The organism is Stieleria sedimenti, assembly GCF_025060895.1.
GTDB lineage: Bacteria > Planctomycetota > Planctomycetia > Pirellulales > Pirellulaceae > Stieleria > Stieleria sedimenti.
The window spans coordinates 2,913-54,793 of the sequence record NZ_JANZKV010000047.1 but is presented as its reverse complement, the minus strand read 5'-3'; the positions used below and the strand labels follow the sequence as shown (position 1 = coordinate 54,793).

At 59.2% G+C, this 51,881-nt stretch carries 32 protein-coding genes; 17 read left to right on the top strand and 15 right to left on the bottom strand.

Annotated elements, in window-relative coordinates:
* Nucleotides 1-242 precede the first annotated feature (242 nt).
* The 11 genes from NZK35_RS07770 (at nucleotide 243) to NZK35_RS07720 (ending at nucleotide 15,961) form a co-directional block, all read left to right on the top strand.
* A complete protein-coding gene (locus NZK35_RS07770) occupies nucleotides 243-1,676 on the top strand; it encodes a phytoene desaturase family protein (RefSeq protein WP_259631965.1) in 1,434 nt (477 codons plus the stop codon).
* 790 nt (nucleotides 1,677-2,466) lie between these two features.
* Entirely contained in the window at nucleotides 2,467-4,488 is a 2,022-nt protein-coding gene (locus NZK35_RS07765) for a hypothetical protein (RefSeq protein WP_259631964.1), read from the top strand.
* A gap of 482 nt (nucleotides 4,489-4,970) precedes the next feature.
* Nucleotides 4,971-6,920: a propionyl-CoA synthetase gene (locus tag NZK35_RS07760; RefSeq protein ID WP_259631963.1), complete on the top strand. Its 1,950-nt coding sequence runs from the start codon at nucleotides 4,971-4,973 to the stop codon at nucleotides 6,918-6,920.
* A gap of 107 nt (nucleotides 6,921-7,027) precedes the next feature.
* Nucleotides 7,028-8,347 (top strand): V-type ATP synthase subunit B, encoded by a 1,320-nt coding sequence (locus NZK35_RS07755; RefSeq protein WP_259631962.1) that lies wholly within the window; start codon nucleotides 7,028-7,030, stop codon nucleotides 8,345-8,347.
* Complete coding sequence (locus NZK35_RS07750; RefSeq protein WP_259631961.1) at nucleotides 8,344-8,934, top strand: V-type ATP synthase subunit D; 591 nt, start codon at nucleotides 8,344-8,346, stop codon at nucleotides 8,932-8,934. The genes NZK35_RS07755 and NZK35_RS07750 overlap by 4 nt, the downstream gene beginning before the upstream one ends.
* Before the next feature lie 15 nt (nucleotides 8,935-8,949).
* Nucleotides 8,950-10,851: a V-type ATP synthase subunit I gene (locus NZK35_RS07745; protein ID WP_259631960.1), complete on the top strand. Its 1,902-nt coding sequence runs from the start codon at nucleotides 8,950-8,952 to the stop codon at nucleotides 10,849-10,851.
* A complete protein-coding gene (locus NZK35_RS07740) occupies nucleotides 10,851-11,315 on the top strand; it encodes an ATP synthase subunit C (RefSeq protein ID WP_259631959.1) in 465 nt (154 codons plus the stop codon). The genes NZK35_RS07745 and NZK35_RS07740 overlap by 1 nt, the downstream gene beginning before the upstream one ends.
* 4 nt (nucleotides 11,316-11,319) lie before the next feature.
* Entirely contained in the window at nucleotides 11,320-12,030 is a 711-nt protein-coding gene (locus NZK35_RS07735; protein ID WP_259631958.1) for a hypothetical protein, read from the top strand.
* A 6-nt stretch (nucleotides 12,031-12,036) separates the two neighbouring features.
* Nucleotides 12,037-12,696: a DUF2764 domain-containing protein gene (locus NZK35_RS07730; RefSeq protein ID WP_259631957.1), complete on the top strand. Its 660-nt coding sequence runs from the start codon at nucleotides 12,037-12,039 to the stop codon at nucleotides 12,694-12,696.
* Nucleotides 12,697-12,826: 130 nt separating this feature from the next.
* Nucleotides 12,827-14,638: a V-type ATP synthase subunit A gene (locus tag NZK35_RS07725; RefSeq protein WP_259631956.1), complete on the top strand. Its 1,812-nt coding sequence runs from the start codon at nucleotides 12,827-12,829 to the stop codon at nucleotides 14,636-14,638.
* Nucleotides 14,639-15,154: 516 nt separating this feature from the next.
* The gene (locus NZK35_RS07720; protein ID WP_259631955.1) at nucleotides 15,155-15,961 is read left to right on the top strand and encodes an HAD family hydrolase; all 807 of its coding nucleotides are present in this window, start codon (nucleotides 15,155-15,157) and stop codon (nucleotides 15,959-15,961) included.
* A 354-nt stretch (nucleotides 15,962-16,315) separates the two neighbouring features.
* On the opposite strand, the gene NZK35_RS07715 is transcribed toward NZK35_RS07720, so the two are convergent.
* From NZK35_RS07715 to NZK35_RS07705, 3 genes are all read right to left on the bottom strand, one after another.
* The gene (locus NZK35_RS07715; RefSeq protein WP_259631954.1) at nucleotides 16,316-17,026 is read right to left on the bottom strand and encodes an MBL fold metallo-hydrolase; all 711 of its coding nucleotides are present in this window, start codon (nucleotides 17,024-17,026) and stop codon (nucleotides 16,316-16,318) included.
* Between the two features lie 71 nt (nucleotides 17,027-17,097).
* Nucleotides 17,098-17,490 (bottom strand): globin domain-containing protein, encoded by a 393-nt coding sequence (locus tag NZK35_RS07710; protein WP_259631953.1) that lies wholly within the window; start codon nucleotides 17,488-17,490, stop codon nucleotides 17,098-17,100.
* A gap of 129 nt (nucleotides 17,491-17,619) precedes the next feature.
* Complete coding sequence (locus NZK35_RS07705; protein WP_259631952.1) at nucleotides 17,620-19,011, bottom strand: hypothetical protein; 1,392 nt, start codon at nucleotides 19,009-19,011, stop codon at nucleotides 17,620-17,622.
* A 292-nt stretch (nucleotides 19,012-19,303) separates the two neighbouring features.
* Between NZK35_RS07705 and NZK35_RS07700 the strand changes: the two genes are divergently transcribed.
* Nucleotides 19,304-19,816: a CAP domain-containing protein gene (locus tag NZK35_RS07700; protein WP_259631951.1), complete on the top strand. Its 513-nt coding sequence runs from the start codon at nucleotides 19,304-19,306 to the stop codon at nucleotides 19,814-19,816.
* 47 nt (nucleotides 19,817-19,863) lie between these two features.
* Here NZK35_RS07700 and NZK35_RS07695 read toward each other — a convergent pair whose 3' ends face one another.
* From NZK35_RS07695 to NZK35_RS07685, 3 genes are all read right to left on the bottom strand, one after another.
* The gene (locus NZK35_RS07695; protein ID WP_259631950.1) at nucleotides 19,864-21,165 is read right to left on the bottom strand and encodes a DUF11 domain-containing protein; all 1,302 of its coding nucleotides are present in this window, start codon (nucleotides 21,163-21,165) and stop codon (nucleotides 19,864-19,866) included.
* Nucleotides 21,166-21,252: 87 nt separating this feature from the next.
* Complete coding sequence (locus NZK35_RS07690; protein WP_259631949.1) at nucleotides 21,253-22,038, bottom strand: hypothetical protein; 786 nt, start codon at nucleotides 22,036-22,038, stop codon at nucleotides 21,253-21,255.
* Between the two features lie 127 nt (nucleotides 22,039-22,165).
* Nucleotides 22,166-23,485, bottom strand: coding sequence for a hypothetical protein (locus NZK35_RS07685; protein WP_259631948.1), 1,320 nt, complete (start codon nucleotides 23,483-23,485; stop codon nucleotides 22,166-22,168).
* Between the two features lie 223 nt (nucleotides 23,486-23,708).
* Here NZK35_RS07685 and NZK35_RS07680 point away from each other — a divergent pair, with 223 nt between their 5' ends.
* Nucleotides 23,709-24,815 carry a hypothetical protein gene (locus tag NZK35_RS07680; protein ID WP_259631947.1) on the top strand — a complete coding sequence of 369 codons (1,107 nt, stop codon included), beginning with the start codon at nucleotides 23,709-23,711 and terminating at the stop codon, nucleotides 24,813-24,815.
* Nucleotides 24,816-24,842: 27 nt separating this feature from the next.
* Here NZK35_RS07680 and NZK35_RS07675 read toward each other — a convergent pair whose 3' ends face one another.
* From NZK35_RS07675 to NZK35_RS07665, 3 genes are all read right to left on the bottom strand, one after another.
* Nucleotides 24,843-30,218, bottom strand: coding sequence for a tetratricopeptide repeat protein (locus NZK35_RS07675; protein ID WP_259631946.1), 5,376 nt, complete (start codon nucleotides 30,216-30,218; stop codon nucleotides 24,843-24,845).
* A 227-nt stretch (nucleotides 30,219-30,445) separates the two neighbouring features.
* Nucleotides 30,446-37,180, bottom strand: a complete 6,735-nt coding sequence (locus NZK35_RS07670; protein ID WP_259631945.1) for a tetratricopeptide repeat protein — start codon at nucleotides 37,178-37,180, stop codon at nucleotides 30,446-30,448.
* 288 nt (nucleotides 37,181-37,468) lie between these two features.
* Nucleotides 37,469-38,569: a cis-3-hydroxy-L-proline dehydratase gene (locus tag NZK35_RS07665; protein WP_259631944.1), complete on the bottom strand. Its 1,101-nt coding sequence runs from the start codon at nucleotides 38,567-38,569 to the stop codon at nucleotides 37,469-37,471.
* Nucleotides 38,570-38,852: 283 nt separating this feature from the next.
* Here NZK35_RS07665 and NZK35_RS07660 point away from each other — a divergent pair, with 283 nt between their 5' ends.
* Complete coding sequence (locus NZK35_RS07660) at nucleotides 38,853-40,199, top strand: sulfatase (protein ID WP_259631943.1); 1,347 nt, start codon at nucleotides 38,853-38,855, stop codon at nucleotides 40,197-40,199.
* A 200-nt stretch (nucleotides 40,200-40,399) separates the two neighbouring features.
* Here NZK35_RS07660 and NZK35_RS07655 read toward each other — a convergent pair whose 3' ends face one another.
* From NZK35_RS07655 to NZK35_RS07630, 6 genes are all read right to left on the bottom strand, one after another.
* Nucleotides 40,400-40,846 carry a GNAT family N-acetyltransferase gene (locus NZK35_RS07655; protein ID WP_259631942.1) on the bottom strand — a complete coding sequence of 149 codons (447 nt, stop codon included), beginning with the start codon at nucleotides 40,844-40,846 and terminating at the stop codon, nucleotides 40,400-40,402.
* A 20-nt stretch (nucleotides 40,847-40,866) separates the two neighbouring features.
* Nucleotides 40,867-41,142: a hypothetical protein gene (locus NZK35_RS07650; RefSeq protein ID WP_259631941.1), complete on the bottom strand. Its 276-nt coding sequence runs from the start codon at nucleotides 41,140-41,142 to the stop codon at nucleotides 40,867-40,869.
* A gap of 196 nt (nucleotides 41,143-41,338) precedes the next feature.
* The gene (locus tag NZK35_RS07645) at nucleotides 41,339-42,760 is read right to left on the bottom strand and encodes a DUF4832 domain-containing protein (protein WP_259631940.1); all 1,422 of its coding nucleotides are present in this window, start codon (nucleotides 42,758-42,760) and stop codon (nucleotides 41,339-41,341) included.
* Nucleotides 42,761-43,049: 289 nt separating this feature from the next.
* Complete coding sequence (locus tag NZK35_RS07640; RefSeq protein ID WP_259631939.1) at nucleotides 43,050-44,594, bottom strand: arylsulfatase B; 1,545 nt, start codon at nucleotides 44,592-44,594, stop codon at nucleotides 43,050-43,052.
* Nucleotides 44,595-45,260: 666 nt separating this feature from the next.
* Nucleotides 45,261-45,623, bottom strand: a complete 363-nt coding sequence (locus NZK35_RS07635) for a clan AA aspartic protease (protein ID WP_259631938.1) — start codon at nucleotides 45,621-45,623, stop codon at nucleotides 45,261-45,263.
* A complete protein-coding gene (locus NZK35_RS07630) occupies nucleotides 45,620-45,853 on the bottom strand; it encodes a hypothetical protein (protein WP_259631937.1) in 234 nt (77 codons plus the stop codon). Before NZK35_RS07630 ends, NZK35_RS07635 begins: the two co-directional genes overlap by 4 nt.
* A gap of 625 nt (nucleotides 45,854-46,478) precedes the next feature.
* Here NZK35_RS07630 and NZK35_RS07625 point away from each other — a divergent pair.
* The 3 genes from NZK35_RS07625 (at nucleotide 46,479) to NZK35_RS07615 (ending at nucleotide 51,854) form a co-directional block, all read left to right on the top strand.
* Nucleotides 46,479-46,862, top strand: coding sequence for a BlaI/MecI/CopY family transcriptional regulator (locus NZK35_RS07625; protein WP_259631936.1), 384 nt, complete (start codon nucleotides 46,479-46,481; stop codon nucleotides 46,860-46,862).
* Between the two features lie 8 nt (nucleotides 46,863-46,870).
* Complete coding sequence (locus NZK35_RS07620; protein ID WP_259631935.1) at nucleotides 46,871-50,536, top strand: carboxypeptidase regulatory-like domain-containing protein; 3,666 nt, start codon at nucleotides 46,871-46,873, stop codon at nucleotides 50,534-50,536.
* Nucleotides 50,537-50,636: 100 nt separating this feature from the next.
* Entirely contained in the window at nucleotides 50,637-51,854 is a 1,218-nt protein-coding gene (locus NZK35_RS07615; RefSeq protein ID WP_259631934.1) for a carboxypeptidase regulatory-like domain-containing protein, read from the top strand.
* Nucleotides 51,855-51,881 lie beyond the last annotated feature (27 nt).

The following is a 51,881-nucleotide window of genomic DNA, read 5'->3' as shown; positions in this document are numbered from 1 at the left end:
TCTAGTGCTCCAACCACATTTAATGTTGGGGTTGCGTTGGTCGAGCGGAAAAGGGGTCAGGTACCAAAAACCAAATGGCCCGAAGGGTGCTTCGCATTTTTGGTACCTGACCCCTTTTCCGCGGCACCCTAAATCTAAAAGTTGACGGAGCACTAGTGGGATAGGCTTCCCGCCTGTCATCGTTCAAATTATCCCCGCACGACGCTTCCGATTTATCTTTCCCCCATTGCTGCTGCCGTTCCATGCCGCGTGATTTTCTAAAAGGTGCCAAAGACGAGTACGATGTCGTGGTGATCGGCAGCGGGCTGGCCGGGCTGACCAGTGCCAACATTCTCGGTCGCGCCGGCCATCGTGTGCTGTTGTTGGAACAGCACTACAAACTCGGCGGGTTGGCGACCTGGTTTCTGCGGCCCGGAAGCCACACCTTTGACATCTCGTTGCACGGGTTTCCTCACGGAATGATCAAATCCTGTCGCCGTTATTGGAACCGTGACATCTCCGATCGCATCGTCCAGCTCAAAAACATTCGCTTCGACAACCCCCAGTTCTCGCTCACCACAACGTTCGATCGCGAAGATTTTTCGCGGTTGTTGGTGGAGCGGTTTGATCAAGATCCCGAGACGGTCAAGTCATTCTTCGACACCGCGCGGGGCATGAATTTCTATGACGACCAAACCACCACGACCGGAGAATTGTTCGAACGATTCTTTCCCGGACGCAACGACATCGTTCGTCTGTTGATGGAACCGATCACCTACGCCAACGGCTCCACACTGGAAGACCCCGCGATCACGTACGGAATCGTCTTCAGCAACTTCATGAGCAAAGGCGTTTATATCTATGAGGGGGGAACCGACGACCTGATCAAGCGGATGAAAAAGGAGTTGGAATCTAACGGTGTCGACATTCGCATCAATTGTCCGGTCGACCAGATCATCACCAGAGGCGGCCGGGTCAGCGCGGTCCGGGTCGGCGATCGAACCATTCGCTGTCGTGCCGTCGTCAGCAACGCGAACTTACGGACCACGATCCTGAAGATGATCGGCGAAGAAAAACTCGATGCCGACTACGTCCAACGAACCAACGCCGTGCGGCTGAACAACAGCAGCACACAGGTCTACATGGCGCTCAAAGAAGGGGAAACGATCGAGGAGAGCAGCGGTGACCTGTTCTTCACCAGCACGGCGAAGGAATTCAAAACCGAGTCCTTGCTCAGCCGAGACATCACCAGTCGCACGTTCAGCTTTTATTACCCGCGGACGCGACCGTGGAAAACGAAAGAACGCTACGCCGTCGTCAGCAGCACCAACGCCAATTGGTCGGACTGGAATGACCTGAACGAAGAGGATTACGAAGCGAGCAAGAAAGATCTGGTGGAGACGACGATCGAGGCGCTGGAGCGTTACATCCCCGGGGTGCGTGGCAAGATCGAGCATGCCGAAGCCGCCACGCCGCGCACCTTTCAGCACTACACCCTCCACGAACGGGGTGCCAGCTTCGGCACTAAATTCGAAGGGCTAGGGGTCAGCCGAGACCTGCCTAACCAAGTCGGAGGCATGTACCACGCCGGCAGCGTCGGGATCATCATGAGCGGCTGGCTCGGGGCGATCAATTACGGCGTCATCGTCAGCAACGAAGTCGACCAGTTGCTGACCAGCGAATCCTCGCCGGTGTGAAGCTGGGTTCTGCGGCGATCGGTAGATGTTTGATCGGCGTCCGTCGGGAACGGGGGAGCGAAGCATTCAGCGGCTCGTGTGATGCTTCGCTTTGCTCGGGTGAGGGCCCGTAGGCTTGCACTCAATGCCACTTGCTTTGGCGCCAAACGGAGTGATGCTTGTGAGCGGCAGGGCTCTGCGCTTGTCAAAACCTTGTCGATTGAGCGGTATCGGGCGCGCGGCCTGACCCCGACGGGGTCCAAGCGAGTAGCCGGAGGTGAGCGAAGCGACACCTCCGGACATCCGGTCCCCCGTCAGACGCGACCCCGAAGGGTGTCGAAGCAAATGACGTCGGCGCCCTCGGACCCGGCCAGCCCGCACGCTCGAGCTCACCGATCAACTCCTTTACGAACGCAGACTGCCGCACCGCCGGCGGATTGATTCGCTGCGACCCCGTCCGGGGTCGAGGGGATTGTGGGACGTGCTTCCCGGAGGTGGCGCTGCGCTGACCTCCGGCTACTCGCTGCCATCCCTCCGGGATATTGGGCGCCAGCCAGTCCAGAATCGTCGCAATCTCAACAAACTGTCGTCAAATCGATCTGGCGGCGATGCGGCGTGAAGGCTTCGTGCCGGCCGCTGAGAACGTCACTTCGCCGTACCAATCGGGTTCCTGTGGCTGGATAATCGATGGAGCGACTGTATCTCGCTCGAATGTCAACTTCGCGACGTCGAGTGGCGGCGGACGGTACGCGGATTGCACCTGCAAGCGGTGCGAAGACGTTCGACGAATTACTCACGACCAACCCACCCGATGATCCGTTCCCCAAGATCTCTCGTGCTCTCCTGCCTGCACACCGCCGTTGCTGCCCTGCTGGCCGGTCCGCTGCTTGCTCAAACTCCTCCGTTCCAAGCCCAGGAAGTCGGGGAGCCGAGTGCTGGATCGATCAACGCATCTCCCGAAGCATTCAGCCCCGACTTGCAGATCTCCGATCCGGCGCAGGGAGATCCCTTGGTCGATGAACTCGGCGTGGAATACTTGTCACACGGACCGTTGCACGAGTCGTACGCCGAGCCTTACTCGGCCGACCCGAAGCCCGCCCCGGTGGTGCCAAAGGAACCCCCGCCACCGGTCAAGGAATTGCCGCCGACGCTTCGACCGGAAAGCGAAAAGTCGACATGGATCCCAGGTTATTGGGATTGGGATGAAGAGCTGGGTGACTTCCTCTGGATCAGCGGTGTATGGCGAGAGGTGCCACCGCAGCGTCGTTGGGTTCCCGGTTATTGGGAGCCGGCCGAGGACGGGTATCGTCGCGTCGCAGGCTTTTGGGCGAACGAGCAAGCGGCAACCGTCGACTACCTGCCACCACCGCCGGAGTCACTCGAGCAAGGTCCGGCCTCTCCGGCCCCGGGAGACAACTATTTCTATGTGCCTGGGAACTGGAACTATCAAACAAGCCAGTACCAGTGGACGCCGGGATTCTGGGCCAGATCCCAACCCAATTGGGTCTGGATTCCGAACCAATACGTCTGGACCCCGCGGGGTTGCATCTTCCGATCCGGGTACTGGGACTATCGTCTCCAGCGGCGCGGCGTGTTGTTCACACCGGTGTATTATCGGTCGCCGATTTATCTGCGCGCCAACTACTGGTATCGGCCGCGCTATGTCATCGACAGCGGTCTTGGTCTGTTGGCGAATCTGTTCGTCAACCCGCGCTATGGTCGCTATTACTTTGGCGACTACTACGGAGTCGGATACGGCACGAGCTTCCACCCCTGGATCAGCTACTACCAGCGGCCACGGCGGTACGATCCGTTGTACTCGTACTACGGGATCCGGTCGCTGCACGATCGAGAGCCTTCGCTGGATCGCATCGCACGACAACATCAACAGATCCGCGATCATCAAGAACTCAGGCCGCCGCGTACGTATTCGGGGCCGCCGGTTCAGGCGGGACAACGCGGAGCTGGTCCGGCACCGGGCAAGGGCAATCGCGAGCGTGTGGAGATGGCAAACTTGGCGAATCCGCTGGAAGACTATGCCCGGCGAAACTCGGATGACATCCGATTCCGTCGCATCAGCGAGACCCAAGCTTCATCGTTGGGGCGTTTCGCGGAGCAGTCCCAGGAAAAAACACGCCAGGCCCGACGAGACTTTGAAAAGCTGCCGCCAGGAAAGAAGCTCGGGGATCCGTCAGTGGCCGACCGATCCGGCATGCCACGGGGGCCTTCGCGCGGTACCAGCTTTCGTTTGCCGGTCGACGATGTACCGCAGCGCGGCGTGCCATCGTCGATGCGTGGACGAGACGTGTTGAACAACGACGGCAGGTTGAGCCGCGACGGTAGGTTGAACAGCGACGGTAAGTTGAGCAATAGCGGCGGGGGGAACCGCTCGCCAACACCTGAAAAATCATCGCCCCCGGTTCGTCAATTCGGATCACCGCTCGGCAGCGCGTTTGACCCGTCCTCCGGTATCGGCCGGTCGACCCGCCGTGACCAGCCGAGCGTCCGTTCCATCCCCGATCTTCGCTCACCCACACCCGGCCGTTCGATCCCCCAGGGGCGCTCTTTCACGCCGCGGCAAACTTACACGCCGCGACAATCGTCACCGCCGACGATCAACCGCGGCAACTTCGGCAACCGCAGCGACATGGGGGGGCTCAAGGCGTCCAGCAGCCGCGGAGGTGATGGCGGCCTCAAGGCGACCGGCGGCGGTTTCGGCGGATTCAAAGCGTCCGGACGCAACGTTGGTCGGAGTGGCGGCGGTGACCGAGGCAGCCGCGGGAATGCGGGGTCTGGAGGCAGGGGTTCCAAGGGGAAAGGTCGGGGCAAGTAGCCGAAGGGCTGAACGACGTCGTCTGCGAACAAGTGCTCCGTCGGCTCCCGCACTTGCACCTCGTTCCAAGGCTCCGCCTTGGAACGCTTCTGTCGGTGTGGTTCTTGCCACACGCGGTGTGTACTCGGGAGGCGGGAGTCTCCATCGCATTGTGTTCTCAGGCGGAGCCCTACGCCGTGAACGATTTTTTGGCATTGGGCTTGCTTCCAATGTCACGTCCTTTGGCTCGCAAGGTGTTAGCGGAACGGCGCGAGCCGTCCGGTCACGCTTCAAAAACACCGTGAAAGACCGGAGGGCTCGCGCCCTACCGCTAACAAATCGTTCACGGCGTAGGGCGGAGCCCGGGAACAAGTGGGAAGTTTTTCTCTTTGGTTTCATCGTCTGGTCCATGGTTTGCTCTGTAGACGGTGGCTGTGCGTCGGCGTCCCTTGCCGATCACCCACCCCAGTCTCGTGCGCTCGGCATTGAGAAGCCTCGGCAAGATGACCTATCAGCAGCAATACCGTCATAGCATCGAACAGCCCGAAGCGTTCTGGCGCGAGCAGGCGAGTCAGATTGCCTGGTATCGCCGGCCCGACCAGATTCTGTCTCAAGACGAGCAGGGTTTTTTCCGCTGGTTCCCCGACGGGCAACTGAACACCGCCTACCTGGCGTTGGATTGGCAGCTTGAACAGGGACGCGGCGACCAACCGGCGCTGATATACGATTCCCCGGTGACGGGCACGACGCGTACCTTCACGTATCGAGAACTGCTCGATCAAGTGGCCCGATTCGCCGGCGTGTTGCGTCAACTGGGCGTCGGTCACGGCGACGCCGTGATCCTCTACATGCCGATGATTCCACAAACGATTGTGGGCATGCTGGCATGCGCCCGCTTGGGCGCCATCCACTCGGTCGTGTTCGGAGGCTTTGCGCCGCACGAATTGGCCGTCCGAATTGATGATTTGCAACCCAAGGTGATCCTGGCGGCCAGCGCGGGCCAAGAACCCGATCGCGTCATCGACTATGGCAAGATCGTCAACGCCGCGTTGGCCGAATCGGTCCACGCGCCGTCCCACTGTGTGATGTATCAGCGCGACGTTCATCGTGTTGACTTGCAGCCCGGGCGCGATTGGGATTGGGACGAATTGGCCGCAGCCGCCGAACCGGCCGACTGCGTGCCCGTCCTCGCCACCGATCCGCTCTATGTGCTCTACACCTCCGGCACGACCGGACGTCCGAAAGGGATTGTCCGTGACCACGGTGGCCATGCCGTGGCGATGAAGTTCAGCATGCAGAACGTCTACGGTGTTGAACCGGGCGAAGTCTATTGGGCCGCGTCGGATGTCGGTTGGGTGGTGGGGCATTCGTGTATCGTGTACGGGCCCCTGATTCAGGGTTGCACCACGGTGTTGTATGAAGGCAAACCGGTTCGCACTCCCGATGCCGGTGCCTTTTGGCGTGTCGTCGCGGAACACCAGGTGCGGTCCATGTTTGCCGCGCCGACGGCAATCCGCGCGATCAAGCGCGACGATCCGGACGGGCAGCGGGCGCGCGATTATGACACAAGTTGTCTCCGGTATTTGTTCCTTGCCGGTGAGCGGTGTGACATCGCGACACTGCAGTGGGCCGAACGCATGCTTGGCGTCCCGGTGATCGACCACTGGTGGCAAACCGAATCAGGTTGGCCAATGATTGCCAACATGGCGGGCCTGGAACTGTTGCCGTTGCGTCCCGGTTCGGCCACCAAGCCGGTTTGTGGCTATGACATTCGGATCCTGGATCGAGGGGGGCGAGAGTTGCCGCCCCACAAAGAAGGCGCTGTGGTGGCCCGGTTGCCGTTGCCACCCGGTTGTCTGCCGAACTTGTGGCGCAACGCCGAACGATTCAGGAACGCGTACCTGACCGAGCACCCCGGTTATTATTCCTCTGGCGACGCAGGCTATCGCGACGAGGACGGATATTTCTATATCACCGGCCGGATGGATGATGTGATCAACGTGGCCGGCCACCGACTTTCCACCGCAACGATGGAAGAGGTACTGGCGTCGCATCCGGCGGTGGCCGAATGTGCGGTGATCGGCGTGGAAGACCCGCTCAAGGGGCAGGTGCCGGTGGGGTTTGCGGTGCTTAAATCCAATGTCACGCTGGAACCGGAGGTGTTGGAAGCGGAGTTGATCCAGCGGGTGCGCGATCAGGTGGGGCCGGTCGCGGCGATGAAGCACGTGATCCTGGCCGACAGATTACCCAAGACGCGTTCGGGAAAGATTTTGCGGAGGACGATGCGATTGATGTCCGAAGGCAAAACGTGGCAACTGCCCTCCACGATTGAAGATCCCAGCGTGCTCGATGAGCTGTTGACGCTGCTTGACGGCAAGGGGGTGTCTACGACCAACGCAACCTCGTCGATCGCCCGACGTCCTGATGACTTGGCGAGCCGCATCCCAAGTTGACTGTGGTGAAGCGTTTGTCGAAGTGATCCTTTCGAACTGACATTGATTCAAACAGCCATTGACGTGATGATGCTGTGAATTCATACGCCTGTGCGGATAACTCCACTGTGCCTTTTCCTGAACTATTTTCACATACCCGAGTGCTCTCGATCGTCGGAGACATTCTGACGATCCACGCCAGTGGCGTCGCGCTTGGCGAACTCGCGTGGGTCAAAAACAGCGACGGGACGACGTCGTTGGCTCAAGTCACCGAGATTGATCATGAACGTGTTTCGCTGCAGGTGTTCGCCGGCGGCAAAGGACTGCGTTCGGACGCGCGGGTCAGCTTTCTAGGTCACGCCGCCCAAGTGCTCTTCTGCGATGACATTTTGGGTCGCATTTTCAACGGCGTCGGTCAGCCCGTCGATGGCGGTCCGGAACTGCTCGGTCAACGGCGTGTCGACGTCGGCGGGCCTTCGGTCAATCCCGTGATGCGGGTCGTGCCGTCGAAGATGATCGAGACCAAAGTTCCCATGATCGACGTCTTCAACTGTTTGGTTGAAAGTCAAAAGATCCCGATCTTTTCGATCGCCGGCGAACCCTACAACGAATTGCTGGCTCGGATCGCGATCCAAGCCGACGCCGACGTGGTCGTGTTCTGCGGACTGGGGCTGATCTTTGACGAGTTCCACTTCTTTCGTGACACCTTCGAAAACGAAGGCGTGTTCCCCCGCACGGTGATGTTCGCCAATCGGGCGTCGGATCCGATCGTGGAACGGTTGCTGGCTCCCGACTTGGCGTTGAAAGTCGCCGAGCGGTTTGCCGTCGAACAAAACAAACGCGTTCTCGTGCTGATGACCGACATGACGGCATTCGCCGACGCCTTGAAAGAGATCGGCGTGGCGATGGAACGCATCCCGTCCAACCGCGGCTACATGGGCGACTTGTACAGCCAGTTGGCGTTGCGCTACGAGCGGGCGTGTGATTATCGCGGTGCCGGTTCGGTCACGTTGCTGGCTGTGACCACCATGCCCGGCAACGACGTGACCCATCCCGTGCCCGACAACACCGGCTACATCACCGAAGGACAATTCTATTTGCACGATGGAATGATCGACCCCTTCGGTTCGCTCTCGCGGTTGAAACAACAAGTGATCGGCAAAGTCACTCGCGAAGATCATTCCGCGGTGATGAACACCATGATCCGCTTGTATTCGGGAGCCCGTCAAGCCGAACAGAAACAGCAGATGGCGTTCGAACTGTCGGCGATGGACCACAAACTGTTGAAATTCGGCGAGCTGTTCACGCAGCGTTTCATGCGTTTCGACGTCGCCGTGCCGCTGGAAGAAGCGTTGGACCTGGGGTGGCAAACGATGGCGGAATGTTTTGAGCCACAAGAGCTGTTGGTTCGCGAAAAGTTGTTGAACAAGTATTACCCGGCATCATGACACTTGCGCTGAACAAAACGACGCTGAAGCGGCAACGCGATCAAGCCAAACTGTATCGCCGTTTCTTGCCTTCGTTGGAGCTGAAACGTCAGCAGTTGCAAGCCGCGTGGCGACAGTCGAAAACCGAACTGGCGGAGATCGAGGTCGAAGTCCAGCGCGTCGGCGAGGAATTGCAATCCTTGTACCCGCTGATCGGCGGTTCCACGATCGACATCACCGAAATGGCCCATTGGGTGCGAGTCGCCGAGGTTGAAATCAAAACGGAAAACGTCGTCGGCACCGCCATCCCCAAGTTCCTCCACCTGCGTTTGGAAGTCGATCCCTATTCGCGCCTGGCGATTCCGTTCTGGGTCGATTCTCTCGTCGAAGCACTCAAGCAGATGGTGGGATTACGGGTGCGAATGAGGATTGCGGAAAAGCGAACCGACGCATTGGGCGCGGCACTGCGTCGCGTGACCCAACGGGTGAATTTGTTCGACAAGGTGTTGATCCCCCGGGCGGAGGAGAATATTCGCCGAATCGTGATTTTCCTGTCCGACCAGGAACGCGCGGCCGTCGTGCGTTCCAAAATTGCCAAGTCACGTTAGGCGGAGGAGCAAGAGATGGCCATTGTTCCGCTGCAACGAGTGACCTTGATCGGTGAATTGAAAAACCGCGACCGGGTCGTGTTGGAACTGCAACGATTGGGCTGTGTCCATCTGGTTGATCTTGTCAACGATGGCAGTAAGCCGCAGGGGATGGCCATTCGCGCCGAAGACTTGAAAGCGGCGATCGCTTATCTGGAGAGTTGTCCCGAGAAACGTCCCCCGCCATCACGATCCGCGCGGCGCGGTTCGGCAACAACCGTGTCGGATCATGGTGATGTCACGCGAATCGCCGCCGAAGTCTTGCGGATCGAATCCGAATCGCGGGAATTGGTCGACGAACAGGAACAGGTGGCTGAAAAGATCGAACAAACCCGTCCGTGGGGCGACTTCCGTTTGCCGGCGGCCGACGAACTGCGCGGACAACAGTTCTTCTTCTACCGTCTGATGCATCGCGAAGCCCGCCAGGTGCCGGCCTCCGTCAGAGCGGAATGCTGTGTCAGTGTGGTCAAGACCGACTCCGAACATGAATACTGGGTGATCATTGCCGAACACGCGCCCGCCGACATGCCGTGCGATCCGGAAGAGTTGGATCCGCGTCCGTTGTCGCAGCTGCAGTCGCGATTGGCGGAGATCGGCGAACAACGCGAACAGCTGCAAGTGCAGCGGATCGCGCTGACCCGTTGGCTGGATCGTTTGAGACGAGAGCTTGCGGTGACCGAGGATGAAACGGCGCGGATGAATGCGAAGCAACGCTCGTTGGTCGATGGCCCGGTGTTTGCCCTGCAAGGCTGGGCGCCACGCAGCAAACTGGCGGCGCTGGAAACCTTCGCTCGGGAAAACACGTTGGCGCTGCATCAGCGGTCCCCCGACATGGACGAATTGCCACCGACGCTGCTCAGCAATCCACGTCCGATCGCCGGTGCCGAGGGCGCCGTCACGTTCTTCATGACGCCCGGCTATCGCAGCTGGGATCCGACCTGGGTGATGTTTTTTTCGTTCGCCGCGTTCTTTGCCATGATCTTGGCCGACGCCGGTTATGGAGTCGTGCTCGGTTGCCTGGTGGCCCTGTCCGCCCGGCGTCTCGGCCGGACCGCCGCGGGACGTCAGTTCCGACAACTGGCGGTGTTCATGGTCGTCGTCACCATTGTCTATGGTCTGTTGATCGGAAGCTTTTTTGGCGTCGCACCGGCACCGGGAAGTTGGTTGGACCGACTGGTGATCAAGAGCGGTGACCACTCGATCATGCAGGACCGTGAGGCGATGATGTTGATTTCGGCCACGATCGGAGTCTTTCATCTGGTGCTGGCCAATGCGGTGGTCGCCTGGCGCTGGCTGGGCAGCGGACATGCGTTGTCCTCGGTCGGCTGGGTGATCGCGTTGATCGGCGGGTGGTTGTTGACATTGACCATGCTGCCCAAGCCCGATGTGATGGCGCTGTTGGCGGGAAACCTTGGCGGAGACTCTGCCACGTGGTCGGAAACGATCGCCGCCGGTGGTTGGTGGATGTTGGGCGTCGGGTTGCTGCTCGTGTTTTTGTTCTCCAGCACGCGGCCCGTCTTTTCCACCCGTCCACGCGACCTGCTGGCGCGCTGTCTCGACGGCGCCTTGGGACTGACCGGGGTGACCAAGGCGTTTGGGGACGCGCTCAGCTACCTGAGACTGTTCGCGTTGGGGTTGGCCAGTGCTCAATTGGCGCTGTTGTTCAACGAGATGGCGTCCGATGCGGCGCAGGTACCAGGCGTGGGAATCTTGTTAGGGTTGATGGTCTTTCTGTTGGGCCACACACTCAACTTCGTCCTGGCAGTGGTCGGAGGCGTCGTCCACGGGCTACGTTTGACCTGCATTGAATTTTTTAGCTGGTCCCTGACTGACGAGGGGCAACCGTTCCAAGCCTTTGAAATGAGAGCGAACAAGTGATGGACGAACCGATGGTGGAAATGTTGGGCAGGATCGGGATCTATGCCCCGCTGTTCTTGGGGGCGATCGGCAGTATTTTGGGTTGCGCCGCCGGTGGTCAAGCCGCTTGCGGGGCGATGCTGGATGTGGAAGGCGGCTACGGGCGGCTGATCGGTGTGTCCGCGCTGCCGTCCTCGCAAACCATTTATGGGATTGTCGTGATGCTGTCGATGAACGGCAGTTACCAGATCCAAGCGGCCCCGGGGATGTTCGCGATCGGAACGCTGTGCGGACTGGCGTTGTTGTTCAGCGGCTGGTTCCAAGGCAAGTGTTGTGCGTCGGCGATTCACGCGACCAAGAGTAAACCCGAAGTATTCGGGCTCTCGGTGGCACCTGCGGCGATCGTCGAAGGTTTCGCCGTGTTCGCCTTTGTGTTCGCCTTGATCCTGGCGGGCGGATTGCCCTCAGCGGCTGGAGGTTCCTGATTCCATGTCAACTTCATCCCCCGTCGACAAGGCTGCTCAACCCAAGCCAGACGCCAAAGCGGACGCCAATGTGGGCGTTCAAGAACTGATCGACCGGCTCAAATCCGAAGGTGTTCAGGAAGGCCAACAGCAGGCCGAAGCCCTGTTGGCCGAAGCCAAGAAGCAGGCCGCCAAGCTGATCGACGCGGCTCGTGCCGAAGCCGCCACGATCGCAAGTGAAGCCCAGCTGCAAGCCGAGCGGACGCAGACCAACGGCAAGCGGGCGCTCGAGTTGGCCAGCCGCGATGCCAGTTTGCACCTCAAGGAACAACTGCAACACGAATTCCGCGGCTGGGTCGGCGGATTGGTGCGCGAACAATTCGAAGACGCCGAATTTGTCGCCGAGCTGATCCGAGAAATGGCCACCCGAGCGATCGCGACGCTCGGTGCCGGGCCCGCCGGCGCGGAGTCGGGTCAAACGGCCAAGCTAAATCTGCTTGTCTCCCCGGACGGCGCTAAGTCGATCGAGGCGTTTGTCAAAGGACAAGCCGCAGAAATGTTGCGGCAGGGCGTTCATTTGCAGGCCGATCGATCGTTGACGCACGGATTTCGCATCCAGATCGTCGACGAAGACATCGAGATCAACTTCAGCGACGAGGCGGTCACCGCGGCGCTGATGCGTTTCTTGGCACCCAAATTTCGCCAACGGATCAGTTCTCTCGCCAACGAGGCCTGATTTGACATGCAGTCCTACTACACGCTGATCGCATCGCTGCCGCAGTTGCCGCGCGAGTTTGATGACGGGCCGATCCCCATCTCCGCGGCCACGTTGCGGCACAGGGTTTCCATGCTTGACCACCACGACCGGCAAATCGTCCAGCAAGTTTCTGACTTCTTTCGTTGGGACCGTCAGCCACGCGACCGCAGCGACGTCGAAATCCGCGAGACGCACCGCCGCCTGGTCGCCGAGATCCGACACCCGTTGGTCGCCCAGGTGGTTCACCATCGATTTGAGATGCGGATGCTGGTTGCGGCGCTGCGATGCCAACGCGGTGGGTTGCCTCCGCCCGTGTTTCCCGACTTGCCCTTGGCCGTCTGGATCCAACGGCACTGGGATGAACCTTGTTTTCGCCTCAACGAGCGTTTCCATTGGTTGGCACGGTTCTGTCAGGCGATCGAAGATCATCAACCGCGACGCGCCCAGTGGCACCTGTTCACGGAACTTTGGAATCACTGGAGTCGTTTGAACGATCAGTACAATTTTTCGTTCGAGTCGGTCGTGTTGTACCTGGCGCGATGGGAGATCCTGCATCGTTGGGCTAGCCAAAACGAACAACGTGGCAGACAACGATTCAACGACCTGGTCGATGACATCCTGCGAACCGGTGGGGTGAATTGCTGATGGGTTGTGCGAAGTGGAGGGGTGACCCGAATGACGTCGGCTCATGCACTGGCCGATCAATACGAGACCAGACGCAAGCTGGAAGCTTACGCCACGGATTTTTTTCTTTTCGCCGACACGTGGGAATTCAATGAACGCTACCGCCAACGATCAAGACTCTGCCACCGCCAAGGTCTTGGGGGTCAACGGGAACATCGTTCGTATCGAAGTGTCCGGCGGCCGGATCATGAAGAACGAGGTCGCCTACGTGTGCGTGGGTGAGGAACGCTTGAAGGCCGAAGTCCTGCGGGTCAACGGCGACCAAGCCGAATTGCAAGTTTTCGAAGAAACCGACGGCGTGCGTTTCGGTGACAAGGTCGAATTGTCCGGTGAGATGTTGTCGGTGTCGCTCGGCCCGGGGCTGCTGGGGACGATCTATGACGGGTTGCAGAACCCGCTCAGCGAACTGGCCCAGTTGGATGGTTTTTTTCTCAAACGCGGTCGCGACGTCGCCGCGCTCGACCCGGCCAGACGGTGGGACTTCACACCGTTGTGTCAGGTCGGCGATCACGTCGTCGCCGGTCAGGTGCTGGGGACCATTCCTGAGAAGAACATCGTTCACAAGGTGATGGTTCCCTTTGATGCGAGCGGCACGATGACGGTCCAGGCGATCGCCGAGGGCCGCTGGCGGACCGACGCGACGGTGGCCACGTTGACGGATTCCAAAGGCCGCCCGATGCGGATCCCGCTGGTGCAAACGTGGCCCGTTCGTCGACCGATCTCGGCGCTGATGCAACAACAGCGGCTGATCGAACGAGAGTTCCCGTCGCAGCCGCTGATCACCACCACGCGAATCATCGACACGTTCTTCCCGATCGCCCGTGGCGGAACCGCCTGCATCCCCGGGCCGTTCGGGGCGGGCAAAACCGTGATGCAGGGATTGATCGCGCGTTACAGCACCGTCGATGTGGTGATCGTCGTGGCCTGTGGCGAGCGGGCAGGCGAAGTCGTTGAAACGATTCATGACTTTGCCGAAATGCCCGATCCGCGGACCGGCGGAAAGCTGATGGATCGCACGATCATCATCTGCAATACCTCTTCGATGCCGGTCGCCGCCCGGGAGGCGTCCATCTACACCGGCATCACGCTGGGCGAATACTATCGGCAAATGGGGCTGGACGTGTTGTTGCTCGCCGATTCGACATCGCGTTGGGCCCAGGCGATGCGGGAAACCAGTGGACGGCTGGAAGAAATCCCCGGCGAAGAGGCGTTTCCGGCCTATTTGGACAGTGCGATCAAAGAACTGTATGAGCGCGCCGGTGTGTTGCGGATGGCGGACGGCACGACCGGCAGTTTGACCCTGATCGGATCGGTTTCACCCGCCGGCGGCAACTTTGAAGAACCGGTCACCCAGTCGACATTGGGGACGGTCAAGTGCTTTTTAGGACTGTCCTATGACCGTGCGTACAAACGTTTTTATCCCGCCATCGATCCGCTGATTTCGTGGTCTCGCTATCGTGATCAGCTCGAATCATTCTTCAAATCCGAAGTCGATCCGCATTGGACCGCTGGCGTTTCGGCGATGCACCAGCTGTTGCGAGACGGCGAGAGTATCGACCAGATGATGCAGGTCACCGGCGAAGAAGGCATCTCCATCGAAGACTACGTGACGTATCAAAAGGCGATGTTCCTGGACATGGTGTATTTGCAACAAGACGCCTTCGACCCGGTGGACGTCTCGGTGCCGCTGGAGAGACAAAAGGAAACGTTTCTGCTCTGTCAGAAGCTGATCAACGACGAGTATGCGTTCGAAGAAAAAGAGCAAGCGAGAGTGTTTTTCACCGAATTGACCGGGCTGTTCAAAAACCTGAACACCGCCAAAAGTGACTCCGACGATTTTAAACGGTTCCGCAACCGGATTTCAGAGCTCCAGGCCACCGCATTGGTCGTCGATGCAAGTTGACATCATGTTTGAAGATTGCAGCAGATCACGGCCCTGCGGGCGAGGCCGTGCCACCGCTGCGGAGAAAAACAACACGACCGACGAGGTCATGTCCATTGCCTGCCGGATCGATGCCAAGGCGGTGAGGCGGGAAAGCGACGTGCCGGATCGTTAGGAGGACGCCGAAATGACGACCCAATCCCCTCGTGCCGCGGATTCAGCTGCGGGTACCCGTGTGGCCGGTGACGTGGCGATATGCTTGCACGACTCAGGTCGGCACCGATCTCGCCGGCTGAGCGTGCAGTTTCAGGGCGGTCGTCACGGGCTCCGTTTCGTTTGATGGATCGGCGAACTCGAAATTCACGATTCGCCCGAGAATGTTCTGAAGTTGTCGTGGACGAACGGTGCATCGACCGCTTCGCTGACCGCGGATTTGTTAGATTTCAGTTTTCTCGTCACCCACCGTGACACCGCAGGGACCGAATCCTCGCTGGAACACGGTTAGGATACGAGTGCAGAGCCCATGGAGATTTTTAAATGCGGATCCTAGCCACCGACCTGGATCGAACGTTGCTGCCCAACGGAAAATGGGATGCCGACGAGTCGGCGATCACGATGTTCAACGAACTGACCGAGAAACACGGCACCGTTGTCGTTTATGTGACCGGCCGCAACCTCGATCTGACCGAAAAGGCGATCAAGCAGTACGGCGTCCGCTATCCCGATTATCTATGTGGTGACGTCGGGACGACGATTCGTCGGTACGAAAACGGGGACTGGCATGACGACCCGGGATGGGTCGCCCATGTCAACCAATCCAGCCCCCGCTGGGACGCCAACGCGATCCGAAATGTCGTCGCCGAAGTCGATGGGATCCGTCAACAGGAACCCGAACACCTCAATCCGTTCAAGCAGAGCTACTACGTCGATCACGGCAAGAAAGATGCCGTGCTGGAACAAGTCGATGGGCGGGTCAAGGGAAAATTCGACGAAGTGATCGTTTACAGCTTCGATTCGCAGGACGGCAAGGGGTTGCTCGACTTCCTGCCCGACAGCGCGACCAAGCAGACGGCGCTCGAGTATGTCGCGGCCGCTTCCGGGGTGCCCAAGGGAGAAGTCGTTTTTTGCGGAGACAGCGGCAACGACATCTTTCCTTTGACGGCCGGTTTTCTCGGGGTGTTGGTCCGCAACGCTGACGAACAACTCGTCGAAAACGTCCGCGCAGCGATGCAACGCAACCCTGAGCTGAAAGCGTACTTTGCGAGCGGCAACTTCCAGGGGCTCAGCGGTTACTACACCAGCGGCGTGATCGAAGGGGCTTACCACTACGGCGTTTTTGCTTAACCATGGACCGGAATGGATGTCGAGATTGGACCAGTGCGGCCCCGGCGACGACGCTGCTGAGGATCCCAAAACTCGACCTCGCGAACCAATCTCGCCGTGATCAAGACAAACTTCGTCCGATAAATGTCAAACCGGCGGCGAAACGGGTCGGGGAAATCCTTTGCACGTTTCGATCACCGACAACGCCAATCTGGTTGGGTATCTGGCGGGGGCGATTCCGACGTAGTGCTCCCCTGTTTCCGAAGCAATGAATCGGCTCCTGCTGATTACATCCGAGACCGGTAAAAGGGTCAGGAGCAAAAGCGTTCACTAACGGGGACTATGGGACGCATAGGACCGAGGAGTCTTATTCGTCTAATCTGTCGCAGAGGTCCCATCGATGCCGAGGACCGAGTCGCCGACGAAGGCGTTGTTGAGACGTTCTTGGCCGAAGGTGGAGACCGGTCCGTGGCCGGGTAGGAACTGAATCTGTTTGCCCAGCGGCCAGAGCTTTTGAACGATCGATTCGATCAGGTCTTCGGTGCTGCCGTAGGGGAAATCGGTGCGTCCCACCGAGCCGCAGAACAACACGTCACCGACGAAGGCAAACGCGTCGTCCGGCTGCACCAACACAATGTGCCCGGGGGTATGGCCCGGACACTCGTAGACGTCAAATTCGATTCCCGACAGCTCGACTTTGTCGCCTTCGTTCAAATAGCGATCGGGGGTCACGTTCGTCCCGCCCACGATGCCGTACTTGCCACAATCGGTTTCGATCGAATCGAGTAAGAACTGATCCTTGGCGTTGGGGCCGATGATCGGGACGCCGAACTTCTTTTTCAGTGGACCGGCGGCCCCGACATGATCGATGTGGCCGTGTGTCAGCCAGATCGCCGAGACGTCGACGCCGAGCTCTTCGACGGCCCCGATGATGAGGTCGGCGTCGCCGCCGGGATCGACGATCGCGGCCTGTTTCGTTTCAGTCGACCAGATGATCGAACAGTTTTGTTGCAGTGGCGTGACCGGCAGGATGCTGACTCGGAAACGGGGTTGCGGCGCGGCATCGGACGGGTCGGAGGCGGTCATGATTGAATTGCTTTGTGTCAGGGCGTTTCGGTGGAGGATCAAGACGACGACGCGGACGCCACTCGGAAGACTTAGTCGTGGGGCGACCGATGCATGATCGCCGCGGCATAATTCAACGCATCGGTCCACTGCTTGTCCAGTGCCGCATTCCAGTCGCTGCCGTGGAATTCAGCGATCGTTTCGACCAGCACTTCAATGAACTTCGGGAACAACTCGTTGGTAATCCCGAGTCCGTGATGCTTCGTTCCGAGCACTTCCAGGTAGGCCTGTGAGGAGCGACGCAGCGCCGGGTATTGTTTGACGGCTAGCAACGCCATCGTCAACATCGCCGTCTGGCGTTTGACATTGGCACCGGCGAAAAAGTATTTGAACTCGGGATAGCGTTTGAACAGCCGGTCGTAAAATCCATCCAATGCGATCGAATCGTCGCTCAAAATCGCTTCGACGCTTTCCTCAAGTTCCACGGCCGGACCTAACTGGAGTTGAAAAGTAGATCCGGCATTCTAGCACGTCGAACCCCGTGGTGTGTCGACACACAGTGGGCTGCACTGCCGGGCGGGCACTGCCGGGCGGGCACTGCCGGCGGCCTGCATTCAATCACCGCCGAGGGCGGGGCCGGCTTGCGTCGGCTTCGATTTCAGGCCGACGGTGTTGACCGTGACAACGGAGTAGCCGTGGTCGACGCCCCGCTGTGCCGATTGATCGACGAACTCCATCTGTACTAAAGGCTGCGTGGGCGTGTCGCTGTATTGTAAGCCTTGAAAGATCGGGCGACCGAAACGGTTCGTCCCATCGGTTGGTACTTCGGCCAGCGGCTTGCCGTTGCGGAGGATAATGAACTTCTCGATCCCGCTTTGCAAATCGGCTTCCGCCCGCCAACGCAAACGGTTGCCCTGTAGCTGAACCGACTTCGGCGGCGGTGGTGGTGAGGCATCCGCAACCCGGGTGTCTTTGCGGTACTGCATCCACAACGTCGCGATCGTCTCATCGGGCAACCAGCCGGCTTGCAGCGGATCGCCGTCAAAATCCTGTGCCGCGACGGCAGTCGTGTCGGTCGGTAGAGCCAGCCAGGTAGACGTCGTGGGCATGGTTCGCAACGCACCGTCGGGTTCACTCGGCAGCCGAAGTTCCAGGCATCGATCCAGCCACGGGATCGCGAGGTAACGCTGATTCCCGCACTCGTGGGCGGTCAAGGGATCGATCGCGATCCCGAGCAACCCGCCGCGACCACGAACCGTTTGAAAGAACTGCAAGTTCGCAGGCCAGACCTTCGCGAACCGTCCATCCTTGACCGTCACTCCTTCTTTCGTACCGGGATTGCACATCATCGGCACGCCCAAGGCGGCCTCGGGCAATGCGTGCGGTTTGATGCCGGGGCGATCCGGATTGGGTTCCAGCAGCGGAACGCCAGAGCGCAGCCATGCCGCCACGACCCGGTTCGGCCGGATCATTACCATGCCGCCGCACCAGTGACCACCGCCGCTGTGTCCCCATAACGCCAGCGGCGCCGATGCGAGTTCGGGATGACCTGACAGATTGCCAAGGTCGACCAGCGATTGTTCAAACGTGGTCACCGATCCGTTGCGGGGGTCGCACCACATTTGACAATCTGCTTCTTGCGGTTGCTCGTAGGCCGGAGCCAACAGGGCGCAATCATGTTTCTTGGCAAGTGCCTGCCAGTGCAAATCGAAGGCTCCTGTCAGTCCCGATTTGCACGAACCTTCGCCACATCCGTGTTGGTGCACGACGACACCCCGCAACGTGTTCACGCCCGGTGGAATCCAAATCGTGTAGTTGACCGGGAAAATCAACTCGCTGGACTTCTGATCGCTGGACCGTTCAGCGGCATCGTAGCGGACTCGATAGTAGGGCGGTTCCACTTCGGGGAACACGTCGTACGGTGGAGACTGTGCCGTCAAAGGGCTGGCAGTGCCCAGCAGGACACCGATCAGCAGGACTTGGCGGGAAACAAGAAAACGGATCATGGCGGACGGGGGCATGCGGGGGGGAGGAAGTGCGCGGCGGCGGAGGGCCGTTTGGGGTGGTCAAGAATATAGCATGCCGGTCGGTCCCCTTGGCCGAACGCGGGCTGTTCGCTTGTGCGTCACCCGCCCTGCCGTGTCGTATCAGCCCTTCGGTCGGGGTTGTCGACGAGAACAGAAGCGTTAGGTTTCTTCGCGGCCACCGGTGGCGGTGTGCTGCTGACGGTCGGCCCTCGTTCGCCGGTCGTCGTTTCATGGACGCTTGTTGCCCGAACGATGAAAAGGGATTGTATTGATGAAATCACGTTTGATTCTTCTCGTTGTCTTTGCCGTGTCTTCGGTCGCTGTCGCCCAAGGTGCCGCCTTTGACGAAGTCAATGCGTGGCGCCGCGCCGCCGGGTTACCGCAATTTGTCGAAGACCCCGCGATGACTGAGTTTGCCAAACGCAAAGCGGAGTACCGCGCCGCACGGGGACTGAAGAACGGACATCAAGGCCCCTCGGTTCCGGCCGGTTGGACCGAGGGTTGTGGGGAAGCAACTGCGACGTGGGGTTGGCTGACCTGTGCAACCGAATGCGATTTCCGTTACGCAGGAGCCGGGGTGGCGATCGGCGCCGACGGCGAACGCTACATGGTCTTTGTCGGGCGAGGCGGAAGCGGCCGAGCGTTGATCGATCCCAATCGCTATCCGATCATCAAGACGGCGCACTTGACTCCCAACCCGTTGCGCGCGGCAGCGTCGCGTGTCGCAACTCGGGTTTCCGACTCCACGTCCAAACGCTGTCCCAAGTGCGGCCGAGTTCACTGAGTGTCGACGCACGGCATCGTTGTCGAGCGTGACGCGATCAGAGGTGTTTACCGCACGCGGCACTTGAATTCGATCGTGGCCGTTTCGCCGACGGCCAAGGGATCGGCCAGCGTCCACTGCATCCGCACCGAACCGGCGGCGTTGCCCTTGGTCGTGAACTCGGCTTGGCGATCACAGTGCTGGGAGTCCTCGAGATACTCCAGCCGTCCGACCAGGCTGTCCGCGATTTCGATATGGCTGACCGCAGAGTCACCGACGTTGCGGACATGGATGGCGAAGCTGACTTCGTCGCCCTGCTGTGCGTGTGCCTTGTCGGCGACCTTCATGATTTCCAGGCGACCGGCGTCCGGGAAATCGTATCGGACGAATCCTTCGACCTTGGCATCACGTGTCAGCACGGGCGGCGTGATGCTTTCGATCATCACTTCCACCGCATCGCGGATCATCCACGATTGGGCCGCGACGGCGCCTTGTTTTAGGATGGCGATTTGTGATTCATCCAAACGATTCAACGAGACGGCATCGAGTGTCGCCAGGATCTCCAAGGCGTCTTCGGCCAGAAGTGGTTGCACGATGCCTTCGACCGGAACACCGCGATTGCGATCGCGCATCGCGTCGACGCGTCGAGCGACGTCCGCACGGGCCAGTTCTAAGGACTCGCCGACCACCAAGCTCGGTTGCGTCAAGCCAATCCCGCTGGGGCCGACTGGTTGAAAGGTGCCACGCAGGCCGACAGCTTTCTCGCCGGCGACCGCGCCGCTGACTTGCCGAATCGCGCCGAAGCGGGGCGAGTACAGACAGACGGGATTGCTCGCTTGGACCGCAATGTCACCCGCCTCGGTCGTGTAATGCACCACGGCATCTTGGGGATCAAGCCCGCCGACGTGGTCATTGACCATCACGCGGGCTTCGGGTGGGATGTCACCGCCGTTGCACAAAAACTCTTGCGGATCGAAGGGCTGGCCCATCCCCATGACGGGATACGCGGGCGCGCACGTTTGGCATGATCCGGCGTCGGTGCTTTGGATGCATCCTTGGCAGACGCTGGCTTGATCTTCGGCTCGATCACTCAATCGACCGAAGTAGCCGACCTGTGTGATTTCGTTTTGTTCCGGTTGGATGGCTGCGGTGGTCTTCACTCCGGGAACCGCAGGGGTGTGACCGCCGGGAGTCAGCTTCGGCGTCGGTGTCTGAGGGATGCCCGGCAAGTTTGGTGTTCCCGGCAACCGAAATCCCTGGGTCGCCGCTGGCGACTGGCACCCGACAAGGACCACCATCGTTGCCAGCAGTGTCCCTGCCGCGAACGTGCCCCGACAGAAAGATCGGCAAGATGCAAAGCAGTGAAACATGGTCGGTTGAGGTTGAAGGTGTATCGGGAACAAAGCTTGTCGCTCAGCGGCACGGTCTAGACACTTGGTTCCGTGCCGCGGCCGCGGTTAGGGTGTTTCAGGCATCGGTTCTGGCTTGTAAATCGGCGCCCAAGCGGGAAAGCCGAAGTAGAACTGGGAACTCAGCGACGGGTTCCGCGGCGGCGACTTGGATCCCAAGCGTACGATCGCGACGGGTCGGCCGAATGAATCGGCTGTTGCGAGCGCGTCTTGGTCTAAGGGAATATCGATCGGACGCGACTCGGTGCGTTGCTGGGCGAGCGGGATGGCCGTTTGTGGGTCTTCCAAATAGACGACCCTGGTGACCAAATTGCCGTCGAGCGCTTCCTGCAAGTCCGATTCACTTAGGTTGATCGGGATCGGGTACAACGTTTCGAGTCCGCGTGGCGGATAGATTCGCCCGATCAGTTCGACCGTCGGATAGAGTTCGGCGCCGATGGCGTTGGGGATGCCGGTGATGCGAAAGCGGTACACCGCACCGACCATCAGGCCGGCCATCAGATCCGGTTCCTCTTCGCTGTGGCTGCCCGCCAACGGCAAGGAGAACTTGGTGCCGGCGGGGCCCGAGAAGGCGACCGGTTGGAAAGTGCCTTGCTGCATCGTCACCGCAGCCGGACTTTGCCAAACCGCACCCGGCGGCAGTGATTTGTAGTACAGCGGATGTCGACCGCTGGTATCGAGCGGTTCGGCCGCGGAGGCGACGCGATCGAACGCGACGCTGCTGAGCAAGGTGATCAGCAAGGCAAGGACGAACATGCAAACCAACGCCTCAGCTCGGTTGCTCGATTCGGCCACGTCGATCGCGATGGCGGCGGTTTTGGGCCTGGTATGCATGGATTTCGGCCTGGTTTGCATCATGGGGTCCACTCAAACGTGGGCGTCGGTCATCCGGAAATCAGATGCCGACGCCGCGTGCTTTCAACAGTTACCTCTTCAGCCCATCATCATGCGGACCCTGCGATCAGGGTTCGCAATTCGGATCGACTGACTGACTGCCCTGCAACAGGGGACGTCCCGCAGGTGCACCCGGGTGGATGTTCTGCTCGGTGATCCGAACGCGGCTGACCGGGTTGGGATAGCTGTATCCGGGCTGATGACGGACGGTCGTTCGCATCGTTTCGACGGGCCGGGGAATATTCATCGGGGTGCGGTTCCGCATCACGTGTTTCTTCAATCCCGCGGGTGCTCCCAATGGAATGTGCGGCGGTCCCGGCAACCCGATCGGTGTGCCGCTCATCGGCATGCCATACTGGGGTGCGTTGACACCGGCGATCATGCCAGGCAGTTGCGGCGGAGTCATCGAACAGGTACCGCCATCGGGGCCACAGCCGCTCGTCGACGCCGGTGCGAAGGGTGCGGGCAGTCCGGCGATCGGCGGAGACATCCCCAGTCCCATGCCGCCCGATCCAGGCATTTCGATATCTTTGTCACCGAGTCGGATGATCGCCAGGATCGAACCGCGTCGGTCGGCTTCGACGATCGGATCCACGCCCGGATCCAGACGCGTGCTCACCAGGGTATCGATTCCTGCCAAAGCCGGGCCTTGGAAATCCGGATCGGGTAGGTACAGCACCTTGGTCACGAAGTTGCCGGTGACCACTTGGTCGAAGTCCTCTTCATCGAATTGAAGCGGAATCGAATTGTGGGCCAGGTAAGCGCCGGTACGAGGATTGGCATAGGCCAATTCGATCGTCGGGTACAGTTCCACGCCTTCACGTCCCGGGATGTTTGTCAGCTTGATGCGGAACAAACCACCTTGGGGGAAGTTTTGGCGGGCGGGGACGATCAACGGTTCGCTGTCGAACATGCCGTTGCCGGTTTGATCGTAGCGAACCTGCATGCCTTCGGGGCGACCGAAGGTGACTTGAACGGCCTGATTGATCGGCGCGGCGACCATCATGCCGCCCATGCCGGCTCCGCCGACCATCGTTCCGCTGGATCCGTCCATGCATCCGCACGCGGCACTGCCGCCATGCATCCCTTGGACAAATCCGACTTGTTGGATTTCGCTTTGGCTCAGATCTCGGCCTGCGGCGGCGAGCTCCGACGGGACTTCCGTTGGAACCTTGTTGGCCGCCATCATGGCGCCGGGTCCGGCCGGAGCGTTCATGGCACCGGCGTACGGTGGTGGTCCCAAAACGCCGGGGCCGGGGCCTCCGACTCCAGGACCGGGCTCCATCATTTGTTGAGCCGGCGGTAAATTGTGGCGAGTCGGTACGCATCCGGTCGCGACCATCGCACCAGCCGCAATCAGCGACAAGTGAGTGACGAATCGTTTCATCTTTTCCCCCATTCCTTGGGTAGCACCGCGCTCGAATGCGGTTTGCGGGGTCGGTCCCCGCCTGGGCTGAAAAATCAAAGGTAGTTTCTCGTGCACGATCTGCCTGGACGTGTGACCCGAATCGCATCTACGATTCGCGCCACGCAGCGGACAGGACGGCCACGTGATAAACCCATCGGCACGTTGCGTCCTGATTCTTTGGAAAAATCGCCACAACCCGACCATGAAGATCGATCGACACGACCGTGATCAGCCGAAAGGCCCCGTGAAACTCCGTTTCACGCCTCCGCTGCGCCCATTCGCCTTCGGTTGTGTCCTCGTCGCGGTATTTTTCGGTCAGCGGCTCGGCGGACAACCGCCCCCTGCCGATCCGCCAACGATCGGCCAGACGACACACCCGCCGACGCCCGACCCGAACCCGCCGCGCGCTGAAAATGCCGCTGAAAATGCCGCTGAAAATACCGGCGATGGCGCGGCGGACAGCGTCGCCGACCAGCAGCGTGCCGCCGCACTGATCGATCAAGTCATCGATCGCCTCGCCAATGGTGCCGCGTTCGATTGTAAAATCCGACAGCGTGTTCGAACTGCCGGACGCGAAGTGCTCGGCGTCGGCACCTATCTGCAGGTCGGTGGCGGAACCGGACAGTTTTCTTTTCAAATCGAAATGCACGATGGCACCGGAAAACATCGTCTGCAACAAATCAGCGATGGACGCTTGGCTTGGACCCGCACCGAGATCGCCGGCGTCGTCTCCCTCAGCCGCGTCGATGTGGGATGGTTGGACGAAGGAGCTCGGACGCTCCGCAGGAACGACCGGATCAAACCCAGCATGATGGTCGGGGGACCCTGCGAAATGCTTGATAGCATTCGCCGAGACTTCGACTTGAAACTCGGCAAAAGCTCGCTCGCCGGACGGTCCCTGTTGGTCGTCATCGGCACGCTGAAACAAAGTCGACGCGACGAAATCACTGCGATGGTCAACGGAGCCGAATGGCCGGCACTGTTTCCCACACGCGTTAACGTGGCCATCGCCCAAGACGACGACCCCGAAATGAACTTCGGCAAAGGCCTGCCGATTCGAATCGAATACTTCAGCGACCCGATTGCCGCGTCCGATGCCCCCCAAGGCGAACTGCGATCGACGCTCAAAAAACGCCAGATGATTTCATTGCTGGAATTCTATTCGATTCGCCCCGTCGCCCCGCCCCCGATCCAGCGGTTCCGCTTCGAAAACCAGGACACCGAAATCGATTTCGTCAACGAAACCGGCCGTTACGAAGACCGATTTAACATCCGAGTCAGCGCCAAGGAACGCGAACGGTATCGGTGAATCATCGAATGGCTCGCCCGCTCGCTTTCAATCCCGCTGCAACAGTTCCACCAAACGTGGAAAATTCGACCGCTCGGATTCGGGGATGAATTGCTTCAACAGCGAGAGCTTGTTGGGGACGTCCGGATGCGTTTGGATCACATGTCGGGTAAACGCTCGTTGACTCTCGCTGAATTCGTCACCGGATCGGATGCCGATCACGTTGCAGAGCGAAAACAACGAATGCGGGGTGACGTCCAACGCCAGCAGTCGCGTGTAAATCGCCGAGGGATCTTTCGACGCCTCGGCCGACCGGGCAAACGCACTCCAATGCGTTTTCCACAGCCCGGGCTCTCTCTCAAAGGCGAACAGGTAGGTGATCGCGGCTTGATGACGCTTTCGCATTGATGCGAGTCTGTCAGCTCGGGCGAGGATCAATGTGGGCGTCAACCCTTCCCGGTCAATGGCCTGCTTCCAAAGCTGGATCGCTTTTTCACCCCGATCGGCGCGTTGATACAGCTCTGCCAGGGTGTCAACGAAGCCTTCTGGGATCGGCGCATCGGGGGTGGACCCGGCACCGACTCGCCGCTCGAACAGTGAAACCAATTGGTCAATCCGGCCGGCACGGATCAGGATCTCCATTGCCTGGTGCGACACCGCGGATCGCAAAATCTTTCCATCGGACATCTGATCTTGAATGATCGAAAACGCGACCTCCGAAGCCGTGGTGCGGTTTCCGTCGATCAGAAGTGATTGGGCCACCCGCAGTTGATACAAATCGTCTTGTCGCAGCGAGGGCGTCGCTCGAGAGGTGATGCGTCGACGAGTCGCGACCGCCTGTCCCTGTTGGCTGCCCAATCCTTGTTCGGCTAACAATTTTTCAAATGCGGTGCGGGTGGAGTTGCTGAGTTGCAATTTTAAAAATTGATCGGCGGCATGACGGGCTGGTTGTATGGCGCCGATCCGTGTGGCCAAGGCAAACTTCGCCAATTCGAGTTTCTGCTTCGACAGGTCGTCGCTGGTTTCGACGTCGTTTAGCCGCGCGAACCCCTGGTCTGCTTTGGTGGTTTCAATTTCGAACCGCGCCAATTCGATTTTCAGGTCGATATCGTCTGGATACGTTTCGCAGAGTCCAAATAGCTTTTTGTAGCAATCAGCGGGTCGTCGACTCCACCATGCTGCATACGCCGCAACCAACTTGCGAAGTTTCAATTCTTGCTCCGTCGCATCTGGCAAATCCCGTTCAAGATCCATCAACCAGTCTTCGGACTGGAAATCCGGAATGCCGCTGGAACGCTGAGGGTCGCCGTCCATTGCCAGTTGCACAAAACCTCGTACCAGATAGTCGTCAATCAATGGTTTGGCAAGCGTTGTATGCCATTGGTGCCGCGAGACGGTGAAACTCATCGGGGGCATCGCCGTTGCCGCCTGCTGGGTGGCGCCTGTGGCATATTGGCGTACAAACTCGTTTCCCGTCAGCGTTTTTTGTTTCAGCGTGCATCGACGTGTGCAGTGGGCCAACCACGCATCGAGGAGCACCGCCCGATGCCGCCGTCGAAACTCCATTTCCGACGGCACTGCGGGTGAGAAGAGCCAGGTTTTGACTTTGTTGGACTGCATGTCCTTCAACAAATCGAGTTTCCGGTCGCGACGTGCGATGTCGGTCAACCTGGCGACAAGTTGGTCGGCACGGGGCAGGTCGTTCTGCCAAAGCGCGACCTGGATGTCCGCGATGGCAACCACCAAACGATTCAACGGCGGTTCCGCCGTGTCGCGTTTGGGCGTCGGCATTTTTTTCCCGGCATGCCGAAATTCACGGATCATGAAGCGATGCAAATCAAGCTCCTGTCCGATCTGCTCGGGCGATAGTTTACCGACAACCATCAATTCCCGCCTGGCCGAAACAGCCTTGGCCAAGATCCCCAGTTGGTGGTCGTCGAGTGACTTGAGACGCCGCGACGCTCCATCTCCCTCGACCCTCATCCGCTTTGTCCTGGCTTCCAAGATCGATCGCCATTCGGGGTGCTCGTCTGCCGGGGCGACTTCTGCCATTCGCCAAAACAATGATTCGGGGGGACGGATCGCCGTGCGACTCAGTGATCGTTCCAAGCCATAAAGCGCCAGCAATTCTTCCAACCGGCTCGGGTCCTTGATCTGATCCGGTGGCGGCATCGGGAACATTTCATCAATCAGCTCGTGAACCGATTGCAGTTTGCCGTCGCGTGCGTTTTGTTTGCTTCGGCCGAGCACACCGATCGCGCGACTGATCCAACGGGCCTGGTAGTAGTCCTCAGGAATCAGATAGTCCTGCCGGGCGGACCGCGCGGGGTTACCGGCCGGAGCACGGGCGGTCGTGGCGGAGTCTGCTTTCCCTAAGAAGTTGCTTAAGAAGAATGTGAAGTTGCGTTTCGGGATCGTGTACGTGCTCAATTTGGCGGTGCCGGCACGGCGAACTTGCGGAGTGAGACGAATCGTATAGTTGCCGGACAAGCCGCTGCCGGACGCGTGCGTGGCTTGGCACGGCGGCGGCATGTCGAACGGAACGTCCAGGGCGTCAACTTCGCCGGCCAAGCGGATCGCTTTGGCCAACCGAGCGTCATCGGCGTCGCGAGCGGTCAGGAATAGTAATTGCGACTCCACACATTTGATTCCCCACCACGCCGTTTGATGTCCGTTCACGATGCGACACAGTTCGATCGCCTTTTCGAAACTTTGGTTGGCCGTACGCGCGATGAGGGTCATGGCGCGTTGCGGATCGGTCGTCTTGGCGAGTTCGCTCGCGCTTAATTCGAACTGCTTCAACTTGCCAAGCTTGGCCTGTAAATTCCCCAGCAAATCATAGTCGTCCGGCGTGCCTGCCAGATCGATCAATTGACGTTGATACTCCACAGCGGTCTCGAAATCGGACATCGCGATCAGGCAGGTGACGGTTTGCCGGATCAGATCCTGATCGTCGGGTTGCTGATCCACCAATTGCCGCAACAGAAAGCTCGCGCGTTTGTAGTTTTCGATCGATTGCCAAAACGATGCGACCATTCGCTGTGTGTGGTAGCGGTCCTTGGTCGTCAACACAAACTGTTCCAATCGTCTGAGCAGCTGATCCGATTCTCCACGCCGCTCATACAGTGGAACCATCATCTGCATCAGCTCCTGACGGCGATCCCAGTCGCGTTCCATCTCGATCGCTTCCCAGTACAGCTGGATCGCCGGGTCGGTCTGGAACCGATCGGCGTAGTGTTTGGCCAACATCAAGCGGTGGAGATTGTCGCGCGGTGCTAAATCAACTGCGTTTCGCAGCGCCGCGACCGCTTCCTCGTCTCGTCCGAGCGCGAACGCCAGCTCGGCGAAGAGTCGATAGGAATCTGCGGCACCCGGAGCGACGCGGATCAAGGCGACGGCGGTCTGAGCCGCTTGTTCCAGATCGCCGATTTCCCTTTGCAAGGTCAGGATGCGACGCAGGTATTCCGTTTTGAACCGTGCGTCCAGTTCCGTCAAGCGATCGTAGTACTTGATCGCGTCCATTCGCCGCTGCTGTCGCTGGGCGATCTCCGCTGCGACGAGTAGCGTTTCGACATCGTCGGGTGCTTGATCGAAGGCGTCTTGAATTGTCTCTGCGGCGCGGGAAAGTTGGTTGTCGGCGAGGTACAATTGCGCTAACAGCAAACGGTTCTTGATGGAGGATTCTTGATTGGCCGTTTGTGCGATCATTTGCCTCAGGATTCCAGCTTCGGTGTAGGCCGTAATCTGGTCGTGAAGCACCTGTTGACGTTCGTCTCGAGTTTCCGCAATCGACTCTGCCGTTTCCAGTTGCGCGGTGGCTTGTCGGTAGGCTTTGGCGTCCATCAATGCCCGGGCGTAGCGGAGTCGTTGATTGAAGGTCAGATCAAACGACGCCGCCTCACGCCACGCCTCGAGTGATCGAGAGTTGAACTTGAACGATGCAAAAATTTCGGCCAACCGAATCAACGACTCGCGATTCCGACGCGGCCCCGTCGCGATCGATTGCCAAACTTCGACGGCTTCGTCCACCCGCTTGAGCGTATGAAGTTGCTCAGCCAGGTATTCGCGGTATTGCGTGGAATCGGGGGCTAGCTCGACTGCTTTGCGGTACAGAGAAATGGCTTGGTCGGTACGGTCGATGCCGGCGAACAATTTGGCGACGCGGACGTGCAGCACCGGATCATCGGGCCGCAAACTCAACAGCCGTTCCCAGACGTCAGCCGCGGCGTCACGTCGTTCGTCCAGTTTCCGGTCCACGTCACGTAACAACAGGCGGCCCCAGCGAATGAAGTGATCGGGGTTGTTGGGGGCAAGACGTACCAGGGCTTCGAACTGCGGTGATACTTCTTCCAGACGATCGGCGCGATCCAGAACATCGATCAAGGCCAGACGTGCGGCAACGTCGCCCGGAGCCCTGTCGACGGCGGTCTGCATCGTTTGTCGGGCCAGATCCAAACGCCCGGCAAGTGTTTGGATTTGCCCCAGCCGAATCCGCAACGACAGGTCATCGGGCAACCGTTCCACCTCCGCGGAATAAAACTCGATCAGTGCATCGAAAGAGCCATCGTGGAGTAATCCTGCCTCCAGACGATCGCGGACATCGCGATACAGCCAGCTGCGCGGACGGAGCCGGGACAACATGGATTTCAATTGTTCGTTCGCCGCGTCGGGGCGATCGAGTAGACGCTGCAGTTCCGCCGTTCGGATTTGAAAGCGAATCTTTTGTTCGGCGTTCTCCGCTCCGCGTACCAATTGGGTGTATTGTTCCAAAGCCGGTTCGTACAGCCTTTCGTCGACCAATTGTCGGGCGACCCGTTCAGCGATCGTTTGATCACCGGGAAACTGCTGTTCGAGTTGTTTCCACGTTCGGATCGCTTTCGCTTGATCGCCCGATCGAGCATAAAGTCGACCGAGCTGGAGATAGATCTCCACCGCATCGACGCGTCTGGGGCTACGATCGAGCGAACGCTGCATCGCTTCGATCGCTTCGTCGTTTTTTCCCGTCGCACGCAATGCCGCTGCCAATTGAAAGCTGGCCATGGCATCCTGTCCCAGCCAACGTTCCGCCTTGGCGAGCGCCACGATGGCCTTGCCGTACAGACCGCGACGGAGCTGAATCAGTCCGAGCACCATTTGGCGCTCCCCGGCACGCTCGGCTGTTTCAGCGACGTCAAGCGATCGAAGGAAATCGTCCAGCGTGCGATTTTGCAGATGGTGGCTGTACACGCGATCGAGCGCGATTCCCGGTCGCGGCCGCCGCAGCAGGACCTCGGTGAATCGCTCAATCGCCTGGTCAGCCTCGGCGGCCGGGCGTTGGGCCAGGACGTCGCATCGATCGGTCAAGGCAACGCCACAGATCGCAAGCAGAGAGACGAGCAGGGCAACGCGCGGCGATTGGAATCGAGAGCGATTGATTTGAGTCATCGTCGTGGAAACTCCTCTCCGAACTGCGCCGCTGCGACATCGATACGAGCACGACAACCAAAGATTGTAGCGATTCAGCGTACCAAGATCACGCGCCACTGGCTGACAGCATGTCAATCGAATCGGGATCAGCGGAGTCAATGGTGAGCCGCTGGCCGTAAGGCCTCGGGCGTGCGCGGAAATGCCCGGACGCTTATGCGTCGCGGCTCACTAAACCAACAGACCGGTTAGCGAGCGGCGCGTGCGTCGTGGCGACGGCTGAGCCCTGTCAGCACCGACAGGGCGGCCTGATCCTCGTTGTCTTCCGCAATTTCAACCAACTGTGCAATCACTTGCATCGACGCCGCGTCGGCGGATTCGACGTCACTCCTCAAGATCGCCGTCAACGCGATGACAAATTCATGCAACGGCCCCGAATCCATCCGTTCCCCCGTCGGAAACGTTTGCAGACACTCGGCTAGCAAGTCGCTCAAGGTGTCCGGGCTGGCCACTGACGCTAACACAAGACGGGCAGGAAGATTCGGGGACGAACGCTCTTCGGCAGCCGCGATGCGATCGAGTTGGGCCAGTAGACTCTGGCATGCCTCGCGTCCTGCCGGGGTGGACGAGGCAGATCGGACCGCCAGCTCGAACAGGCAATCTCGCGGGGTTTCGGTCAAGGCATCCAACCTGGTTCCGTACAGATCCACCGTTGCATCCTGAACGCCAGCCAATAGATCACTCCGCATCGCGTCGACGTATTGGATGGAATTTTCGACATCGACGGATTGGATCGCCGATTCGATTCGGGTTTCCAAAATCCTGCGATGATTTCGTCCCTGGCTGTAACGCCTGGCCAGTTGGAACACCAACGGCCGGTCCAAGAAACGCCGACAGGTCCCGGCGGCATCGACGGGGAAGCCGGAATCGAACAGGTTCTCTGCGATGTACGCCGCGACCTGCAATTGCCGATTCTCTCGCACGCCCGTGGTCCGCGGAAACTTCCACGTGTGCAGACGCTCCAGCCAACCGCGTCGGGCAAGATCACTCCGGCCGACTTTGACGTAGGTTCGAAACAGTTGATCCAGCGGAGAACCGACGATGTGTGACGGCACTGGCTCCGCCGGAGAATTGCCAACCGCGGCCTGAAAGACACCGATTTGCAGCATTGCTTTCTGATCGATCGGATCAAGCGTTTCAATCAGTTGGCCGGTTTGCCAAAGCAGTCCGGCGGGGATGTTTACCGGCGGAGACGTCGTGACCTCGTCATTCAATCGAGCCGGAACCATCGCACGAATCCGCTCCGCCGCCGCGCCGCGTGTCGACTCGGCGTGTAATTCATAAACGGCTTTCAGCCATCGCCGAATCGCTCGAGTGTCCTCGTCCGTTGAACCATCGACTGCGTTAAGAAATCGATGTGAGGCTTGGTCATCGCGATGCAACAGATTCATCAGATCGGCTAAGACGCCCTGAACGACTCCCGATTCATTCCACCCCCGCACGCTCCAAAGCGGCGAATCGTGACGAAAGGCATTGGGCGACGTGATGGCATCAACCATCATCGATTTCAATTCGGGAAGCTGTTGTCGTTCTGACTTTGGAATCGCAGCCAGCAGCACGTCCAAGTGTTTCGCGGCTTGGGGATGGTTCACGACGACATGCCGAGCGAAACGCCGCTGGGCTTCGCTGAACGTCCCCGATCCGGGGATCCGGATCGCACTGCAGACGGATTCGAGGGGGAACGATCGGATGTCGATTCGACAAAGGTGATCGAAGAGGATCTCTTGGGACGTCGACATCGACGCCGCGCGGGTGAACACATTCCAGTGGCTCTGCCATTGTTTCGGATCCCGCTCGAACGCGACCAGATACAGCATCGCGGCGTGATGGAATTTCTGTTTGCCTCGAAGCGAACTTGCCCGCCTGATGATTTGACGCGGCGTCAGCTTCTCCGACTCGATCGTCTGTTCCCAGAGCCGGCCGGCGAGTTCCGGTTCCCCGGCGGCGACATACAAATCGGCGAGTTCTTCGCGATAGACATTCGAGTTCGGAGATGACTCGAGTTTTCGTTGGGTCGTGGTGATCAGGGGCTGCAAGCGGTTCGTCTGGGCGAGGATCTGGATCGCTTGGCGACGTGTGCCGGAGCGGTCTGGCTTGCGTGGGTCTTGTTGGCGATGGATGACCGAATAGGCGACTTCCGACGCGGTGATAAAATCACCTGATTCCAGCAGCGATTGGGCCAACTGGATTTGTTCGACAGCATCCGCCACGGGATTGCGGCTGGAACGGCGGTTGGGGGCGCGGCTGGGGGTTGGGGCGACGGGCTGTTGCGTGATCGCCTGCTGCAACGAAGTGACCGATGCGTTTTTCGAGTTGATCGATTGCAATTGCTTTGTCAGGAACGTCCGCGTGTCGTCATCCATCGGCCGAGCGAGGAGTCGTCTGGCGGTGGAGCGAACGAGGTCACCGTTGCCCGCCTGTGCGGCCAGGATCACGCGCGCCAAGTCGACTTGCTGGCCGGACGGATCGTCCGTTGTTTTGATCTGATCAAGACGTTCGAATGCGTTCGCGGGTTGCTCCGTGACCACGGCCAGACGCGCCGCTTCGATTTGCAAGTCGAGATCGTCGGGGAACTCATCGGCCAACGTTTCCAGCTGGACAAAACAATCCAGCGGCCGTTGGTCCCACCACGCCGCGAATGCGGCAAGAATCCGCCGCAACTTTAACTCGTGCGGCGTTGCGCCCTCAAGCGGTTCGACCAGCCGCTCCAGGAAATCGTCAGGGATCGATGGTATGGCGTTTGACGAACCTTTGACAATCTGCTTCGGAATCAGCGGCAGCACGCCCCGCAACAGATTCGCCTCAAGCAATCGTCTCGAAAGCGGCATCTGCAATTTGAACAATTCATATCGTCTCTGACTCACATCGGACAACAACACCGGAGTCACGATCTGTAGCTGCTCTCCGCCAAACAACTCTGACGGTGGCAGCCCTTGTCGGAAAAGAAGGGACCAACGGGAAAAATGCGCGATCCAAGCATCGGCCAGCAGTTGCCGATGGCGGATCACGAAGGCTCGTTCGGCGTCACTGTTTGGCGAGACGATCCACGGCACCACTTGGTCGGTCATCGATTCGCCGGGGCGACTGGACCTGGCGATCTGGACCAAATCGGCGGCTTTTTCATCCGCCAGGGTGAGATGGTTTTCCCACAGTGCGGCTTGGATCTCCGCGACCGTGCGGTGGTAGTTCGATGGGGCGACCGACTGGTCGAGCGTTTCTGCAAACGGATAGTCTTTCCCCGCCACACGAGACTCCGCGACCAAGTTTTGTCGCAACTGCAGGTCACGTCTGATCGTCTCGATCGGCGCCGAACGCTTCGTTGCCAGGGTCTGGTGTGTTTGACAAACGATGGAAAGGATCTCCAGCTTTGAATCATCGAGCGGGGAAATCTTTTGCCGCGGGGTCTTTTCCAGTACCTGCCGAATGCGTGATCGCCGGGCGAGGAGCTCGGCAAGTGCCGGGTGATCGCCCGCCGGATCGAGCTGGGCGACCCGCCAGATGATCGCTTCGGGTGGCAACGTGTCGGTGTCGTCGAGCGAATTCTGGATCGAGTGCAGCAGGATGACGTTTCGAAACGCCGCGATGTCAGCGGAGTCGATCGGCGGGGCGGCGAATCGCTTGTCGATCAATTGTTTCGCCGTGACTGATTGTCCGTGTAGGGACGCCAGTTCTTGATCCGCAAGAATCTGCACGCAACGCGCGATCCAGTGGGCCTGGAAGTAATTCTCGGGCCCGAGGAAGTTGCTGCCGAAGGCGAACGAGTAACTCTTGGAACCGTTGTTTTGCCGGCTCGTGATTCGCCGCTCATTGAGCAACACAATGTTTTGCAGTGATGCCGCTGCCGACGCAGGAAAGTGATCGCGGTCGTTGAAAATTTGCGTCGGTCGCCTGCCTCTGAGCGTCAGGGAACTGCCAGACGACCCTCGCACCACGACAAAATTCGAGAGGATGGCGGAGGGCGAGAGCGTCGTGGCAGACGCTCGCGAGGCGGACGTGGACTGGGGCGGCGGGGCAAAACCAGAGATCGACGGCAGGTCGTCATCGAGTTTCAACGCTGCCACTTCGCCGGCCACCTTCGCGGCTTGCGCCAAATGCTCGCCGCGTTCGGGGGCGTCGGACAGCAACAGCAGTTGAGCCCAGACGAGACGGATGTCCCACAAGTTGCGGTTGTTCTCCAAAGCCACGCGACACAACTCGGCCGCCTGCTCGGGATCGGTGATCGCGATGCGACGGATGATGGACGCCATCCGCGTGGGATCCTTCGTCGCTTTCATCTCTCGCATCGTCACTTCGGCTTGCGTGATCAAGCCGGCTTCCAGTTCGAGCGACGAAAGCCGACTTTGATTCGACGGCGTGTTTTCCACATTGACGAGCCGGCGTTGATACGAAACCGCCGAGAACAGGTCCCCGGATTGCGACAAGTGGTCGACCATCGCCTGCAGCAACTTGACATCCCGCGGATGTTTGCCGAGCATCCGCTTGATCACGGTGTGAGCTTGCCGAAAATCCTTCACGAGCGTCCAAACAGACGCGATCAAAATTGACTTGGATTTTGGATCAAGACCGTCGATTTCAACGCGTTCGAGCCGACTCACGAGCCGGTCGATTTCTCCACGCCGTGCATACAGGGGCACCAGTTGTTGGACCAGGTCTGTCCGTGCGGTGATTCGACGTTCATGTGCGATGGCTTGCCAGAGTAAATCAATCGCGGCAAGCGTTTCATAGCGTTTGGCCAATCGTCGTGCCAAGGTGACACGTGCGTCGATGCCACGGGGATCGACCACAATGGCTCGTCGCAGTGCGTTTTCTCCGGCTTGATCTTGACCGGCCGCAAAGGCGATTCGAGCGTACAAGCGATACGAATCGGGGGACGCCGGATTCGCGTCAATCATCGCTTGAGCGGCGCGGGAGGCTTGATCCAGTTCGCCCAATTGTTCATGAATTTGGACCAACCGACCGAGATGATCGACTTGAAAGCGTTTGTCCAACTGCGCCAGCGTTTCCAGATGCGTTGCGGCGGTTGAAAGTCGACCCAATGCGTCGGCGATGTCGACCGCATCGCGAAGGATCGCAACGTTTTCTGGATCCAGGTTCAATGCGGCGTCGATCGAAAGTGATGCCGCCGCCGGTTGTCCGCTGGCAAGAAAAAGCAAGGCGAGAAACCGCTGGTTTTCCCGCGTCGGTTCTTCGACGGAAACCTGAGCAATCCGCTCGCTCAGTTTACCCGCCGCCCGCAGTGCTTCGATGCGACGCCGGATCAGACGCTCCCGTTCGTCAGCGTTTTCAGCCAACCCCGACGCGGTTTCCAGTTCTGCAAATGCCGCGTCGTGTCGGTTCGCTTCCGAGAGCACGCGGATGTAACGCAAGCGTTGCTCAAACGACAAATCCAGCTCGGCCGCTTGCCGCCAACATTGCAACGCCAGGTCGGTCAGCTTGAATGAACCAAACACCGTCGCGAGCCGGATCAGCGATTCCGCGCTCCGCCGCTGGCCATCGGCAATGGATTGCCAAGCGGCGATGGCCTCGTCGTGTCGTCCGAGATGATGTAGCAGTTCGCCGAGGGATTCTCGATAGTGCGGGTCGTCGGGTGCCACATCGATCGCTCGCCGATAGAGTTCGACGGCGCGGTCGGAGGCTTCGATGGATTGCATGTGTCGCGCGATGGTCGCCAGCAGGGAGGCATCATCAGACTTGACGTTGGCGAGTTGGTTCCACGCCTCCCGGGCCGCCTCGCGACGTCGTGGGAGACTGATGGTTAAGTCACCGAGACAGGCCTCTCCCAACCGCAACCGATAGTCGGGGTTGGCCGGATCGATGGCGATCAGCTGTTCGATATGTCGCGCAGCCTCGTCGGCCCTGCCTTCGCCTTCCAGGATTTCCACCAGGGCAAGACGGGCATCGACATGGTGCGGTGTTTTCTCGATCACCCGCGACAAGATCGGCACAGCCTCCTCGTTGCGCCCGGATCCCGCCAGGATTTCCGCCAAACGAATCGGCAGCGTGACGTCGTCTGGAAAACGTTTCGTCTGGTGCCGGTAGTAATCCGCCAACGCATCGGTGTCGCCGGCGGACAGATAGCTCCGTTCCAATCGGCTGCGAACATCGGCGTGCAGCCAGCTTCCCGGACGCAAACGATCTAGGATCGATTGCAACTGATCGCGGGCCTGTTCCGTTTGACCGATCCGGGCCGTTAAATCGGCGACTTTGATTTGATAACCGACGCGGGTTTCCGCTGTCTTGGCTTGTTCGGCCAAACGTCGATAGTGGTCGAGCGCGGGTTCGTAGGCTTGCTGTGCCACCAAGGCGGCCGCAACCTTTTCCGCCATCGAATGATCGTCGGGGTATTGATCGACCAACTGATTCCACAGCGTGATCGCCCGGCCGGTCTGACCGATCCGGCAATGAAGCCTGCCGAGATCAAGATAGATGTCCGGTGCTTGCCGACGATCGGGCTGTTTGGTGATTGCACGTTGAAATGCATCAATCGCTTTTTTATTTTCACCTTCGGCCGCCAACGCTTTGGCCAATTGGTGACTGACGCTGACATTTCCGTCCAGTAACGTCTCCGCTTTTTGCAACGAAGCAACCGCGGCGGATGAGTCGGCCCGCTTGAGCTGAATCAAGCCATGGACCATTTGCTTGTGCCCCGAATTGGCATCATCGAGCGACTGCAGCAATCGATCGAGCGATTGATTTTGGACATGAAAGTCATAGACACGATCGAGCGCCGTGCCGGGTTGTGGGTTCCGCAGCAGGACGTCGAGAAACCGATCCGCAACCTGACGTTCTTGATCGGGAGGCTGCGCGGACAAGGGCGAGACGGTGGCCAGCAGCGTCATCAGGAAGCATGCGACGAAACGGACCGAGACGATCTTCGAATCAATCGACCTGACACGCAGTGAGAGGGAAAACAGTGTCGCCATCTTCGTCGTCTTTGGCCGTGCTTGAAATCCTTCGCCGCGACGCCTGGTCTGCGGCTGTAAGAATCCTAGTATGGCGTTGACCCCGTGAAAAACGCAAATGCGAGTGGAATCCTTCCCTGCCTATTCTGATCGTGGTCAAAAATTAGGTGGTCAAAAAATGCGTTGACCCGATTGGACAGCAATCATCCCACCACGCACCATCTCGTTTGACCAATCCATTTTTTGACCAATCCATTTTTTGACCCAATGCCGTGTCCATCCTGAATGCGTTCGCGTCAACGGGGTCGCTCAGCAGCTCCAGACCGGGTCGCCCAGGACGTCGAACTTAGGGGTGATCCCCAGCCCGGGCTCGGTCGATGCCGCCATCCGACCGTTGACCCGTTGGGGTGCCCCGTCGGCGATCGATCGGGTGACGTAGCTGTTGAAGTCGGTCGAAGTGAACAGATAGTCGGTCGGCGTGCTGTGTGCCAGGTGCGCGATCGCTGCGGTGATGATGTCTCCGCCCCAGCTGTCTTCGAGTGTCATTGCGATCCCCAGGGACACGCACAGGTCGCGCGCCTGTTTGGCTTTGGTCAGTCCGCCGAACTTGCTGATCTTGATGTTGACGGCATCCATCGCACGATCGGAGGCGCCCTTCAGGATCGCGTCGACCGAGTCGATGACTTCGTCCAGGATGAACGGCAGGTTGGTGTGTTGACGAATCGTCAAACACTGCTGATACGTCGCACAGGGCTGTTCGATGTAGACGTCGACGTCACGCACGGCACCGACGACCCGCATCGCTTCGTGCATCAACCAGCCCGTGTTGGCATCGGCGACCAATTTATCGCCCGGCTGCAAGATTTCTCGGACCGCGCGGATTCGCTCGATGTCTTCATCCGCTTTGCCACCAACTTTCAACTGAAACCGTCGATAACCTTCGCCGCGGTATCCGGCCACGTTGTCGGCCATCTCCGCGGCCGGTCGCTGGGAGATCGCACGATAGAGCACCACGTCGTCTCCGAATCGACCTCCGAGCAAGGTGCAAACCGGCAGCCCGGAGACTTTGCCCAGGATGTCCCAGCACGCCATGTCGATCGCCGTTTTGACGTAGGGGTGCCCCTTCATCACGCGGTCCATCTTGTGATTGAGTGCCCACAACTGGGTCGGGTCCGCGCCGATCAGTTGGGGGGCGAGTTCCTGCATCCCCGCCCTGGCTCCGGCGGCGTAGGCGGGCAGGTAGACCGGCCCGAGAGGGCAGACTTCTCCAAACCCAACCACTCCCGAATCCGTCTCGACTTGGACGACCGTGGAATCAAAGACGTCGACGCTCTTCCCCTCCGACCAGCTGTAGTTGCCTTCCGCCAGGGGCAGGTCGACTTGATAAACCTTGAATCCGGTAATCTTCATCTCGTTCACTCGATGGGTGGTGCAATGGGTTAAGACCGCCAGGTGAAATCCGCGACCGCGGAAATCGATGTCGCAGACAGAATTTAGCAATAATCGCAACGGGGCGGCACCGGTTCGGGGCCAGCAGGCACGTGCCTACCCCGGGCGCACCCTTTGATGGTTCTTGTGCCCACAGGTTGGCCTTAGGGAGTTAGCTGCACCGCGGTCCGGGCAATCGAATAGACTGACAGGGGTTGGTACTCACCCTCCCCGACCGTCTCCCACTCACCCCGGGCCATTTCCCATGTCGCGATTGATGATTGTCGCCGCCTTGTGCTGTCTCTCCGGTTTCGCCTCGGCGGCCGATCGACCGAACGTCTTGTTCATCGCCGTCGATGATTTGAACCACTGGTTGACGCATTTGAACCGCAACCCGCAGGCCCGCACGCCGAACTTTGATCGGCTGGCTCGGCGCGGTGTCACTTTCACGAACGCCCATTGTGCCGTGCCGGCCTGTGAACCATCGCGTTGTGCCTTGATGAGCGGACGACGACCGTGGGTGTCCGGCTGCTATAAGAACGGACACGCCTGGAAAAACCACCAAGCGGCCGGCGAGGGATTGAGCGCGCAATTTCTCAATGCCGGTTACCACGTCGCCGGTGCCGGAAAGATCTATCACTCCAGGCAGTACTATCCCAGCGAATGGACCGAGTACATGCCCGACGACGGGTTGAGCGCCAGTGGACCGGGCGTGAAGAAATATGACGGCTACCACGACGACGTGACGCACCCCAACCTGAAAGACGACGACATCATGGATTGGCACTGCGTCAACTATTGCATCGAACGGATCACCAAGAAAAGCGACAAACCGTTCTTCGTCGCCTGCGGACTCTACAAACCCCACCTGCCGTTCGTCGCTCCCAGAAAGTACTACGACGCGTTTCCGCTGGAATCGATCCAGCTGCCGCCGCACATCGAAAACGATTTGGCCGACATTCCTCCGTCGGGCGTGAAGATGGCCGGACCGCAAGGCGATCACGCCAAGTTCCTCAAAAGCGGGCGTTGGAAAGCAGCGATTCAATCCTATCTGGCGACCTGCAGCTACACCGACATGAACCTCGGTCGGTTGCTCGACGCACTCGATGCCAGCCCGAACAAAGACAACACGATCATCTGCCTGTGGAGCGATCACGGTTGGTCCCTTGGCGAAAAAGAACACTGGCGCAAGTTCGCGTTGTGGGAAGAAACCACGCGGACCGCCTTCATCTGGGTCGTTCCGGGATTGACGACGCCCGGCACCCGCTGTGACCGGTCGGTCGATTTGATGTCGGTGTACCCGACGCTGTGTGAGCTGACGGGTATCGCGACGCCCGATCACGTCAGCGGCCGAGACATTTCGTCATTGTTACGCGATCCCCAATCGCCATGGGACTTCCCCGCGATCACCACGCACGGACGCGGCAACCATTCGGTCAAGACCGAAACGCATCGCTACATCCGTTACGCCAACGGCGAAGAAGAACTCTACGATGTCGTCGCGGATCCGTACGAGTGGGAAAACCTGGCGTCGAAACAGGGAAGTGACGCTATTGAGTCACAGTTGGCCAAGTGGTTGCCGAAGCAGGAAAAGCCTGAGCCAAAGAAGTAGGGCATGCTGTGCATGCCACCCGTCACGCACAGCGTGACCTACGTCACTGAGAATGAGAAAAAGTAGGGCATGCTGTGCATGCCATCGTGACGTCATGCACAGCATGACCTACATCCACCCGTCATGCACAGCATGACCTACGTCCACCCGTCATGCACAGCATGACCTACATCCACCCGACATGCACAGCATGACCTACGTCACCACGCCGACAGTTCCATCGAAAGAAACAGTTTGTCGTGTCCGTGTGAATCCCAGTTGACCAGTCGCCCGGCTTCGACGAAACCTTGCGCCAAATAGAACTCGGGGGCTTGATAAGACATCGTGTCGACGTACGCGAACCGACAATCTCGCTCCCTCGCGATTCGGATCGATTCGTCAACCAAACGGCGTCCGATCCCCTGACGCCGAAACTCCGGCGCGACCGCCATCAGATCAATCTTCAGCCATTGGTGAATGGTGACGCCGTCGAGTCCGCCGACGATACGGTCGTCAAGTTCCGCGGCCAAAAAGATCGGCTGTTCGGCACCTGCGGATAGCGAACGCATGAAGTCGCCGTTTTCCGATTCATTGAACGCCCGCAACCATGACAACATCGATTGACGCTGGTCATCGGAGCCGTCGCGGCTGATTTGAATTTCGTGCATCACGCGATCGCCTCGGTTGGTCACGTCGGGACGTATTCCACCACGTGACCGATCTTGATCACAAACGGATGGGTTTTGTGGCTCTTGAAAAAGCCGCTGACCGTCACGCCCTCCGGGTTCTCGATCACTTTGACGATGTTGACGTAGGGGACGTGAAAGACATTTTCTTCCTCGCTGGTCGTCACCGAAAAATAATCGTCCTCGGCGGCAAGCAGCGTTGCCGATTCGATCCGGTGAGCGCTGTGAATGTTGATCCCGATCTCGTTGCCCAATTGCGTTTCAATCAGCTTTTTCATGTTCGTTCAACTCAAACGTTTGTCAGGGGACGCGGCACGGCAACGGCGTGCAACTCCTCAATCTTATCAGAACAGCATAGGGCCTTGTGTTGGTGTCCAGCCTTTAGACGCATCGGGGGATGCCTGTCAGGCATCCTCCGAAGCCGCAACCGCTTCGCGGTTGCGGCGGTGAGCGGCTGAAGCCTGGACACCAACATCACGGCAAACGAATCTTCCCGAGAGTCAACCAGCCCGGTTTCGTTTGATCTTGTTCCGCGTTGGCGAACCGCAACGGTTTGCCCCCTTCGAGCGGATGGACCACCCGCATCAACACGGTGTTGGTTCCCGAAAGCCCTGCGGTGTCGATCGACGCCGACAATTCATGCGCCGACGAACTCGGCAAATGCCCCCGCATCGATAACCCGGGCGCGATCATTCGTTTGGCGATTTTTCCGGCTGCATCGACGAAGGCCATTTCGGTGGGCCAGTCGGCATAAAACGGCGCGACGCCTTGATTGATCAACTGCAGATTGATTTGGCATCGGTTCGTCTGGCGATCGGGGACGAACGCCACACGACGGACGAAAAAGTCGTACCCCATCCGCCGGACTTCCTTGGTTGCACGCTCCAGCCGCTTCGGTGAAGCGACCTCACGAAACATCCCGGTGTCCATCAACCACGTCGCGTGTGTTTGGCTGACACATTCGTGGAAGCTCTGAACCTGCTTGGGCCACTGATCACGGTCATCGAAAACTTTGCCCCAAGCCTCCGGGCGAATCTCGCCGCCGATCGGATGGGCTTTCCATTTATCGATTGCCGCCCGGCCGGCGGCCTTGAGTGCTGGCATGTAGAACCAATCGTCCGCTTGCCTGCCGGTGTCGATCGTTGCCCAAGCAAAGGAGTCGTCGTGATAGCCGAAGGGGCGCGACGCGTTTTCGGTCTGGTAGCCGTGCTTCGGTCCGGCGGGGTAACGCAGCAGAATCGGCGTGGACGAGAACGCGGCTTCGTAGGCATCCAGCACGATAGCTTGAGTTTCTTTGCTGGCCCAGAGATCACTTCGTGGATAGGTATGCCATTCGCCCCAGGTACCCAGCAAGCCGGCGGTGATGTAGGCCAAACGGGCGTCTCCGTCGTAATTGTCGCCAAACGCAGTGATGAACGCACGAAACGCCGAACGCAGTCGCTCGTCCTCGTAGTCCGGTGTCGTGATCTCTTTCGGCGGCAGCGGCGCCGTGTTGGTGTTCAGGTACGTATGCAGCTTCAACCCGCCCTTGATCAGGTATTCCGGAATCCCTTTCTTCTTGCCCGGATACTCGACGTAAACCCGAATCACTGCTTGGTTGCCACGCGAGGCGATGTCGTCGAGCAGTGTTTCCAGCGGTTGCCAATTGAATTCGTCTTCCGCGAGCATCAGATCGCTGAATGCGAGGTAGCTGAACTCCATGCTGTGCGGGAATCGATCCGGGTGGGGACGCGCGTACGGCACCAAACCTTTGAGCGGATTGTCGGCCGGACTGGCGGCCGGTTTCAGGTCAAACGCTTGCTCCGCGTCGGTCGTGGCCCCGTCGCCGAGCAACCCCAGAAAATAAATGACCGTGCAACAGAAGATTCGTAGGATCGCGTGAACGTGGTTTTTCATTGGTGATACCTGTAGGGTTGTGGAGGCTCCTTCTACCTACCGCGTAGAATAAACGGCAAGCCAGCCTGTGGCGCGAGTCTTTGAGGCATGAGACATTCCCCACGTGCCACTCGCTGGTATGTTGTCCGCCTCTCTTGACCAAGTCGTACGTGAGTGTTGGTGTCCAGCCTTCAGGCGCATCTTCGGATGCCTTCAGGCATCTCCCGAAGTCGCCAGCCGCAAAGCGGCGTGCGGAGGGAATCGGCTGAAGCCTAGACACCAGCGACACCCCGTTCCAAGGCTCTGCGACCTACCGGCCGTCGCCGCTGTACTTGATCGTTGCACCGGTCGGGGCTTGCGGCCACGGGGTCTCGCCGGGCGGCCACGACTGGGGCTGCTTGCTCCGCACCGCCATCACCCGCGTCTTCAACCAGTCCGGCGCATCGCGGTTTTCTGCTTGACCATAGACAAAGGGTTGCGGCGGGTGCATCAATCGCGGCGGCGATCCGAGGACTTGTTGCAACGGTGGTCGCTGTTTGCCGATCGCATCGAGTTGCGATTTCAATCGAGCGACGATTTCGGGATGCTTTGACGCGATGTCCGTGGACTCGGTCGGATCGGTGGCGATGTTGTAAAGCATGTCCCCCATCAGTTTGAAGTCACCCGAGCGGATGGTCGGCAAACGCACGCTGCCGGCGACCTCGTACACGATCTCCGTTCGCGGGCTCGGCTGCCCATTCAAAATCACTTGCGACATGTCCATGCCGTCCAGCGGTCGACACGGTTTCGTGCTGCCTGCGGCGAGACTGACAAACGTCGGCAGCAAATCGACGACGTGCATCATCGCGTCACTTGTTTTTCCGGCGGGAATCTTTCCAGGCCATCGCATCGTACACGCCACACGGACTCCGCCTTCGAACGTCGTGTTCTTGGTTCCGCGGTACGGCCGGTTGACCTCTTCAGTCAATCCTCCATTGTCATTGGCAAACACGACAATCGTGTTTTCGGTGAAGCCATATTGGTCGACCGCACCGACGATGCGTCCCACGGCGTCGTCGAGGCATTTGAGCGCCGCCGAACGCTTATCGAGCGTGTCGGTGTAACGTGGGATCTCCTCCAGTGGTCCGTGGATCGCATTGAAGGGAACATAGATGAAAAACGGAACGTCCTTGCTGCGCTCAGAAATGAGCCGAACCGCTTCGTTGGCGAACAGGTCGGTCGAGTATCCCTGTTCGTCGAGCGGTTGTTGATTGCGATGCCAATCATAGACTGCAAACGTGGCCGGCGAATTGTGGGGGATCGTGTAGTTGTTGTAATCGATGCCCCAGCCGTAGTGACCATATTGGTGATCAAAACCCTGGCCCATTGGCAATTGTTCGGGTAACCATTCACCCAGGTGCCACTTGCCGATCAAGGCGGTGTAGTAGCCGGAGGCCTTCAAGGCTTCGGCGATTGTGTGTTCGTTGGTGTCCAGTCCGTGCAGCATCCGAGTCGGTGTCCCGTCGGGGGTGTGTGCGAGTTCCAGCCCCAGTTTTTTCAGGTAACTCGGTTTGCCAAAATCTTCCGACCGCCAATCCATCCAATTGCGAAACGCGTAGCGTCCGGTCATCAAGGCACAGCGGGTCGGTGCGCAGACCGAATGGGCATAGAACTGCGTCAGACGAAGACTTTCGCCGGCCAGACGATCCAGGTTCGGAGTCAGTTCCGCGTTTCCGCCCTGAAATCCGGGGTCCGCCCAGCCCATGTCGTCGGACAACATCAAGACAATATTCGGCTGTTCGGCCGCGGATGACGGTGAAGCGAAACACGCCCAGGCGACCAGGGCGATGATGGCAAAACGATTCGAAAGTTGCATTGGGAGTCGGCTGAGGAGCGTAAGACGAAAAAAAGTTGCAATCGGGTAAAGCCTATTGTAATCATCCACCTCGATCCAAGGCCCCGGCTTCGGAGTCACAAGCGAAGCCTCCTCGGCACGAACGTTTCCCAGGAAATGTGGTGTCCAGTTGTGCTTTTTGTGGCAAGTGATCTGCGGCGGTTTGACTGGTGCGCTGACATACTTGCTGGAAGGGGCTCACGCAAAGCCGCAAAGATTAGAACCCATTCCTTGGCTGCTTGGCGCCTTTGCGTGAGCCTTGTTCCCCTTGGGCCACGCTGATGCCGCAATGGGTGCGTTCGGACTGCGCCCACCGAAATTCGTCGAGCCTCTGTTTCCTGGAATTCGCATTTGATGTCATTGTTCAATAGGTGCGCGGTCGACTCGGCCGAAGAAGACAAACCGACGCCTGTCGATTCCAACGCTGACAACCGACGCCTGACGTGCCGGCTGCTGATTGGCACACTGGATTTCCCTCGGCGATTCCGATCGAGTACATTGGCCGTCAGCGGCGATGGCACGTGCCGTCGTCGTGGCCAGACGCGCGAACCATCCGCCCGCACACGCAGGCACGGAGTCGGCGTCAATCGAAAATACAATGTCGTTCGCCGTGCCGCGGTGAACGGTGAACGGTGGACGTTCGTCGGATTAGTCGAGACTCAACTCTTTGGTCACGTAGTCGATCGACAATCGTCGTCCTTCTAACAGTCCCGTTCCCAACAATGGGTACTTTCCATCGTTGGCGATGACTTGGACTGGAATTCGCTCGCCGAACCAATCCACAAAACAGATGAACGTCTCCAGCGATACCTTCGATCCATCGGCCAAGACTGCTTCCGTTTCAACAAGCGATTCGAGCCCCAATTGATTGATGAGATCTGCCGAGAATACAAGGTGACTGTCGAAGGCTGTGTCAATCCAAGCGACGACCTGAACACATTTGCTGTCGATCTTATTGCTGACCGGAATATCAATCAGCGCACGATTCCCTTCGTCCACACGCCCATTCACTTGGTGCTTGCTCCGATGTGGAACGCGGCTTCGTGGCCGATCCGGAGAACAAATGACTTTCGTTTTGGGAATGCGCTCTTTGCCGCCATTGCCGCTTCAAGGAATGACTTGCCGACGAAATGTGACTTCGATTCTGGCTCGATCGCCACGTACTCGTCGCGATGTTCGGCTTCGAGCGATGTTCGTAACTCAGCCTCGTACAAACGTTTTGCCGCCTCAGCGATTGACATACAACTACCTCCGTCTTCAAACTGGTTTCCTACATTCTACGCTTCGGTGCCGCTGAATGTACCCCAAAGACCGACGAACCATGGGGGGGGCGCGGAGGACTCGAAAATGCGTTTGGGCAGTGTTTGCTCATCCGCTCGTCCCCGGTCAACCCGGCCGTTGAACTGAATCGAATTGCTTACCGATTCGGCAGTTGATGTGCGGTCGCGGTTGGCTGAGGCCAGCGTGGGACTCCGGGCCGTAAGGCTGACGCCAGCGTCTCAAATCCACTGGCCGCAGATCATCAGCGTTTTGGTACGGTCGCCGTCTTGATCTCTTGTGGCTCATCGAGTGATCCTGCGGCGCACGACTCCCCCGTCACTCGCGTTGTGTGGTCTGAGGGTGTTTTTCTTTGACGAAGAGACGAATCCGATCGAACGCACCACGCGCCAATCCTTGGGAGTCGAGCGCCTGTGGATTTTTGAAGTGCACCAATGAGATTGAAACGCGGTTTGCACCGCGATGTCGATGAACAGCACGCAGGCCAACAAATGTTAGAAAAATAACAAAAATGGTTTGCCAGCGGCTTTCGGATTGTTAGATTTCTAACACTTGGAGTCGACTGCCCTGTTTGCCCTGGAGCATCACGTGCGTTCTGACCTTTCCCGCCGCGAGCGGCAGATCATGGAAGTGATCTATCAGCTCGGCGAACCGACGGCCAACGAGATCGTCGCGGCGATGCCCGACGAGCTTGCCAATGCGACCGTGCGGACGCAGCTTCGCACCCTGGAATCTAAAGGCATCGTCAAACACCGTCGCGAAGGAAAACGATTCGTGTACCTGCCCGCGGTGCCACGCAAGAGTGCCGCGGCCAAGGCGTTTCGCAAAGTCTTGGAAATCTTCTTCGGCGGTTCGGTCGAAGACGCGCTCGCCACGCACCTTGCCGATCCCAAGACGGAATTGAGCGACGATCAAGTCAAACGTCTGCGTCGATTGTTGAACCAACACCAAACCAAAGGCGGCAAGCAATGAGCGGTCACATGAATCACTGGTTGATCGACGGGCCTCTGTCGCTGTGCGTGGTCGTGGTCGTCCAAGTCGCGATCGTCTCGGCCATCGCGTGGTTGGTCGCCTCGCGGATCAAACGCGTCGACGCCGGGCGAACCTATGCGGTCTGGCTGACCGCGGTTTGTTTGACGCTGGCGATCCTGCCGGCGCATTTGCTGGTCGGTGGATGGCGGATTCCGTTGGCTTCCGCCGGAGTCGATCTGGCGATTGGATCGGTCGCGACGCCTCCAATCGAAGGGCAACTCAATGTCCCAGCGATGCAAGACAATCCGGTCATGCCAAGCGTCGCGGGCTCCATTGAAAGCGAAAAACCCACCGATCGCACATCGCAAACGCGTCCGAATCGACTTTCGCATGCACCAGCAACGGCAGCACGACCGGTATCCGGATTCCCAGAAACGGAGCTTCGGCAAACAGTTGGTGTCGTTGACCAAACGTCTGTTGCCGCTGCCTTCCGGTCCGGCGGGGCAGCCATGCTAATCCTACTCGCCTGTGCCTACACGATTGGATTTGCCTTGGTGGCGTTGCGTCTGTTGGCCGGGATGATTCGGTTGAGGAACGCCGCGTCGAAGGGACAGCGTGTCAGTGGACCGATCATCGACACCGCCGACGACATTGCCAGAACGATCGGTCTGTGCGCGACGCCGTCAATCCTTCGGACGGATCGAACGTCGATGCCGTTGGTCTTTGGGCTGTTCCGATCGGTCATCTTGGTTCCGACGGACTTTGAAACCTGGGATGACCATGAAATCCGATCCACTCTTCTTCACGAACTGATGCACGTGCGCCGGCATGACAGCGTCGGCCAGTTGCTGGCGTCGGTGAATCTGATGGTCTACTGGTTTCATCCGGCCGTCTGGCTGGTCGATCGGCGATTGACCGAATCTCGCGAATGGGCAACCGATCGCGACGTCATGGAAAAATCGTCAACGATGGATAGCGAACTGACTTCGGGGCGATACGCGGAGAGTTTGCTGAACATCGTGACGCGATTTCGAGCCGCTGATGCGACACGTCGTCTGCCGGATCATGCAGCCATCGCGATGAGCCGCCACACCGAGATCGAAGACCGCTTGAGATTGATTCTCGGCGGCGTCCCGGGGCTTTCCCGTTGGCGGATTGCGACGCTGCGTTTGATGGTCGCGATGCTGGCCGTCGCTGCGGTCGCAACGACGGTGCGGCTGGATCGATCGGTCGCACAAGAGGCTTCGGACGAGGACGGCAAGCCGGCTGTCTCGGACGCGGTCCAAGCTGCCGCCGACGACTCTGCCCCCATGGTCGAGCCGATCCGCCCGGAAGATAACGATCTGATCGCCCGAGTGCTCCAATGTGAAGTGTTGACCGCCGAAGGCGATGACTATGCGGTGCTCGTCAACGCCTCGGGAAAGGTCCTTGCGCCGGACGGACAGCCCGTCACCAGTGCGACGGTCGTGTTGCGGGAATCGAGTGGGCGACGGGTTTCGAGCGATTTGGAAAAATACTACTACAGCGCAGACCGCAAAACGATTCGGGTTTCTGACGTGATCGCCCGGATCGAAACGAATGCAAACGGCGAGTTTGAGTTTTCCGCCGTCAAGGCACCCGCGCTTCGAAACGATGCTGCAGACCGTTGGAGCGGATCGCTGGTCGCTGTGTTTCCGGGACTGGGGGTCGATGCAATTCCGCTGATGATAGAAAAAGCGAACCCAGCCCCAATCCGCGATCTGGAGTTAAAGCTCGAATCACCGAGATCCATTAGCGGTCGTTTTGTCACGCCCGACGGCGAACCGCTTGCGGGGGCGATCGTCGACGTTGTGCAACTATTCACTCCGTCATCAACGCTATTCGAACGTCAGGAACAATTCGAACTTTCTCGTAGCCAACTGACGCCACGGACGTTGACTGACGCGACGGGCCGATTTCAGTTCACCAACCTTCCGGCCGGTCAAATCGCATCGATCCAGGCGTCGCACGATCATTGGGAGGACGGCTACATTGCGGTTCGAACGAGCGATGACGTCGCACTGGGGAAGCTTCAGCGACCCAATTCTTGGCTTTCCAGTGGAGAGGTGGTGGCGAGCCCAGCAACGGTCGTCGCCGATCCCGGATACACACTTCACGGCCGTGTGATTGACCAGCAGGGATCGCCGATCGCGGAGGTCAGCGTCTATCCGTCGTCAAGTGTCTATCGCTTTAAGACTGATTCGGACGGTGAGTTCCGATGTCGCATTTCGACGCTGATGGTCCAACGCTATTTGGATCGCGACGATCGGCCGATGAAATTTTCTGTCGTGCCGCCCCAGCATGGTCCATCGATGCCGACACAATTGGAACTGTCCTCAGACCAGTTAACGGGAAAGAAGCCGATTGACGTTACGTTGTCCAAGGCTGCCACGATCAGCGGGAAAGTGGTGGACGCATCGGGCAGCCCCCTGGAGGGAATCTGGGTGCGATCGCTCGACGGTCCAGCATCCTTGGGTGCCACGTCCGATGCGGACGGAACGTATCGTCTCAAACTTCCCAAAGGCGAGCATTTCCTGGCCGTCGCAACCCGCGACGCAGGGTACGCCATCCCTTCGTACTCAAAGCTAATTGTGCTGACGAAGGAAGAAGCCGAATCGCTGCCCCACCAAAAAATCACGATCTCGGACCATACACCGCGTGAGCTCGAACCGATCGTTGTCCCCAAGCTTTCCACCTACCAGGTCATCGTGTCGCTGCCCGACGGCAAACCTGCCGTCGGCGCGTCCGTCATCCTGCGTGACGAAATCCCACCCAGCCCCAACGCTCCCGAATTTGATCGGACTCCTCACATCGTGGAAAAATCGGAGACCGAAACCACGAATTCACTCGGGCGCGCCACGTTGGTTCCTAATGGAATAACTTCCTCCAAAGCGTTCATCGACGTTAAGTACCTCAACGGCGATTCTGCCTTCGACGGCATGGTCAAGCTGAGCGAAGCCAAGGACGGTGTGGTCCATTTGGTGCTGAATTCCTCCGCGATCGTCGAAGGCCGCGTGCTGGTCGACGGAGAACCGGTCGCCGGGGCTCGGGTGCAGGTCAGCCTGACGAAGCCTGTCCAGCGGACGGCCAACGGCAGGACGATGATGTTTTATCAATCCAGCGGTCACCAATTCGTCACGACGAACTCCGAGGGTGTGTATCGGGCCTCCGTGCCGGCCGGAAAACGGGTCAGCGTCAGTCTGAGCAGCGTTCCGAATCTCAGTGTCCGATCAGGGATCGGCTACTACGCGAATCCAGACGGCGACGGAAAGCTGATCGTCAAAGACTTCGAGTTGATCCGCGGGGACCAAGCCATCGCCGGACGTGTGATCGATGCTGATGGCAATCCAGTCGCCAAGGCGATGGTCTCCATCCGCCGTGACCGGGACGTCGTCCCCAACTTCTGGGTCGATCATGATCGCGAAAGTCAATCGACCACCGACGCAAACGGACGCTTTCACCTCAAAAACGTCCCGCAAGGAAACTACCAACTGATGGTCCGCGGCCCCCGAGGCGCGAGCTCCGTCTCGACGACACGGATCTCGACGATGGTTCCGGTCAGTACCGGCGAGATGAATTTGGAGATCACGTTGAACCTTCCGAGTGCACCCGCGATCCCAAGGTTGGTGCCGATCGAGATCACGCCAAAACGGTAGGACAAGTGGGATAGCCTTCCAGGCTCGTCATTCCGCAGACTCGACGAGCCTGGAAGTCTATCCCACTTTTTCAATTCCCCTTCACCCTCGGACACGCAAAATGCTTTCGATCAAATTTCTGTTGTCGTTGTTGCTGACCGCGGGGACCGCCGAACTGTCGGGCCGCGTGGTCGACTCCGAGGATGCTCCCGTTGCCGGAGCGATCGTCGTCGTCAGCACCGCCAAGCCTCGCGTCGGCCCGGCCACGACCTGTCCGTCGTGCTACCGCGATTGCACCAAACGCACGGTCACGGATTCAAACGGACGGTTTTCGATTGCGGATCTGTCCGACAGCTTGCTATTCAGTTTGGCCGCCGGCGGCGCAGGCTATCAAGGCCAAGTGTCCGAGCACTTTGATCCGGAACAAAATCCCGAGATCAAATTCGAACTCGAACCCATCCAGCGCACCGAAAAGATCGAAGTGCTTCGTGGCCGCGTGATCAACCTCGACGGTGACCCGATCGCGGGCGCCCAAGTCAGGCCACACACCATCTTCCGCAACAACGGAATCGGCGGCGGATCCGACCGCTCGGTCACCCCGTTGACGCTCACCGATGCCGGCGGCTTCTTCGAAATGTCCGTCGGTGATCACATCGAATGGATCGATCTGCGGATCAACGCGTCCGCCTACGCACCGGCACAAATCCGGTGGAGTCGTTCAGGGAACGACGAACTCACGATCTCGCTCGGGGCTGGTGCAGGGCTGCGTGGCAAATTGGTGTTTCGCGGCCAACCCGTCGCGGGCGTCGAAGTCGGCCTGGTCCAAAAGAATCGCATGATGGGCAGCATCGTGACGCCCCAAGAGGTTTACACCGACGAAGCGGGCGTGTTTACCTTTGACCAGATTCCCCCGGGGCTCGATTACGCCGTCTACACCCACACCGGACAAGCCGCATCGGCGGTGCTACCGCTGAGTTTGATCGAGGCACCCGGACACGGTGAAATGGCGGACCTGGGGGAGATCGCGGCGGTCGAACCGAGGCGGTTGTCGGTGACCGTGACGGCCAGCGACGGGTCGCCACTTCCGAAAGACAGTTACGTCTACATCGGGCGACGCTACGGTTGGCGCGGCTCGCAATTGCCACTGGAACAAAAAACAACGTCAAGGGTGTCGATCCTCGATGCGGCCCCCGAAGTCTATCAGGTCGGAGTGCGTACGAAGGGGTACACCGTGTTGGAAACCCAGCCGAAGTTAAACGTCGATCTCAATCGAAGCTATTCGGTGGACGCCAACATCGAATCGAGCGTCGTCTTTATTTTGGAGCCGACAGGGGATTGAAGTCGCACACCGTTGGTGTCCAGCCTT

Coding starts and splice junctions, on each gene's coding strand:
- NZK35_RS07615 (WP_259631934.1), top strand. CDS start 50,637: ATGCTTTCGATCAAATTTCTGTTGTCGTTGTTGCTGACCGCGGGGACC.
- NZK35_RS07750 (WP_259631961.1), top strand. CDS start 8,344: ATGACACTTGCGCTGAACAAAACGACGCTGAAGCGGCAACGCGATCAA.
- NZK35_RS07655 (WP_259631942.1), bottom strand. CDS start 40,846: ATGCACGAAATTCAAATCAGCCGCGACGGCTCCGATGACCAGCGTCAA.
- NZK35_RS07740 (WP_259631959.1), top strand. CDS start 10,851: ATGGACGAACCGATGGTGGAAATGTTGGGCAGGATCGGGATCTATGCC.
- NZK35_RS07720 (WP_259631955.1), top strand. CDS start 15,155: ATGCGGATCCTAGCCACCGACCTGGATCGAACGTTGCTGCCCAACGGA.
- NZK35_RS07670 (WP_259631945.1), bottom strand. CDS start 37,180: ATGGCGACACTGTTTTCCCTCTCACTGCGTGTCAGGTCGATTGATTCG.
- NZK35_RS07620 (WP_259631935.1), top strand. CDS start 46,871: ATGAATCACTGGTTGATCGACGGGCCTCTGTCGCTGTGCGTGGTCGTG.
- NZK35_RS07770 (WP_259631965.1), top strand. CDS start 243: ATGCCGCGTGATTTTCTAAAAGGTGCCAAAGACGAGTACGATGTCGTG.
- NZK35_RS07700 (WP_259631951.1), top strand. CDS start 19,304: ATGAAATCACGTTTGATTCTTCTCGTTGTCTTTGCCGTGTCTTCGGTC.
- NZK35_RS07725 (WP_259631956.1), top strand. CDS start 12,827: ATGAACGCTACCGCCAACGATCAAGACTCTGCCACCGCCAAGGTCTTG.
- NZK35_RS07640 (WP_259631939.1), bottom strand. CDS start 44,594: ATGCAACTTTCGAATCGTTTTGCCATCATCGCCCTGGTCGCCTGGGCG.
- NZK35_RS07645 (WP_259631940.1), bottom strand. CDS start 42,760: ATGAAAAACCACGTTCACGCGATCCTACGAATCTTCTGTTGCACGGTC.
- NZK35_RS07690 (WP_259631949.1), bottom strand. CDS start 22,038: ATGCATACCAGGCCCAAAACCGCCGCCATCGCGATCGACGTGGCCGAA.
- NZK35_RS07730 (WP_259631957.1), top strand. CDS start 12,037: ATGCAGTCCTACTACACGCTGATCGCATCGCTGCCGCAGTTGCCGCGC.
- NZK35_RS07650 (WP_259631941.1), bottom strand. CDS start 41,142: ATGAAAAAGCTGATTGAAACGCAATTGGGCAACGAGATCGGGATCAAC.
- NZK35_RS07760 (WP_259631963.1), top strand. CDS start 4,971: ATGACCTATCAGCAGCAATACCGTCATAGCATCGAACAGCCCGAAGCG.
- NZK35_RS07630 (WP_259631937.1), bottom strand. CDS start 45,853: ATGTCAATCGCTGAGGCGGCAAAACGTTTGTACGAGGCTGAGTTACGA.
- NZK35_RS07665 (WP_259631944.1), bottom strand. CDS start 38,569: ATGAAGATTACCGGATTCAAGGTTTATCAAGTCGACCTGCCCCTGGCG.
- NZK35_RS07745 (WP_259631960.1), top strand. CDS start 8,950: ATGGCCATTGTTCCGCTGCAACGAGTGACCTTGATCGGTGAATTGAAA.
- NZK35_RS07660 (WP_259631943.1), top strand. CDS start 38,853: ATGTCGCGATTGATGATTGTCGCCGCCTTGTGCTGTCTCTCCGGTTTC.
- NZK35_RS07675 (WP_259631946.1), bottom strand. CDS start 30,218: ATGACTCAAATCAATCGCTCTCGATTCCAATCGCCGCGCGTTGCCCTG.
- NZK35_RS07680 (WP_259631947.1), top strand. CDS start 23,709: ATGAAGATCGATCGACACGACCGTGATCAGCCGAAAGGCCCCGTGAAA.
- NZK35_RS07705 (WP_259631952.1), bottom strand. CDS start 19,011: ATGATCCGTTTTCTTGTTTCCCGCCAAGTCCTGCTGATCGGTGTCCTG.
- NZK35_RS07735 (WP_259631958.1), top strand. CDS start 11,320: ATGTCAACTTCATCCCCCGTCGACAAGGCTGCTCAACCCAAGCCAGAC.
- NZK35_RS07695 (WP_259631950.1), bottom strand. CDS start 21,165: ATGTTTCACTGCTTTGCATCTTGCCGATCTTTCTGTCGGGGCACGTTC.
- NZK35_RS07715 (WP_259631954.1), bottom strand. CDS start 17,026: ATGACCGCCTCCGACCCGTCCGATGCCGCGCCGCAACCCCGTTTCCGA.
- NZK35_RS07685 (WP_259631948.1), bottom strand. CDS start 23,485: ATGAAACGATTCGTCACTCACTTGTCGCTGATTGCGGCTGGTGCGATG.
- NZK35_RS07765 (WP_259631964.1), top strand. CDS start 2,467: ATGATCCGTTCCCCAAGATCTCTCGTGCTCTCCTGCCTGCACACCGCC.